Source organism: Streptomyces sp. NPDC052040, from assembly GCF_044548405.1.
GTDB lineage: Bacteria > Actinomycetota > Actinomycetes > Streptomycetales > Streptomycetaceae > Streptomyces.
Map to the genome: position 1 here is coordinate 340,736 of NZ_JBIUBV010000003.1, position 55,143 is coordinate 395,878.

Genomic DNA, 55,143 nt, shown 5'->3' on the forward strand with positions numbered 1-55,143 from the left:
ATCGACACCGAGGCCCTCGGGGCGGACGCCGCGGCGCTGACGACCCCGGACGCCGGAAAACTCCTCGGGCTCGCCCGCATGGAACTCGTCACCGACCGCAGGTCGGACACGGCCTGACCGGCCCCCGCGGGCCGCAGCGGCCACGCCCCCTGTCGACGCAGCACACCACCGGAGGAACGACGTGATCACAGCCCGGCCCCGGATCGTGAATCTCAGCGAGACCGAGCCCAACACCAAGCGCGGAGGCGATCTGCGCGCCATGCTCACCCCGGCCACGGTCGGCTCCACCAGCGGCTTCATGGGCGTGGCCCTCGTGCAGCCCGGCGACCGCATCGGGGAGCACTACCACCCGTACTCCGAGGAGTTCGTCTACGTCATCTGCGGGCAGCTGGAAGTGGACCTGGACGGTGAGCCCCAGCCGCTCCGGCCCGAGCAGGGGCTGCTGATTCCCGCCTATATGCGGCACCGCTTCCGCAACGTCGGGGACACCGAGGCCCGCCTGGTCTTCCATCTGGGACCGCTGGCCCCGCGCCCGCAGCTCGGCCATGTCGACACCGAGGGCACCGACGCGGCCGCCGTTTCGGCCCAGCCGGCCCAGGCCGGAGCCGGCCTGTCGGCCGAGCGAGACCAGGTCCGTTCATGACTCGGCGGGTGGCGGTCACCGGCATCGGCGTGGTGGCGCCGGGCGGCATCGGTGTGCCCGCGTTCTGGGACCTGCTTTCGAGCGGTCGTACCGCGACCCGGGGCATCACCTTCTTCGACCCGTCCGGACTGCGTTCGCGGATCGCCGCGGAGTGCGACTTCGACCCGTCGGCCCGAGGGCTGGACGGGGAGGACGTCGCGCGCTGCGACCGGTACATCCAGTTCGCCCTGGCGGCCGGTCAGGAGGCGGTCCGTGACGCGGGCCTCGACACAAGCCGGGAGAACCCCTGGCGGGTGGGGGTCTCCCTGGGTACCGCGGTCGGTGGCACCACCCGCCTGGAACAGGACTACGTGCTGGTCAGCAGCCACGGAGAGCGCTGGGACGTGGACCACCGGCAGGCGCAGCCGCATCTGCACCGCGCCTTCTCGCCCAGCACCCTCGCCTCGACGGTCGCGGAACGCTTCGGCGCCCGCGGGCCGGTGCAGACCGTCTCCACGGGCTGCACCTCCGGTCTGGACGCCGTCGGCTACGCCCTGCACACCGTGCAGGAAGGCCGGGCCGACGTCTGCATAGCGGGTGCCTCGGACTCCCCGATCTCCCCGATCACCATGGCGTGCTTCGACGCGATCAAGGCGACCTCCCCCAACAACGACGACCCGGCGCACGCCTCCCGTCCCTTCGACAACAACCGTGACGGCTTCGTCATGGGCGAGGGCGGCGCGGTGCTGGTCCTGGAGGAGCTGGAGCACGCCCGGGCCCGCGGGGCGCGGGTGTACTGCGAGATCAGCGGCTACGCCACCTTCGGCAACGCCTACCACATGACCGGTCTCACCAGCGAGGGTCTGGAGATGGCGCGGGCGATCGACGAGGCGCTGGACCACGCGCGGCTCGACGGTTCGGCGATCGACTACGTCAACGCGCACGGCTCCGGCACCCGCCAGAACGACCGGCACGAGACCGCCGCGGTGAAGCGGGCACTGGGCCACCACGCCTACGACATCCCGATGAGCTCCATCAAATCCATGGTGGGGCACTCCCTCGGGGCGATCGGGGCGATCGAGGTGGTGGCCTGTGTGCTCGCCATGGACCGCCAGGTCGTACCGCCCACCGCCAACTACGAGACCCCGGACCCCGAGTGCGATCTGGACTACGTGCCCCGCGTGGCCCGTGACCGCAGGCTGGACCATGTGCTCTCCGTGGGCAGCGGGTTCGGCGGGTTCCAGTCCGCGGTGATCCTGACCCGGCCGAGGGAGAGGACACGATGAGCGCACCGCATGCACGGCGTGCCGGCGTCACCGGAATCGGCGTCGTCGCGCCCAACGGAACCAGCACCGATACCTTCTGGAAGGCCACCCAGGCGGGCACCAGCGTCCTGGGCCGGGTCACCCGGGAGGGGTGCGAGCACCTGCCGCTGCGGGTGGCGGGCGAGGTCCGCGAATTCGAACCGGCGGCGACGATCGAGGAGCGCTTCCTCGTCCAGACCGACCGGTTCACGCACTTCGCGATGGCCGCGGCCGATCTCGCGCTGGAGGACGCCCGGATCGGCCAGAGCGATCTGGGCGGCACTCCGTTCGTCGCCGGGGTGGTCACCGCGGCCGGTTCGGGCGGCGGTGAGTTCGGCCAGCGGGAGCTTCAGCGGCTGTGGGGAAAGGGCAGCCGCTATGTGGGCCCGTACCAGTCGATCGCCTGGTTCTACGCCGCAAGCACCGGTCAGATCTCCATCCGCCGCGGCTTCAAGGGCCCCTGCTCGGTCGTCGCCGCCGACGAGGCCGGCGGCCTCGACGCCCTCGCGCACGCCGCGCGGGGGGTGGAACGCGGCACCGATCTGATCGTGGCCGGTTCGACCGAGGCGCCGCTCGCTCCCTACTCGGCCGTCTGCCAGCTGGGTTACCAGGAGCTGAGCACGGTCGAGGACCCGGCCCGTGCCTACCGCCCCTTCACCGCCGACGCCTGCGGGTTCGTGCCCGCGGAGGGCGGGGCGATGCTGGTCGTGGAGGAGGTGGGCTCGGCCCGGGAGCGGGGCGTGCCCGTGCGGGCCGTCATCGCGGGGCACGCGTCCACCTTCACCGGCCCCTCCCACTGGGAGGAGTCACGGGATGGGCTCGCCCACGCGATCCGGGGCGCCCTGGACGACGCGGGCTGCGCCCCGGAGGAGATCGACGTGGTCTTCGCCGACGCCCTCGGGGTGCCGGCGGCGGACCGGGCCGAGGCGCTGGCGATCGCCGACGCCCTGGGGTCGCGTGGCAGGCGGGTGCCCGTCACGGCGCCCAAGACGGGCATCGGGCGCGGCTACTGCGCGGCGCCCGTGCTGGACACCGCCGCGGCGGTGCTCGCGATGGAGCACGACCTGATCCCGCCCACGCCCCATGTGTTCGACCTCTCCCAGGACCTGGACCTGGTGACCGTCCGCGCCCGTCCCGCCGAGCTGCGCACCGCCCTGGTGCTCAGCCGGGGGCTCATGGGCTCCAACTCGGCGCTGGTGCTGCGGCACGGCGCCGCCGACGCCTCCTGACCCGCACGGCAGTCCACCGCGGCCACGGTCCACCGCGGTCCGCGGCGGGCCCGTGCACGCCACAGCAAGCCTCAGCAAAGGAGAGGACTCCATGAGCGACAGAATCACCGTGGAAGAGCTGGCCGAACTGATGAAGACGGCCGCCGGGGTCACCGTGGCCCCGCAGGACCTCGTACAGAGCTACGACTCCGGTTTCGAGGCCCTCGGCATCGACTCGCTGGGCCTGCTCGGCATCGTGGGGGAGCTGGAGAACCGGCACGACACCCCGATGCCGCCCGACGCGGAGCGCTGCAAGACCCCCCGCCAGTTCCTCGACCTGGTCAACACCACCCTCATGGCTGGAGCCTGACATGGCCGGACACACGGAGAACGCCATCACCATTGCCGCCCCGGTCGACCTCGTCTGGGACATGACGAACGACCTGGAGAACTGGCCGCGGCTGTTCAGCGAGTACGCCTCCTGCGAGGTCCTCTCGCGCGAGGGCAACAAGACGACCTTCCGGCTGACCATGCACCCCGACGAGAACGGCACCGTGTGGAGCTGGATCTCGGAGCGGGAGACGGACCGCCCCTCACTCAGCGTCAAGGCCCGCCGGGTCGAGCCGGGCCCCTTCGCCTTCATGAACATCCGGTGGCACTACGAGGAGGTCACCGAGGGCACCCGGATGGTGTGGACCCAGGACTTCGAGATGAAGCCGGAGGCGCCGGTCGACGACGCCTGGATGACCGACAACATCAACCGCAACTCCAAGGTCCAGATGGCCCTGATCCGGGACCGGATCGAGCAGGTCGCCGCGGAGCACCGCCCCGCCGCGGCCCTCACCGACTGATCCGGACGAGAGGACAGGACGATGCACCAAGCCCTGATCGTCGCCCGGATGGCCCCGGGGTCGGCCCCGGACATCGCCAAGGTGTTCGCGGAGTCCGACCGGGGCGAGCTGCCCCACCTGGTCGGGGTGACCCGGCGCAGCCTCTTCCAGTTCGGCGATGTGTACATGCACCTCGTCGAGTCCGACCGGGACCCCGGACCCGCCATCGCCAAGGTGGCCGGGCACCCGGAGTTCCGGGGCATCAGCGAGCGGCTCACGGCGTACGTCAGCGCCTACGACCCCGCCACCTGGCGTTCGCCGAAGGACGCGATGGCCCAGCGCTTCTATCTCTGGGAGCGGGATGCCACCGCCTGAACCGCCCATACGGCCACCGGTCGTCGGGCCCGCGTCACGGACGCGGACCCGGCGACCGGTGGTTTCGTCGTGGGGGGCCGCGGGGCGGGGACGTACCGCGGAGCCGTACTCCTGCGGTCCGCCGGGGCGGCGTCGCGCTGCGTCCGGGCGGCCGTCTCGCCGGGCACACCGCTCGGATCGCCGACCATACTGACGTGTGTGGACCCGGTGACACGGCTCAGACGCGGACTCGGGGCAGTGGCGGCGTACGTCCGCAGCGCCCCGGGTACCTATCTCTGGCTGGCGGTCCTGTTCGTGACCACCGTCGCCCTGCACCACATGTCCCCGAAGTTCGAGGAGAACTTCCTGCGGCAGCGGTCCACCAACATCCATGAGCTGTCCTCCCACCCCGTCCATGCCTTCATCTCCAGCGCGATGTGGGTCAACGGCGGGCACTGGCTGCCGTACGCCGTGCTCTACACCGTGTTCCACGCACCGGCGGAGCGCTGGCTCGGCACCCTCCGCTGGCTGGCGGTGTGCGCCGCCGCGCATGTGCTGGCCACCCTCGCCAGCGAGGGGGCCCTGCTGCTGGCGATACGCCGCGGGGTCGCCCCCCAGTCCGCCGCCAACACCCTGGACATCGGGGTGAGCTACGCCCTGGCCGGGGTCGTCGCGGTGCTCACCTACCGGATCGCGGTCCCCTGGCGGTACGCCTATCTGGCGGTCGTCCTGACCGTGTACACGGTCCCGCTCGTCCTCTCGCCCACCTTCACCGATTTCGGACATTTCATCTCGGTGCTGATCGGTCTCGGCTGCTTTCCGCTCACTCTGGGCCGCGGAAAAGCATGGAATCCGAAGGAGACACTGGCCGCTCTCAGGGGTTAACGTCCGGCGCATGAACAGCGCAGCGAGCGGTGCCGTCAACGGCGGCATCTCCTTCTGGTACGCCGACGACGGTCTTCCCGCCCCCCGGGAGCCCCTGGCCGGGGACGCCACCGCGGACGTGGTCGTCGTGGGCGGCGGCTACACCGGTCTGTGGACCGCCTACTACCTGAAGAAGGCGGCGCCCTTCCTGCGCATCACCGTGCTGGAGCAGAAGTTCTGCGGCTACGGCGCCTCCGGCCGCAACGGGGGCTGGCTCTACAACGGCATCGCGGGCCGCGACCGCTATGCCCGGCTGCACGGCCACGAGGCCGCCGTACGCCTCCAGAAGGCGATGAACGAGACGGTCGCCGAGGTCGTCCGCATTGCCGAGGAGGAGGGCATCGACGCGGGCATCCGCGTCGGCGGCGTCCTGGAGGTCGCCTACACACCCGCCCAGCTGGCCCGCCTGAAGGCCTTCCACGAGCTGGAGCTGTCCTACGGCGAGAAGGACCGGGAGCTGTACGGCGCCCGGGAGACCGCCGGGCGGATCAGGGTCGCGCACGCGGTGGGCTCCAGCTGGACGCCGCATGGCGCGAGCCTGCACCCGGTGAAGCTGGTCAAGGGGCTCGCGGCGGCCGTCGAGGCGCTCGGCGTGACGGTCCACGAGGGCACCCCGGTCACCGAGATCCGGCCCCAGCACGCGGTGACCCCCTACGGCACCGTCCGCGCGCCCTATGTGCTGCGCTGCACCGAGGGGTTCACGGCGTCGCTGAAGGGGCAGCGGCGCACCTGGCTCCCGATGAACTCCTCCATGGTCGTCACCGAGCCCCTCACCGGGGCGCAGTGGGACGGGATCGGCTGGCAGGGGTGCGAGGCGCTGGGCGACATGGCGCACGCCTATATGTACGCGCAGCGCACCGCCGACGGCCGGATCGCGCTCGGCGGCCGGGGCGTGCCCTACCGCTTCGGCTCCCGCACGGACAACGACGGCCGCACCCAGGCCGCCACCGTCGAGGCGCTGCACGAGATCCTGGTCCGCTTCTTCCCTTCGCTGGCCGGGGTGCGGGTGGCGCACGCCTGGTCGGGCGTGCTCGGGGTGCCGCGCGACTGGTGCGCCACGGTGACCCTGGACCGCTCGACGGGGCTCGGCTGGGCGGGCGGTTATGTCGGCTCGGGTGTCGCCACCGCGAACCTCGCCGCCCGTACCCTGCGCGACCTCGTCCAGCAGGACTCGGGTCAGGCGGGCGGGTCCGAGCTGACCGGACTGCCCTGGGTGAACCACCGGGTGCGCAAGTGGGAGCCGGAGCCGCTGCGCTGGCTCGGGGTGCACGGCATGTACACCACCTACCGCACCGCGGACCGCCGTGAACTCACCGCCCCCGGCGTCGGATCGTCCCGTCTGGCCCGGCTCGCGGACCGGGTGTCGGGCCGCCACTGACGGGGCCCGCCGCGGGCCCGCCCCTCGCGCGGGCCCGCCCGGCCGCCGCGGGGCGCCTGCGGCCTCCGCCTCCGGCCCCGCGCCCGGCCCCCCTGCCGTGCGCCCCGCGCCCCTCAGTCGTCCTCCGCCACCCGTACCCCCAGCGCCGCCGCCAGTACGGGTGCCAGGTCCAGGAGTTGGGCGGGGCTGACGACCGCGCCCGAGAGGCGGTCCGCCCCGCGGGCGATGCCCAGCTCGGCCGCGCGGCGGAAGTCCACGTCCACCAGGGTCGCCGCCGTGAAGTCCGCGCTCTTCAGGACGCAGTCCACGAACTCGACCCGCTCCAGCCGGGCGCCCCCGAAGTCCGGCTCGACCAGGACGCAGCCCTCGAAGACCACGTCCCTGAGCCGCGCCCTGCGCAGATTCAGATAGTCGATCTTCCCGCCGCGCACCCACACCCGCTCCAGCACCGCGCCGTGCAGCTGCACCCCGCCGAGCCGGGCATCCACCAGCTCCACATCGCGCAGGCTCGCCTCGGCGAGGTCCGTGCCCACGCCCCGTATCCCCGTGAGGACGGAGTCCACCACGCGGGCATGGTGCAGCTCCGTCTCGTCCAGCGCGCACCCCGTCAGCGCGCAGTCCAGGAACCGGGCACCGCCGCCCTCCTGCCCGGCGAGGTCCAGGTCCCGGAACTCCAGCCCGTCGTAGTCCCCGTCCGGCCGCAGCTCGCCGTCCGTGAATGCCGCCAGCTCCGGCAGCCGCACCCCGGGCCGCCGGGCGGGCTTCACCACCCGTTCTCTCCGCACCATGCCCCCATGCTGCACCCCGCCACTGACAACCGCCCGGGCCTGCGCGGACACCCGGCCCGATCCAGACGAGAGGCCCTAGCCGACGCGCGGGAAGCGGGACTGGAGGGTCCAGACCGCCGGGTTGTCCGCGAGGTCCTCGTGGAGGTCGGTGAGGTCGGCGAGGAGGTCGTGCAGGAAGTCGCGGGCCTCACGCCGCAGTTCGGTGTGGGAGAAGGTCAGCGGGGGCTCGGCGGCCGGAAGCCACTCGGCCTCGATGTCCACCCAGCCGAAGCGGCGCTCGAAGAGCAGCCGGTCGGTCGACTCGGTGAAGTCCAGCTCCGCCTGCTGGGGGCGGGCGGCACGGCTCCCCAGCGGGTCCCGGTCGAGCAGCTCGGCGATGTCGCAGAGCGCCCACGCGAAGTCGAGCACGGGCACCCATCCCCAGGCTGTGGACAGTTCCCGGTCCGCCCTGGTGTCGGCAAGGTAGACGTCCCCGCAGAACAGGTCGTGCCGCAGGGCATGGACGTCCGCGCGGCGGTAGTCGGTCTGCGGGGGGTCGGGGAAGCGGTTGGAGAGGGCGTAGCCGATGTCGAGCACGGGGGCGATGGTGTCATGCCGGGGCCCGCCCCGCCGTCGCGGGCCGCCCCGTAGGATCACGGGCGTGACCAGGTCGATACGCCCTCTTCCCGCCGTTTTGCTGGCCGTCGTCCTCACCGCGTGCAGTGGGGGTGTGCACGGCTCCCCGGGCGGGCAGGGCGTGCGCGACCCGTACTTCCCGCGCGCGGGCAACGGCGGATACGACGTCGCGCACTACGGCCTGACCCTCGCCTACGACCCCGGGCGCCACCGCCTGACCGGCACCGCGGTGATCACGGCCCGTGCCACCCAGGACCTCTCCGCCTTCGACCTGGACTTCAAGGGGATGACCGTCGACGGCGTCACCGTCGAGGGCAACGGCGCCCGCTGGAACCGCGCCGGACAGGAGCTGACCGTGCGCCCGCGGAGCGATCTCGAACGCGGCGAGACGTTCCGCACCACGGTCCGCTACTCGGGCACCCCCGAGACCCTCACCGATCCGGACGGCTCCAAGGAGGGCTGGCTCAGGACCGCCGACGGCGCGCTGGCGCTCGGCGAGCCGACGGGCTCGATGGCCTGGTTCCCCGGCAACCACCACCCGTCCGACAAGGCGACCTACGACATAGCGGTCACCGTCCCCCAGGGGCTCACGGCCGTGTCCAACGGCGAACCGGCGGGCGAGACCACCAGGAACGGCCGCACCACCTTCTCCTGGCACACCGGCCAGCCGATGGCGAGCTATGTCGCCATGGTGGCCATCGGCCACTTCGACCTCACCCGCACCGCCCTGAAGAACGGCCTGACCGCGTATGTCGCCGTCGACCGGACGCAGACGGAGGCCAGCCGGCAGGTCCTTGCGCAGCTCCCGGACATCATGGAGTGGGAGGAGTACAACTTCGGCCCCTACCCGTTCTCCTCCACCGGCGCGGTCGTCGGTCCCGAGGGCTCTGCGGGCTACGCCCTGGAGACCCAGAACCGCCCGGTCTTCCCCGGCGCCCCCGAAACCGGCACCCTGGTCCATGAACTCGCCCACCAGTGGTACGGCGACTCCGTCACCCCGGCCAGCTGGCGGGACATGTGGCTCAACGAGGGGTTCGCCACCTACGCGGAGTGGCTGTGGCGGGAGGACCACGGCGGGCAGACGGCCCAGCAGACCTTCGACCAGCTCTACCGGGGCGACTACTACGACGACCCGGAGCAGAGCAAGGCGATCTGGGCGTACCCGCCCGCGAAACCGTCGAGCGCCGCGCACATCTCGGACAGCCCCGTCTACGAGCGGGGCGCGATGGTCCTCCAGAAGATCCGGCAGACCGTCGGCGACGACACCTTCTACGACATCATCCAGGGCTGGGCGGCCGCGCGCCGCCACGGCAACGCGTCCACCGCGGACTTCACGGCGTATGTGCAGAAGAAGGCCCCGCACAAGGACTTCGGTCCCATCTGGCGGGACTGGCTGTACGGGGACGGGAGGCCGGAGCACCCCTGAGGGGGTGCCCGGGGCCTCCCGGAGCCCCCGGCCGCGGCGCGGCGCGGCCGGGGATCTCTTCCCGGGGTGTGCCCGGTGTCAGACGTTCACGCCGAAGTCCTGGGCGATGCCCACCAGACCCGAGGCGTAGCCCTGGCCGACCGCGCGGAACTTCCACTCCGCGCCGTTGCGGTAGAGCTCGCCGAAGATCATGGCCGTCTCCGTGGCCGCGTCCTCCGAGAGGTCGTAGCGCGCGATCTCCTGGCCGCCCGCCTGGTTGACGATGCGGATGTACGCGTTGCGCACCTGGCCGAAGTTCTGCGAGCGGGACTCGGCGTCGTAGATCGAGACGGGGAAGACGACCTTCTCGATGTCGGCCGGGAGGGCCGCCAGGTTGATGTTGATCGACTCGTCGTCGCCCGCGCCCTCACCCGTCCGGTTGTCACCGGTGTGGACGATCGAGCTGTCCGGGGTCTGCTTGTTGTTGAAGAAGACGAAGTGCTGGTCGGAGTAGACCCGGCCCTGCGTGTTGACCGCGATCGCGGATGCGTCGAGGTCGAAGTCCGTTCCGGTGGTGGTGCGGACGTCCCAGCCGAGGCCCACGGTGACGGCGGTCAGGCCCGGAGCCTCCTTCGTGAGCGAGACGTTGCCGCCCTTGGACAGGCTTACAGCCATTGTGGGGAGTCCCTTCCCTCGGTGCATGTGCGGATGAAGCTACCGCCACCCTTACGAACGTCGAGGGGGGTCCCCATGGTTCCGGGTCCCTTTACCTTTTTTACCCGCTGGCCGAAATCGGGGTGACGCGGGCCGGGCGACGCGGGACCATGGACCTCATGTCCGGTCCCCATGTCATCCGCGGCTCCGTCTCGCTGCCCGAGGCGGAGCTGATGTGGCGTTTCTCCCGCTCCTCCGGGCCCGGCGGGCAGCATGTCAACACGAGCGACACCCAGGTGGAGTTGCGCTTCGACCTGGCGCGGACCCAGGCGCTGCCGCAGGTGTGGAAGGAGCGGGCGCTCGAGCGGCTGGCGGGACGCCTCACCGACGGCGTGGTCACCGTCCGCGCCTCGGAGCACCGCTCGCAGTGGCGCAACCGGGAGGCCGCCGCGGTCCGGCTGGCCGCCCTGCTCGCGGAGGCGACGGCCCCGCCCCCGAAGCAGCGCCGCCCGACCCGCATCCCCCGCGGCATCAACGAACGCCGTCTGCGGGAGAAGAAGCAACGCGCCGACACCAAGCGCGGCCGCAGCGGCCGCGACTGGTCGTAGGACGGCCCGGCGACCCGGCGACCCGGCGACCCGGCGACCCGCCAGACCGGCCGCCGCTAGCCCAGGTGCCGGTACCGCCCCCGGAAGTACAGCAGGGGGGCGCCCTCCGTGGTGGGCAGGCCGGCGGTGAGGACGCGGCCGATGACCAGGGTGTGGTCACCCGCCTGTACGCGCTGCTCGGTGCGGCATTCGAGGGTGGCCAGGGCGCCGTCGATCAGCGGGGCGCCGGAGGTCCCGCCGCGGGTCCAGGCGATGTCCGCGAACAGCAGCCGGTCGCTGACGCGGCCCTTCATGGCGAAGCGGCCCGCGATGTGCCGGTGGCTCTCCGGGAGCACGGAGACGGCCCACAGGGGCTGTTCGGCGAGCAGGTCGTCCATGCGGGAGCCCTCGCGCAGGCTGACCAGGACCAGCGGCGGGTCCAGGGACACCGACATGAAGGCGTTGGCCGTCATCCCGATGTCCTCGCCGCTCGGCCCCTCCGGGTCCAGGGCGGGCTCGTGCGCGGTCACCAGCACCACGCCCGTGGCCAGCTTGGACATGGCGGCGCGGAACTCGTCGTTGCTCACCCCCTCAGCATGCCCAAAGGCAGGCGGGACGGCGGTGAGCGGCGGGGCGGGCGGAGTGTTCAGCACACAAGAACGCTAATGGGCCGTTCCGGGCCTCCGCATCGGCCCCGGGGCCGAGCCGGGACCTAGGTCCTGGGGCCGAGTCCCACCGGAGCCGGACCGGCCGGTTCCGGGAGTGGGGGAGGGCAACTCCGCGTCGGACACGCCGAGTTGGCGCGTATGATCACAGTGCCTCCATGCGGTGACGATTTGTGTTCGCGGAATGCGTCGAAAAAGCGCGGAATCCCCACCCAATTGTTCATGTTTTCCTGTGACTTGAGTCACAGGTGCCGTATTTTGTTGACCCTGTGTACCTAGTGGGCAGCGCGCTGTGATTCAGTGGCGGGGACGCTGCGCGACGCTACACCCGGAGTACGCCGCGTAGCGCACCGAGGAACACCGGGAGAACCGGGGGACGCCCGCACACGCCCCCCGGAGTCGCCGCGACACCTCGAGGGGAGGGCGAATGGAGACCGAGTCGGAGCCGTATGTCCGCCTGGCCACCCTGCGGCAGCTGCATCAGGTGATGGCGGACATGAACACCGCCCGGAGCCTGGCGGACACGCTTCAGACCGTCGCCAACGGCATCGTCAACGGCCTCGGCTACGAACTGGCGGCCGTCAACCTCGTCCGCCCCGACGGCGACCTCGTCGTCGCCGCCCTCGCCGGGAACTCCGCGGCCGAGGCCCTGATCACCGGCCGCGTCGGCTCCCGCACCTCCTGGGAACGCAGACTGGGCATGGGCGAATCCTGGGGCGACCTGCGGTTCATACCGCACACCGAGGGCTGGATCCTCGACGAGGACGACGTCCCGCAGTGGTACACCGACGGCCCCGAGCCCCGCTTCGAGGACGAGTGGCACCCCTCCGACCGCCTCTTCGCCCCGATGTACACCCCGGGCGTCCAGGGCGGCCCCGGGGAGCTGATCGGCGTCCTCTCCGTGGACCGCCCGCGCAACGGCCGCAGGCCCGGAGCCTGGGGGCGCGAGGCGCTCCAGATGTACGCCTTCCAGGCCGCCATAGCCATCAGCAACGCCCGGCTCAGGGCCAATATGCAGCGCGCCCTGGTCCGCCTGGAGCGGGAGCAGCAGGCCCTGCGCGCCAGCGAGGAGTCCTTCCGGCAGGCCTTCGAGTACGCGCCCTCCGGCATGGCCATCGCCGAGATGGGCGGCGACCAGCACGGGCGGATCCTGCGCACCAACGACGCCCTGTGCCGGCTGCTCGGCCGCCCCGCCTCCGCGATGCGCCGCTACGCGTTCTCCGACCTCGTCCACCCCGAGGACATCGGCACCCTGCTGCGCACCTCCGCCGAGGGCGGCCGGGCCGAGCTGCGGCTCGGGCGCCGCGACGGCACCTATGTATGGGTCTCGCTGCGCAACTCCGTGGTCGCCGACGCCGCCGACGGGCCCCGCTTCCTGCTCACCCACGTCGAGGACATCGAGGAGCGCAAGCGCCGCGAACTCCAGCTCGCGCACCGCGCCTCGCACGACTCGCTGACCGGTCTGCCCAACTCGGCCGAGCTGCGCTCGCGGCTGTCGGCCCGGCTGTGCCAGCGGCCGCAGTCCCTGCCGCCGGGCGCGGCCGAGTCCCTGGACGCCGTCTACGGCGCCCATGACGCCGGGCATCCGGCCGCCTACGACGGGGGCGGGCACGCCTTCGACTTCCACACCGGACCCGGGCCCTTCGAGGGCTTCGACCACCATGTGCACACCTCGGCCCCCGAGCGGGACGGCGACGACGGCACCAAGGGGCTCGCGGTGCTCTTCTGCGACCTCGACGGTTTCAAGTCGATCAACGACCGCTTCGGGCACAACGCGGGCGACGCCGTCCTGATCGAGGTCGCCCGGCGGCTCAGCCGGGGCGTGCGCGACGGGGACACGGTGGCCCGGCTGGGCGGTGACGAGTTCGTCGTCCTCGCGGACGGGCTCGGCAAGGCCGACGCCCAGGACCTCGCCGTACGGCTGCGGAACGAGATCATCCAGCCGATCCGGGTGGACGGCCGCGCCATGCGGGTCGGCGCCAGCTTCGGCATCGGCTGGGCCCACTGCGGCATGACTGCGGACGAAGTGTTGAAATCCGCTGACGAACGGATGTACGTCGAGAAACGATCGCGTCCCAAACAGCACCGACGCGCGGGATGAGCCCCAGCTCAGCGCGGGGGTGATGGGAAGAACAGCCGTTTGGGGCGCGTGGAGCGGGTAGGCTCGCCATTCAGCCATGTACGCATCTGGACCCGCACCTGTTGAGGAGACCTAGGGATGACGCCCGGCAACAACGGCGCGAGCACGCCCGAGGACGACGACCCGTTCGGCTACCTCTACGCCGACGGTCAGGCCAACGGCGCCCAGCCGCCCTCCGGCGGCTACGGCTACCCGGGATCCGTCAGCAGAGTGCGTACGGTCGGCGAGCGCCAGTACGGCCAGCCCGCGGCCCCCGCCGCCCAGGGTCAGGTCCCCCCGCAGAAGGGTTACGGCCAGGCCCCCTACGGCCAGCCCAACGCCCACTACGCGGCACCCGAGACCCAGCCGGGCGGCTCCTCCGCCACCCGGGTGACCCCGATGGGTCCGCCGCCCCGCGGCCGGGGCCCCAACACCAAGGGCCTGCTGATCGGCGCGGTCGCGGTGGTCGCCGCGGTCGTCATCGGCATCGGTGTGGCCATGCTCGGCGGCGACTCGCACGGCAAGAAGGACGCCTCGGGCGCCACGACCGGCCCGGCCGCCTCCCAGGGCGCCTCCGCCGGCTCCTCGACGGCCCCCTCCGCGGCCCCCGGCGAACTGCCGAAGATCGACGCCAAGGCCCTGCACCTGGAGGGCGGCACGACCACCGCCTCCGATGTGAAGGGCGCCAAGGCGGACGGCGGGGTCTACGTGGGCGGCTTCAACACCGTCGGCGCGGCCGTGACCTGGAGCGTGGACGTCCCCGCGGACGGCAAGTACACCCTGCACACCGGCTACGGCGTGCCCGGCGCCGACGCCACCGCCACCCTCGCCATCAACGGCACCCCGCAGAGCCAGCCCCTCAAGCTCAAGAACTGGGCGAACGCGCCCCAGGGCGACTGGGAGAAGGGCTGGACCAAGACGTACAACTACATCCAGCTCAACAAGGGCACCAACACGATCCGGATCTCCTGCGAGCAGGGGAACCAGTGCAACGCCAACCTCGACCAGCTGTGGCTGACCAAGGGCTGGGCCAACTAGGGCCTCTCGCTCGGCTCATGCCGGGCTCGCGGGCCCTACGCCGCCGTCGCCTCGCCCGTGACGGCGACCCGGCCGAGGAGCTCCTCATAGGCGCGGTGGTCGAACTCGCCCGCCACCGGGGCCAGTACGGTCGCCGCGGCCAGGGCCGCCGCCCGTGCCAGCCGGTCCGGCCAGGACAGCCGCTCCACCAGCCCGGACAGCAGGCCCGCCACCGCCGAGTCGCCCGCACCCGTGGGGTTCCCCGGGATCCGGCGCGGCGGCACGGCCCGCCAGCGGCCCTCCGCGGTCACCGCGAGCAGACCCTCCGCGCCCAGCGAGGCGACCACCGTGTGCGCCCCGCGTCTGCGGGCGTCCCGGGTGGCCTGGAGCGGCTCGTGGGAGCCGGTGAGCTCGGCCAGTTCGTCCGCGTTCGGCTTGACGATGTCCGGGCGGGCGGCCACCCCGCGGCGCAGCGGTTCCCCGCTGGTGTCCAGCAGCACGGGCACCCCCACCGCCCGCGCGGTGCGCACCAGTTGGGCATACGCCCCCACCGGCACCCCCGGCGGCAGACTGCCGCACAGTGCCACCGCCGTCGCGGAGCGCACCAGGTCCGCGTAGGTATCCAGGAAGGCCGACCACTCGGCCGGGGTTATCACCGGGCCCGGTTCGTTGAGCTGGGTGGTGTCCCCGGCGCTCTCGTCGACCACCGCGACGGTGCGCCGGGTCGCGCCCGCCACCGGGACGAGCGCGTCCACGATCCCGGGCGTGTGCGCGAGCCGCTCCCTCAGGGCGTGTCCCGTGGTGCCGCCCGCGAAGCCGGTGGCGGTCACCCGGTGGCCGAGCGCGGCCAGCACCCGGGCCGCGTTCAGGCCCTTGCCGCCGGGCCGTTCGGTCACCTCGGTCACCCGGTGCGAGGTGTGCGGCCGCAGCGCCCGTACGCGATAGGTGATGTCGAGAGCGGTGTTCAGCGTGACCGTGAGGATCACCGGGGGCCTCCCTCGAAATGTCATGACGGCGTGCCCGGTGGTTCCCTACCTCGGTTCCCCGGGCGCGGAAACCCGGGACGTGTCAGCCGTCGGCGGTGCGCGGAGGCTCGATCATGCCAAACGATGCGGCGGTCGGCCCAGTCCCGGGTCCGACCGCCGCATGTCAACAAGCGGATGAATCATCCCAGTTGGGGATCGACCACCCAGGCGCCGCGGCGCATCACGCCCCGGAGGGCGAAGTCGGCGTCCAGCAGCACCAGATCGGCGTCCTTGCCGGGCTCCAGGGAGCCGACCCGGTCGTAGACGCCCAGCAGTTTCGCCGGGTTGGCGGAGATGGCCGTGACGACGTCCTCGACCGGCAGCCGGTCGACGGTGACCGCCCGGCGGAAGGCGCGGTCCAGGGTGAGGGTGGAGCCCGCGATGGTGCCGTTCTCCGTCAGCCGGGCCACGCCCCCGGTCACCTCCACCTCCAGCGGGCCGAGCATGTACCGCCCGTCGCCGATCCCGGCCGCGTCCATCGCGTCCGTGATCAGGGCGACCCGCGCCGCGCCCGCGTGGTGGAACGCCAACTGGAGGGCGGCCGGGTGCAGATGGGTGCCGTCGTTGATCAGCTCGACGGTGATCCGCTCGTCCTCCAGGAGCGCGGTGACGGGCCCGGGGGCGCGGTGGCCGATCGGCGGCATGGCGTTGAACAGGTGCGTCGCCACGGTGGCGCCCGCGTCGATCGCCTCCCTGGTCTGCTCGTAGGTCGCGTCGGTGTGGCCGATCGCGGCGATCACCCCGTGCTCGGCGAGCAGCCGTACCGAGTCCAGGCCGCCGGGCAGTTCGGTGGCGAGGGTGAGCATCTTCGCCCGGCCGCGGGCCGCGTCGATCAGCTTGCGGACCTCCGCCGGGTCGGGGTCGCGCAGCAGCTTCTCGGAGTGCGCGCCCTTGCGGCACGGCGAGATGAACGGGCCCTCGAAGTGGATACCGGCGATGTCGCCCTGCTCCGCCAGCTCGGACAGCAGGCCGGCCTGCCGGGCGAGGGCGTCCATCTCCCCGGTGACGGCCGAGGCGACCAGGGTGGTGGTGCCGTGGCCGCGGTGGGTACGGACGGCGGTCAGGATCTCCTCGGCCGTACCGGCGAAGGAGGCCCCGCCGCCGCCGTGGTTGTGCAGGTCGACGAAGCCGGGGACCAGCCAGTGGCCCCGCGCGTCCAGGGTTTCGGTGTGCGGCGGGGTTTCGGTGTGCGGCGGGAGGGTCCCGTCCGTGGGGTGGATCCCGGTGATCCGGGTGCCCTCCACGACGACGCGGACATCGTCCGCGACCCCGGTGGGCAGGACCACCCGGGCACCGGCGAGTACCTTGCGGGAAGCCATCAGGCGGTTACCTCCGAGCGGTCGGTGGTGTCGAGGAGATCCCAGGCGAGGAGTCCCGCGCCCAGGCAGCCGGCGGTGTCCCCGAGGGCCGCGGGGACGACCGACGGCGGCTTCTGGAAGGTGATCCGCCGCCGGACCGCGTCCCGCAGCGGGGTGAACAGGGTGTCCCCGGCCTCGGCGAGGCCCCCGCCGACGATGATCGTGCGCGGGTCGAGCAGGGTGAGGGCGGTGACCAGCCCGTCGGCGAGCGCGTCCACCGCCTCCCGCCAGACCCGGGCGGCGTCCGGACGGCCCGAGGCGACGGCCCGGGCGCAGCCCGCCGCGTCGGCCGCCGGGTCCCCGGACGCCTCGGCCCAGGCCGCGCCGACGGCCGCCGCGGACGCGTACCGCTCCAGGCAGCCGGACTGCCCGCAGGGGCAGGGGAGCCCGCCGGGCCGTACGACGACATGGCCGATCTCGCCCGCGAAGCCGTGCGCGCCGGGCTCCACCCGGCCGTCGATCCCGATGGCGCCCGCGATGCCGGTGCCGAGGGGGACGAACAGAAAGCGGTCGGCGCCGCGGCCCGCCCCGATGCGGCCCTCGGCGAGGCCGCCGGCGCGCACATCGTGCCCCAGGGCGACGGGCGCGCCCGCGAGCCGGGCGGTGAGCAGATCGCGCAGGGGGACGTCGCGCCAGCCGAGGTTGGCGGAGTAGGCGGCGATGCCCTGTCCGGCGTCCACGATGCCGGGCACCGCGACGCCCGCAGCGGCCGCCGGTTCGCCGAAGTGATCTTTGCCATGGGCGTGCAGCTCGGCGGCGAAACCGAGGATCGACTCCACCACCGCGTCCGGTCCGCGCTCGCGGCCGGTGGCCCTGCGGGCCCGGTGCAGCAGCTCGCCCCCCTCGCCCACCAGGGCGGCTTTCATCCCGGTGCCGCCCACATCGAGCGCGATGACATGTCTCACGGGACCAGTGTGGGCCCTGGACCCGGAAGAGGTCTAGTCCACTCACGTGGTGTAGACCTTGTGCAGTAGTTGATATTCCGAATGCCGAGACAGCAAGGTTGGTCAAGAGCGGTGCAGCGGCGCGGGGCGCGTAGGACGGCATGGCACAGGTGTCTGATCGCGGGGGTGTCCGCGCTGGGCATGACGGCGACACTGGCGGGCTGCGGAGGCTCGTCCGGCTCGGGGGACGTGACACTGCGGCTGGTGGCCGCGGACTACGGCGACTCCGCGGCCAACAGCTCCAAGAAGTACTGGGACGGCGTGGTCCGGGGGTTCGAGGCGCAGCACCCCGGCACCAAGGTCGAGGTCAGCGTTTACTCCTGGAACGATGTGGACCGCAAGGTCAAGGAGATGGTGGCGGCGGGCCACGCGCCGGACATGGCGCAGATCGGCGCGTACGCGGACTACGCGGCCGCGGGCAAGCTCTACCAGGCCGACGAGGTCCTCTCGATCCCCGTCCAGGCGGACTTCGCCTCGGAGCTGAGTGACGCCGGAAAGGTGAACCGCACCCAGTACGGCATGCCCTTCGCGGCCTCCACCCGGCTGCTCTTCTACAACAAGACGCTGTTCTCCCAGGCGGGCATCCAGCCGCCCACCACCTGGGACGAGCTGGCGGCGGACGCGACGGCGCTCAAGGCCAAGGGCGTGAAGACCCCCTTCGCACTGCCGCTCGGGCCCGAGGAGGCGCAGGCCGAGACGGGGCAGTGGCTGCTCAGCGGCGGCGACGGCTATCTGGACGGCTTCGGCTCCTACGACCTCGACTCCGCGCAGAACGTGGGCACCTTCACCTGGCTGCGGGACGACCTGGTGGGCAAGGGCCTGACGGGCCCGGTGCCGCCGGGGCAGCTCAACCGCGCCGACGCCTTCGCCGCCTTCACCCGCGGCGAGGTGGGCATGCTCAACGGCCATCCCTCGCTGATGAAGATGGCCCGGGACAAGGGCGTGGACTTCGGCATGGTGCCGATGCCGGGAGTCAGCGGCCGGGCGAAGTCCACGCTGGGCGTGGCCGACTGGATGATGGCCTTCAAGCAGAACGGCCACAAGGACCAGGTCCGCGACTTCCTCGACTACGCCTACGACCAGAAGAACGTGCTGGACTTCTCGCGCGAGTACGACCTGCTGCCGGTCACCAGCTCGGCGCAGGAGGCCATGGCGGCCTCGCCGCAGGACGCGGATCTGAAGCCCTTCCTGGACCAGCTGCCCAGTTCGGAGCTGTATCCGGTGGGCAAGACGTCCTGGGCGGGGGTCAGCGCCAACCTCAAGAAGGTGATCGGCCAGGCCGTCGCCCCCGGCGGCAGCCCGTCGGCCGTCCTGGGCCAGCTCCAGCGGACCGCGGTGACCGCGGACAACGCGAGCGGCTGACCGGCCCGTCTGTCGGCGCCCGCGGTTACCGTTCCCCCATGGAAGAGCTGAATCCGCGGGAGAAGGCGGTCCTGGCCCTGGAGGGGCGCAGCTTCTCCGGGCCGGGCGCCAAGGAGCGGGCCGTCCGCGAGCAGCTGGGCCTCGCCCCGGTGCGCTACTACCAGCTGCTCAACGCCCTCCTCGACGACCCGAGGGCCCTCGCCCACGCCCCGGTCACCGTCAACCGCCTGCGCCGCGTCCGCGACGCCCGCCGCGAGGAACGGTGAGCGGCGCCGGGTGCTGAGCCGCGCGGCGGGCGCGGGGCCGCCGGGGGCGGGTGTGACCGGGACGGTGCCGCGGCGAGGAGTGCGTCCGGCCCCGCGTGGATAGGGTCGTTCCATGGGCAGCCATACGGACTCCTTGCCGACGCCCGCCACCCCGGCCGGGCGTGACGGTCTCGACGCCATCCTCGCCCGGCCCGAGCGGGCCGTCCTCGCCTTCGACTTCGACGGGACACTCGCCCCGATCGTCCCCGACCCCGACCAGGCCCGCGCCCACCCGGACGCGGTCCCCGCCCTGGCGGCACTCGCCCCCGAGGTCGCCTCCGTCGCGGTGGTCACCGGCCGCCCCGCCGGTGTCGCCGTACGCCACGGCGGCTTCGCGGGCGTCCCCGGACTCGACCGTCTCGTCGTCCTCGGCCACTACGGCGCCGAACGCTGGGACGCCCGCACCGGCACCGTCCACGCCCCCGCCCCGCACCCGGGCGTGGCCGCCGTCCGCGCCGAACTCCCCGGCCTGCTGGACGCGATCGGCGCCTGGCGCGGCACCTGGATCGAGGAGAAGGGCCGCGCGGTCGCCGTGCACACCCGCCGGGCCGACGACCCGGCGGCCGCCTTCGAGGCCCTGCGCGAGCCGCTCGGCGACCTGGCCGCCCGCCACGGGCTGATCGTCGAACCCGGCCGGATGGTCCTGGAGCTGCGCCCGCCCGGCATGGACAAGGGCGTGGCGCTGCTGGAGTACATCCGCGAGACCGGCGCCGGGGCGGTCATGTACACGGGCGACGACCTCGGCGACCTCCCTGCCTTCGCGGCCGTCGACAAGCTCCGCTCGGAGGGCGTCCCCGGCCTGCTGGTGTGCAGCGGCAGCGAGGAGGTCACCGAACTGGCCGACCGGGCGGACCTGGTGGTCGACGGCCCGGAAGGCGTCGTACGACTGCTGGCGGCACTGGCGGCCCGCCTGACGAAGCCCGCCTGACCCACCGCCGGACCGGACAACCACTACGGAAACCCGCCCCCGGCCCGACGGCGACCGGCCGGTCGTGCCCGGTCTCAGTCCCGCAGGGCGGTCAGCTGGTCCAGGAACCAGCGGGCCGGGGGGAGGGCCGTGGCCTGGGCGGCCAGCCGCTTGCTGCGCTCCGCGCGCTCGCCGGGCGCCATCGACAGGGCCTCGTGCAGCGCCCGCGCCGTGCCCACCACGTCGTACGGGTTCACCGTCACCGCGTCCTCGCCCAGCTCCTCGTACGCCCCCGCCTCCCGGGAGAGCACCAGCGCGCAGCCCTCGTCGGAGACCACCGGGACCTCCTTGGCGACCAGGTTCATCCCGTCCCGGATGGGGTTCACCAGGGCCACGTTCGCCAGCCGGTACGCAGCCAGCGAGCGCGCGAAGTCGTCCTTGACGTGCAGCTCCACCGGGGTCCAGCCGGGCGTCCCGTAGCGGGAGTTGATCCCCTCCGCCACCCGCTGGACCTCCGCCGTGTAGTCGCGGTAGACGGCCAGGTCCTGCCGGGAGGGGTAGGCGAAGGCCACATGGACGACCCGTTCGCGCCACTCGGGCCGCGAGCGGAGCAGCTCCTCGTACGCCAGCAGCCCGCGCACGATGTTCTTGGACAGCTCCGTGCGGTCCACCCGGACGACCGCCTTGCGGGGCGTCCCGTCGGGGGCCGTGCCGATCTGCTCCCGCAGGGCCCGCATCCGCTCGTCCACGTCCGGCCGGTGCGCCCGCTCGCGCAGGAACTCGGCGTCCGCGCCAAGACCGTGCACCCCGATCCGCGTCCCCGAGGGGATGCCCGGCCCCAGCACCGCGTGGCAGCAGGCCGTGAAGGCGTCGGCCCAGCGCCCGGTGAGGAAGGCCGCCCGGTCCGCGCCCAGGATCCCGCCGAGCACCTGCGCGGCGATGTCGTCGGGCAGCAGCCGGAAGTACTCCGGGGGCGCCCACGGGGTGTGCGAGAAGTGGCCGATCCGCAGATCGGGCCGCAGCTCGCGGAGCATCCGGGGGGCCAGGGTGAGGTGGTAGTCCTGGATCAGGACCGCCGCGCCCTCGGCCGCCTCCTCGGCCAGTGCCTCGGCGAACGCCCGGTTGTAGGCCTCGTAGGCCGCCCACTGCCGCCGGAACTCGGCATCGAACACCGGTTCCAGGGGTGTCTGGTAGAGCATGTGGTGGACGAACCACAGCACCGAGTTGGCGATGCCGTTGTACGCGTCGCCGTGCACCTGCGCGTCGATGTCGAGCATCCGCACGCGTTGGCCGCCGCTGTCGGCCGGGTCGAGCCTGCCGCCGGTGCGCCGCACCGCCTCCCGGTCGCCTTCGTTGAGCGCCGAGCAGACCCACACCGCGTCCGCGTCGGAGCCGATCGCCGAGAGGCCGGAGACCAGTCCGCCCCCGCCGCGCTTGGCGGTGAGGCGGCCCGCCCCGTCCAGCGCATACGAGACCGGACCGCGGTTGGACGCCACCAGAACGGAAGCCGCATTCGAAGCCATGCCACGAAACCTAGCCCGCACCCAAAACGCTCAAACGTTCCCTCCAGCCGTCCGCGGAACCGTATACAACGACCCCACGCCCCGGGCGGCCGCCGCGCCCCCCCGGCCGTTCAGGCCGCCCAGCGCTGTGCGTACTCCGCGATCTCCGCCATCGGTGGCCGCTCCTCCGTGTCCACCGAGTACGTCCGTGGCTCGAAGCCGCCCTCGACGCGCTCGAACTGGGTGAGGGCGGGGCGCACCAGATGGCCGCGGGCCAGCCGCAGTTGGGCGGTGCGGTAGATCGCCGCCGCCATCCGGCCCAGCGCCTGGCCGTCCTGGTGGCGGTGCAGCCGGACCCCGACGTCGACCTGGGCCAGGGCGTCCAGGCCGACCAGGTGCAGGGCGTCCACCAGCATGCCCAGCTCCACTCCGTAGCCGACCGGGAAGGGCAGCCGTTCCAGCAGGGAGCGGCGCGCGGCGTACTCCCCGCCCAGCGGCTGGACGAAACCGGCCAGTTGCGGCCAGTGGAGGTTGAGCAGCGGGCGCGCCATCAGCTCGGTGACCCGGCCGCCCTGCCCGGCCCCCGCGCCGGGGGCGGCGCCCTCGCCGCCGAGGGCCAGCGGCCGGTCGTACATCGCCTTCACCAGGTCCACGCCCGGGTCGGTGAGCAGCGGGCCCACGATCCCGGAGACGAAGTCCGAGGAGAACTCCCGCAGATCGGCGTCCACGAAGCAGACGATGTCCCCGCGGGTGACCAGCAGGGAGCGCCACAGCACCTCGCCCTTGCCGGGCACGGCCGGGATGCGCGGCAGGATGGCATCGCGGTGCACCACCGTCGCCCCGGCCGCCGCGGCCACCTCGGAGGTGCGGTCCGTGGAGCCCGAGTCCACGACCACGATCTCGTCGACCAGCGGGACCTGCCGCATCAGGTCGTGGCGGATGACGGCGACGATCTCGCCGACCGTCTCCTCCTCGTTCAGGGCGGGCAGGACGACGCTGACCGACGAACCCGAGGCGCGCTTGGCGGCCAGGATCCGGTGGAGCGGGCGGTCGGTCACGGACCAGGAGCGGGCGCTCAGCCAGCGCTCGACTTCTTCCAGCACGGTCCCCGGCTCCTCTCATGGGGTTCGTCTCTTCGGGTTCATTTCACGGGGCGTGCCCCGTGGGGTTCACGAGTGATCCATCTCGCGGTTCGGACGGCAGTCTCAACTGTCCTGGCCTTCGGTTACAGTCTTGAACAACGCCGGTGACCATCGCATGTCGTAGGTCGCCGCCGCTCGTACCAGTGAAACAACTGCATACCGCTCATCCAGAGGGGCAGAGGGAAACGGCCCGATGAAGCCCCGGCAACCCTCCAGTCGGTACTCGTAGACCAGTTCTGATCGTCTTCGCGAGGCTCCCGGCTAGGGAAGGTGCCAAATCCGTCTCACGGCGAGATGCGTCGTGAGGAAGATGAGGAGAAGGGGCCTCGCCTGTCATGGCTGTGCAGACTGTCACCAGCATCACCCGTTCCGTGGATCTCGGACCCGCCGCCGCCCTGTCCTGTCGCGAGTGCGGCCACCGGGTACCGCTCGGCCCGGTCTTCGCCTGCGAGGAGTGTTTCGGCCCGCTGGAGATCGCCTACGACTTCTCGGGCCACGACACCGAGGAACTGCGCCGGCGGATCGAAGCGGGCCCCGCGAACATCTGGCGCTATGCGCCGCTGCTGCCGGTCCCGGCGGACGTCGCCGACCGGCCGAATCTCAACCCGGGCTGGACCAAGCTCGTCAAGGCCGACAACCTGGCCCGCGAGCTGGGCGTGACCGGCGGCCTGTATGTGAAGGACGACTCCGGCAACCCGACGCACTCCTTCAAGGACCGCGTGGTCGCGCAGGCGCTGGAGGCGGCGCGCGTCTTCGGCTTCACCACCCTCTCCTGCTCCTCCACCGGCAACCTGGCGGGCGCGGTGGGCGCCGCGGCGGCCCGGGCCGGTTTCCGCTCCTGCGTCTTCATCCCGCACGACCTGGAGCAGGGCAAGGTCGTCATGGCCGCGGTCTACGGCGGTGAGCTGGTCGGCATCGAGGGCAACTACGACGATGTGAACCGCTTCTGCTCGGAGCTGATCGGCGACCCGGCGGGCGAGGGCTGGGGCTTCGTCAACGTCAATCTCCGTCCGTACTACGCGGAGGGGTCCAAGACCCTGGCGTACGAGATCTGCGAGCAGCTCGGCTGGCGGCTGCCGGACCAGATCGTGGTCCCGATCGCCTCCGGCTCCCAGCTCACCAAGATCGACAAGGGGCTGCGGGAGCTGATCGCGCTCGGACTGGTCGAGGACCGGCCGTACACGATCTTCGGCGCACAGGCCGAGGGCTGCTCGCCGGTGTCGGCCGCCTACAAGGGGGGCCACGACGTCGTCCGCCCGCAGAAGCCCGACACGATCGCCAAGTCGCTGGCGATCGGCAACCCGGCGGACGGCCCCTATGTGCTCGACATCGCGCGCCGCACCGGCGGGGCCGTGGAGGACGTGACGGACCCGCAGATCGTCGACGCCATCAAGCTGCTCGCCCGCACCGAGGGCATCTTCGCGGAGACGGCGGGCGGGGTCACCGTGGGCGTGACGCGCAAGCTGATCGAGAACGGGCTGCTCGACCCGGCGAAGACCACCGTCGTCCTCAACACCGGCGACGGCCTCAAGACCCTGGACGCGGTGGCGGGCACCGGCCTCACCGCGACGATCCGACCGACCCTGGACTCCTTCCGAGAGGCTGGCCTCGCATGAGCGTGACCGTTCGCATCCCCACCATCCTGCGCACCTACACCGGCGGCGCGGCCGAGGTCGCCGCCCAGGGCGGGACTCTCGCCGAGGTCATCGCCGACCTGGAGCAGAACCACACCGGTATCGCCGCCCGCGTTCTGGACGACCAGGGCAAGCTGCGCCGCTTCGTCAATGTGTACGTCAACGACGACGACGTCCGCTTCGAACAGGGTCTGGACACGGTGACGCCGGACGGCGCGGGCGTCTCCATCATCCCGGCGGTGGCGGGCGGCTGACGGCCGCGCGCCCCCCTTCGGTCGTTACCCTGAGTAAGGGTAATCACCGGGAGTTCATCGAATTGCCCTCTCCGGGAGAAAGCGGAGGGGGCAATTCTGCATGGTTGAGCGCGGTACAGTTGGGGAACCCGCTCCCGATTTCCCGGTCCGACAACCGGACTCCCTGCCGCCAGTTCGGCGAGAAGTAGCCAAAGTAGGCAGGCGTTTTGCGCCATCCGCTCCTTTTGTCGGGCCTGACTTGCCCTGAAGTCGGGTGAATTCTCCGTACATTCCCGACCGGTCGTGCCCGGATTTCTCGTCCGATTGACCTGTTGCAGAGGGCAGTTGGACAGATACATTCAGCCGCGGTCGACGCGTTCCGGCGCACGCCCCCAACCGTTGGGGGGTGAGGTCTGACCCGGATCCGCGAAGTGTGGATCTGTGCAAGGGCCAGTAATAGGGGAGTTAGGCATGGCTCAGGGCACCGTCAAGTGGTTCAACGCGGAGAAGGGGTACGGCTTCATCGCGGTCGACGGTGGTGCGGATGTATTCGTCCACTACAGCGCGATCCAGATGGACGGCTACCGCACCCTGGAAGAGGGCCAGCGGGTCGAGTTCGAGATCTCGCAGGGTCAGAAGGGGCCGCAGGCGGACATGGTCCGTCTGGCCGGCTGAGGTTGCGCGCCGACGACTGAACAGTTCGACGTGTCGAGGGGCTCGTATCCCATGGGGGTACGAGCCCCTCGGTCTGTCCGGCACATGACAGGCACGCGCGGAGGCCCCTGCGGAGGCCGCTGTCCGGACCGCTGTAGAAGCCGCCGCGGAGGTCCCCCCATCGAGCCCTGCTTCGCGGAGCACCTTGCGCCCTCCCGTCACCCGACCACCTCCCCCCATCGAGCTCCGCTTCGCGGAGCACCTTGCACTCTCGGGGGTCGAGTGCTAATCATTGGCGTTAGCACTCTGAAGGTGAGAGTGACAAAGAAGGACCGGGTCGGTGAGGCCGCGGGACCGGGTGGGGCAAGGAACCACCGGGCCGGGGCCGTCCGTCGCGGGCGCGGGCGCGGTCCGAAGTAATCACCCCCAGTCCTGGAGGGACCACTTCACATGGCCAAGATCATCGCGTTCGACGAGGAGGCGCGGCGCGGCCTCGAGCGCGGCATGAACCAGCTCGCGGACGCCGTCAAGGTGACGCTCGGCCCCAAGGGCCGCAACGTCGTCCTCGAGAAGAAGTGGGGCGCCCCCACGATCACCAACGATGGTGTGTCCATCGCCAAGGAGATCGAGCTCGAGGACCCGTACGAGAAGATCGGCGCCGAGCTGGTCAAGGAAGTCGCCAAGAAGACGGACGACGTCGCCGGCGACGGTACGACCACCGCGACCGTGCTCGCCCAGGCGCTGGTCCGCGAGGGCCTGCGCAACGTGGCCGCCGGTGCCAACCCGATGGCTCTGAAGCGCGGTATCGAGAAGGCCGTCGAGGCCGTCTCCGCCGCCCTGCTGGAGCAGGCGAAGGATGTCGAGACCAAGGAGCAGATCGCTTCCACGGCCTCCATCTCCGCCGCCGACACCCAGATCGGCGAGCTGATCGCCGAGGCCATGGACAAGGTCGGCAAGGAAGGCGTCATCACCGTCGAGGAGTCCCAGACCTTCGGTCTGGAGCTTGAGCTCACCGAGGGCATGCGCTTCGACAAGGGCTACATCTCGGCGTACTTCGCCACCGACATGGAGCGTATGGAGGCCGTCCTCGACGACCCGTACATCCTGATCGCCAACTCCAAGATCTCCTCGGTCAAGGACCTGCTCCCGCTGCTGGAGAAGGTCATGCAGTCGGGCAAGCCGCTGCTGATCATCGCCGAGGACGTCGAGGGCGAGGCCCTGTCGACCCTGGTCGTCAACAAGATCCGCGGCACCTTCAAGTCCGTCGCCGTCAAGGCCCCGGGCTTCGGCGACCGCCGCAAGGCCATGCTCGGCGACATCGCCATCCTCACGGGCGGCGAGGTCGTCTCCGAGGAGGTCGGCCTCAAGCTGGAGAACGCGACCCTGGACCTCCTGGGCCGCGCCCGCAAGGTCGTCATCACCAAGGACGAGACCACGATCGTGGACGGCGCCGGTTCCCCGGACCAGGTCCAGGGCCGTGTGAACCAGATCCGCGCCGAGATCGAGAACAGCGACTCGGACTACGACCGCGAGAAGCTCCAGGAGCGTCTGGCGAAGCTGGCCGGCGGCGTGGCCGTCATCAAGGCCGGTGCCGCCACCGAGGTCGAGCTCAAGGAGCGCAAGCACCGCATCGAGGACGCCGTCCGCAACGCGAAGGCGGCCGTCGAGGAGGGCATCGTCGCCGGTGGTGGCGTGGCCCTGCTCCAGGCCTCCCAGGTCTTCGAGAAGCTGGAGCTGGAGGGCGACGAGGCCACCGGTGCCGCCGCCGTCAAGCTGGCGCTCGAGGCCCCGCTGAAGCAGATCGCCGTCAACGCCGGCCTCGAGGGCGGTGTCGTGGTGGAGAAGGTGCGCAACCTGACCCCGGGCCACGGCCTGAACGCCGCGACCGGCGAGTACGTCGACCTGGTCAAGGAAGGCATCATCGACCCGGCGAAGGTGACCCGTTCCGCGCTGCAGAACGCCGCCTCCATCGCCGCGCTGTTCCTCACCACCGAGGCCGTCATCGCCGACAAGCCGGAGAAGTCCGCCGCGCCTGCCGGTGGCGGCATGCCGGGCGGTGACATGGACTTCTGATCGACCCGAGGGTTGATCTTCGTCCTTGCCGAGGGCGGTACCTCCTGTTCCGACAGGGGTGCCGCCCTCGGGCGTGTCCGGGGTCACGTGGTGGGGTGGCCCGGCACGGAATAGGGGGGACCCCGCGCCCGTTTGTTTTATGTGGTGCAACAATGCGCGCGCACATACCAATCGGTCAGCAAGCCTTGAGGAGCCCCACGTGACCGCCACCACGCCCCCCGCCACCCGCGCGGCCCGGATCCTGTCCCGCCCGATCGCCCTCAACGGCCTCACGGTCCCGAACCGGATCGCGATGGCCCCGATGACCCGTATGTTCTCCCCGGGCGGCATCCCCGGCGAGGACGTGGTGGCGTACTACGCCCGCCGGGCCGCCGCCGGTGTCGGACTGATCGTCACCGAGGGCACCTATGTGGGCCACGACTCGGCCGGGCAGAGTGACCGGGTGCCGCGCTTCCACGGCGAGGAGCAGCTCGCGGGCTGGGCGAAGGTCGCCGAGGCGGTGCACGCGGGCGGCGGCACGATCGTCCCGCAGCTGTGGCACATCGGCATGGTCCGCGAGCAGGGCCAGCCGCCGTTCGCCGAGGCCCCGGCCGTCGGCCCCTCCGGTCTGCGCATCGGTGCCGAGGAGCCCACCGGCAAGGCCATGGACCGGGCCGACCTGGACGGCGTCATCGGCGCCTTCGCCCGGGCCGCCGCCGACGCGGAGCGCATCGGCTTCGACGGTGTGGAGATCCACGGCGCCCACGGCTATCTCGTCGACCAGTTCCTGTGGTCGGGCACCAACCGCCGCACCGACGCCTACGGCGGCGACCCGGTGGCCCGGGCGGCCTTCGCCGCGGAGATCGTGGCCGCCGTGCGGGAGGCGGTCTCGCCGGAGTTCCCGGTCATCTTCCGCTACTCGCAGTGGAAGCAGGAGGCCTACGACGCCCGCCTCGCCGGAACCCCCGAGGAGCTGGAGGCGATCCTCGCCCCGCTCGCCTCGGCCGGGGTCGACGCCTTCCACGCATCCACCCGCCGCTACTGGCTGCCCGAGTTCGAGGGCTCCGACCTCAACCTCGCGGGCTGGACCAAGAAGCTCACCGGCAAGCCGGTCATCACGGTCGGCTCGGTCGGCCTGGACGGCGACTTCGTCAAGAGCTTCCAGGGCGAGGGCGCCCCGGTCCAGGATCTCGACAACCTGCTGGACCGCCTGGAGTCCGACGAGTTCGACATGGTCGCCATCGGCCGCGCCCTGCTCCAGGACCCCGAGTGGGCGGCCAAGGTCCTGGCGGGCCGCTTCGACGAGCTGAAGCCCTACGACGCGGCGGCCCTGAAGACCCTGTACTGATCCGGTAGCCCCGGTAGCCCCGGTAGCCCCGGTAGCCCCGGTAGCCCCGGTAGCCCCGGTAGCCCCGGCGGCCCCGGCGGCCCCGGCGACCCGGGCACCCGTCACCGCATGGCCCCGTCACCGCATGGCCCCGTCACCGCACGGCCCCGCGCCCCTGGAACCCACCGGGAGGGCGCGGGGCCGTCCCGGTTCCGCGGGGCCTCGGCGCGCGGCGGCCCGGTGCCCTGGTGGCCGGGTCCGGCGGGATCATCCCTCGCCCGTTGTTCGTTACGAGGAGGCGGCAGCGGGTGTGCCGTCCGTGGCGATCGAGCAGTGGAGGTCATCGATGACGTGGTCCGGGTCCCGTGCGCCGGGTGCCGATACGACCGGTCCTGTGGTGCGCACCGCCGCCGGTGCGGTGCGCGGGCGGCGGGAGGAGGGGCTCGCGGTCTTCCGCGGCATCCCGTTCGCCGAGCCCCCGGTCGGCGAGGGGCGGTTCGCCGCGCCGCGGCCGGTGCGGGCCTGGGACGGCACCCGGGAGGCCGACGCCTTCGGGCCGCCGCCCCCGCAGGAGGCCGGAATCCAGGGCGCCCCCCGCAGGGCCGACATCCCCCTCGGCGACGACTGGCTGACCGTCAACGTCTGGACACCGGACCCCGATCCGGCCGCCCGCCGCCCCGTGATGGTGTGGATCTACGGGGGCGCCTACCGCCTCGGCCACTCTGGCAGCCCCGGCTACGACGCCCGCCGCATCGCCCGGGACGGCGACCTCGTCGTGGTCACCTTCAACTACCGGGTGGGGATGGAGGGTTTCGCCCGGATCGACGGCGCGCCCGCCAACCGGGGCCTGCTGGACCAGGTGGCGGCCCTGGAGTGGGTGCGGGAGAACATCGCGGCGTTCGGCGGCGACCCCGGCGAGGTCACGGTCTTCGGCGAGTCGGCGGGCGCGGGCTCGGTCGCCTCGCTCCTCGCCATGCCCAGCGCGGCGGGCCTCTTCCGGCGGGCGGTCGCGCAGAGCGTCCCCGGCACCTTCTTCTCCGACGAACTGGCCCGGGACATCGGGACCGCGCTCGCCGCGGAGGCGGGGCTGCGCCCGACGGCCGCCGCGCTGTCGGCCGTGGACCCCCGCAGTCTGACGGCCGCGGGGGAGACGCTGGGCGCCAAGATGCTCCAGTACCAGGACCGGTGGGGCCAGGCCGCCCCCACGGCGACCCCCTTCGCGCCCGTGGTCGACGGGGAGGTCCTGCCCACCACCCCCTGGCAGGCGCTGGCCTCCGGCGCGGCCCGGGACGTGGAACTGCTCACCGGGCACAACCGGGAGGAGTTCCAGCTGTTCCTGGTCCTCGGCGGCATGCTGGGCAGGATCACCGACGAGCAGACGGGCCGGGCCCTGCGGCTGCTCGCGCCGGGCCCGGACGGGGAGCGCGCCTACCGGGACGCCTTCCCCGGCCTCGCCCCCGCCGCGCTCTACGAACGGGTCCAGTCCGACTGGGTGTTCCGGATGCCCACCCTCCACCTGGCCGAGGCGCAGACGGCGGGCGGCGGACGGGCACATGTCTACGAGCTGACCTGGCCCGCCCCCGGCAGCGACGGCGCCTTCGGCGCCTGCCACGGGCTGGACATCCCGCTGCTGTTCGGCACCTTCGGGGCCGACCTCGGCCTCCTGCTGTTCGAGGGTTCGGCACCCTCGGAGGAGGCCGAGGCACTGTCGTCCCGCTTCCGCGCCGCCTGGACGGCGTTCGCCCGGACGGGCGACCCGGGCTGGCCGGCGTACGACCCGGGGGAGCGGCTGGTGCAGATCCTGGACGCCGAGCCGGTGGTGGCGCCGTACCCGGAGGAGGCGTCCCGGCGGCTGTGGGAGGGGTACGGGTTCCCGGCGCTGCCGTTGCTGGGCTAGTCCCTAACCGCGCTTGACGCCGTCCACGAAGCAGGACCACGCCTCGGCCCGGAACACCAGCTTCGGGCCGAGGGGGTTCTTGGAGTCCCGGACGGGGACGAGGGCGGGGGAGCCGTCGGCTACTTCGAGGCAGTCGGCGCCATCGCCGCCGCTGTGCGTCGACTTGCGCCAGCGAGCGACCTCCAGGCAGTTACCGCCCTCGCCACCGCTGTAGCTGGACTTGTGCCAGGTGACCGTGGCCACGTCGTACTCACAGGTGCTCTTCTCCATGTCCGTAATCCTGCGCCACGGACTCGATCAGGGCCAGGGAATCCTGAGGCGAAAGCGCCGCAGCCTGGAGGAGGTTGAACGTCAGGGTGTGGCGGGTGACGGTCGCCGGATCGTCCAGCAGCTTTCCCATGCTCGGTCCCTCGACGAAGGAGAGCGGGGGTGCGTCCCCGAACTCCATGAGCTTCAGGGCGCCGGTCATCGAGGCGTGCGCCCCTGCGCCGAAGGGCAGCACCTGCACGATGATCCGGTGCTTGTGCGCCAGGTTCGAGACGTGCTGGAGGACCTCCGTCATCACTGTGCCGCCGCCGACGCAGCGTCGCAGTACCGCTTCGTCGAGTACGACCCACAACAGCGGCGTTGTTGGATCGTCGAGGAGATGGCCTCGTTCGAGCCGGTTCGCCACCAGCTCCTCGATCTCGGTGTCCAGAGCCGTCGGCTTGTATGCCCGGAACACCGCCTCCGCGTAGGCCCGGGTCTGCATCAGACCCGGGATGAGCATCTGCGCGTACTCCCTGATGCCCGTGGCGATCGCTTCCGCCTCGGCTGCCTCCGCGAAGTGGTCCGGGTACTTGGACTTCGCCAAGGCCCGGCAGTTGCGTTCGAAGAAGCCGTTCGTGTCCAGGAGCTTGTCTATCTGGATGGCGTAATCCAGGTGCAGGCGCCGCGTACCGCTCTCCAGCTGGCCGATGAACGAGCCGCTGACGAACAGCGGCTCGCCCAGTTCGGTCTGGCTCAGGCCCGCCCGCTCGCGGGCGTGACGCAGCTCCGCGCCCAGCAAGGCACGCGGTGATGACGACGGATCGAGGTCCTTCGGACCGGGCATGGGCAACTCCCTGTCACACACGTGGCGTTGTTGATGCTCCGCCTCTGGCCAGGTTAGAGGTGTAGCGGCCACGCTGAGTGGTGAAAAAGAAACTCAGCGTGGAGGGAATGGTGTGATGGAGATGACTACGGGTGACCGACCCGCACGGACGGCCGAAGAGGCCGTGGAACGGCTGCGCGCGGCCCTGCACGACGTGGGGATCGTCCTGCCGTCGCTGCGGGTCGACCCGGTGACCGGGGCGCAGGGCGATCCCTATGCCCTGGTCGATCTGGGCCGCTGCAATCTGGGCGTGGCGTCGCGGCTGGCTGCCGCGCTGCGCGGCGGCGAAAGCGGCGGTGCCGACGCGTGAGTGGTGACAGGGCGCCGGAGTCCGGGGCGTACGGCGTGGACGTACGGGACGGGCGGCTCGGCGAGATCATGGGCCGGGTGGGCGGGTATGTGCAGTTGCGTCCCGTGGGCGGTGGACGGGAGTGGGACTGCCCGCCCGAGTCCGTGGGGCCCGCGCCGCCGGGTGAGGTGCTGCGGGCGCGCGTGAAGCGGGTCAACAAGGACAGTCTGCTGCCGTGATGCGATTACGGTACGGACGGCCGGTCCGGAGCGGCCTTTCCACCGGAGCCGGAGCCGACGCCGAAGCCGAAGCCGAAGGCGTACGTCGCCGCGAAGCCGACCGCGTACCCGGTGAGCAGGCCGCCCGCGTAGACCGCCGCCGCCTGTCCGAGCCCCCGGTTCCCGGCGAGCAGCGGGAACAGCGCCCAGCCGGACGGGCCGATCGCGGTCGCGCCCACCCGGTCGCCGAGCATCGCGAAGAGCCCGACGAAGGCGCCCCCCGCCGCGCCGCCGACGCAGGCCGTGGCGAACGGGCGGCCCAGGGGCAGCGAGACGCCGTAGATCAGGGGTTCGCCCACGCCCAGCAGACCCGCCGGGAGGGCCGAACGGATCGTGGTGCGCAGGGAGTGGTCGTGGCGCAGCCGGACGTAGACCGCGGCGGCGGCGCCCACCTGGCCCGCGCCCGCCATCGCAAGGAGCGGCAGCAGGACCGTATAGCCCTGCTGTTCGATGAGGGTGGCGTGGACGGGGATCAGGGCCTGGTGGAGGCCGAGCATCACCAGCGGCAGGAACAGTCCGCCGAGGAGCAGTCCGGCCAGGACGCCGGTGGTCGCCAGCAGCCAGTTCGCCGCCGTGCCGATCGCGGAGGAGACCTCTCCGGCCGCGTACATGAGGGCGTACAGCGTCAGCAGGCCCGGCACGAGCACGGTGAGCGTCGGGGTCACCAGGACGTCCAGGGCCTGTGGGACCCGGCCGCGGCACCACTTCTCGACCCGGGTCGCGAGCAGCGCGGCGGCCAGGGCGCCCAGTACCCCGCCCCGGCCGGGGGCCAGCGGGGTGCCGGCCACTGTGACCTGGGCGACCCCCGGATACACCACGACCGCCGCCACCGCGCCGCCCAGCACGGGCGTGCCGCCGAACTCCTTGGCCGTGTTGTGGCCGACGAAGACCGCGATCAGGGCCAGGAAACCGGAGGAGACGGCGGTGAGCGCCGGGGTGAGGGACGGCAGCAGACGGAGATTGACGAGCAGTCCGTTCGCGCCCGCGATGACACCGCAGCCGACGAGCGCGGGGATCAGCGGGACGAAGATGTTCGCCACCCGGCGCAGCAGCAGCTTGCCGGGGGTGGCGGTGCGGTGCCGGGTGCCCTCCTCCGCCCCGGCCGCTCCGGTCTCCGCCGGGGCCGGGGCGGCTCCCGGGACGTCCGGTCCGGGGGCCGCCGTGGCCAGGAGCGCCTCGAAGTCGGCGGTGACCCGCGCGGCCGCACCCGGGCCCAGCACGATCTGATACGTGTCGTCGTCCACGACGCCCAGCACCGCGGGCAGGGCCCGCAGGGCGTCCTCGTCCACCAGGGAGCGGTCGGCCAGGCCGAGGCGCAGCCGGGTCATGCAGTGGGCGACGGAGGTGACGTTCGCGGGGCCGCCGACCAGCGGGAGGAGCGCGGCGGCGGTGGCGGGGCGGGAAGTACGGGTCACCTGCCGAGCGTGCGGCGCGAGAGGCCTCGGCGCCCGGCCGCCACGCGCGCGGAGGCACCGCTCTCCTCCACCCGGGGGCGTGCCCGAGGGGCGTTCGGGGGCGTGCACCCGGGTGCCGGGTCGGCCCCTGCTTTCTCCGGGGCCGCGCCCGCGGGTGCCGGGTGCCGGGAGCTGAGGTCCGGGTGCCGGGGTCAGCTCCCGGCCTTCTCCAGGGCCGTGCGCAGCTGGCCGTCGCTCTCGGCGAGCAGCCGGGCCGCCGAGGGGCCGTCCACCCGGCCCAGAATGGTCAGGATCGCGTTCTTGACCTCGCCGTCGGTGGCGGCGAGGGCGCGCTCGATCTCCTCGTCGCTCGCCCCCGTCGCCAGTGCCACGATGCGGCGGGAGCGGGCGCGCAGCTTGTCGTTGGAGGCCCGCACGTCGACCATCAGATTCCCGAAGGTCTTGCCCAGCCGGATCATGGTGATCGTCGAGAGCATGTTGAGCACCAGCTTCTGCGCGGTGCCCGCCTTCAGCCGGGTCGACCCGGTCAGCAGTTCGGGCCCGACCACGATCTCGATGCCGTGGTCGGCGGCCGCCGCGAGCGGGCTCTCCGCGTTGCAGGACAGGCCGACGGTCAGCGCACCGGCCGCCCGGGCGTGTTCCACCGCGCCGATCGCGTACGGGGTGCGGCCCGAGGCCGAGACGCCGACCACCGAGTCACGGTCCGTCAGCCCCAGCGCGCCGAGGTCCCGGGCCGCCAGCTCCCGGGAGTCCTCCGCGCCCTCCACCGAGGTCACCATCGCCTCGGGGCCGCCCGCGATCAGGCCGACGACCCGGCCGGGGTCCGTGTTGAAGGTGGGCGGGCACTCGGAGGCGTCGAGCACACCGAGCCGCCCGGCCGTGCCCGCGCCCGCGTAGACCAGACGGCCGCCCCGGGCCATCCGCTCGGCGATGTCGTCGATCGCGGCGGAGATCTGCGGGAGCCGTGCGGCGACGGCGGCCGGGACGGCCGCGTCCCCGCCGTTCATGATCCGGGCGATCTCCAGGGTGGGCAGCCGGTCGATCCCGGCCAGCTCGGGGCGGAACGCCTCGGTGGTCAGGGTCTCCAGCTCTGCTCGCAGATCACGCGGGGAGGACGAGGAGGTCATCGGGCGCGGCTCTTTCCGGTGCGGCACTGCTCGGGAGTAGGGACGGACACGGCTACCGTTTCGGTCCGCCGCGCGGATGGTGACGGTGCGCCAGGGCCTCGTACGACGCGGCCAGCGCCGGTGCGGCGGTCTCGTAGGTCTGCTGCGCCACTCCCACGAACAGGCAGTCCACGACGAGGAGCTGGCTGGTCCGGGAGGACATCGCGGCCGGTCGCAGCTCGCTCTCGCGGGCGGTGGACGTGGTCAGCACATGGTCGGCGTACTGGGTGACGGGTCCGTCCGGGCGGCCGGTGACGGCGACGGTGGTCGCACCGTGCTCGAAGGCCGTGCGCAGCGGCTCGATCACATCGCCGGTGGAACCGGAGTGCGTGATCGCGATCGCCACGTCCTTGGCGTGCAGCTGCACGGCGTTGGTGACCGCGAGATGCGGATCGCTGTGCGCATGGGCTATCAGCCCTATGCGCAGCAGCTTCTGGACGAGATCCTGGGCGACAAGACCGGACGCCCCGATGCCGTACACATCGATACGGCGGGCGGCGGCGAGCGCGGCGACGGCGGCGCCGAGCTGCGCGGTGTCCAGGGCCGCCGCGGTGTCGGCGAGGGTCTGCTGCTCGTCACGGGCGAGCTTGGCGACGACCTCCGCGATCGGGTCGTCGACCGCGATGTCCGCGGTGACGGACGGAGCGCGGCCCGACTGCTGCTGGGCGGCGAGTCCCGCGAGGGCGAGCCGCAGGTCCCGGTAGCCGGGGTAGCCCAGCACGCGGGCCGTGCGGACTACGGTGGCCTCGCTGGTGCCGGTCAGTTCGGCGAGCCCGGTGACCGTGAGCGCCGCGCACCCGGCCGGATCACCGGCCACGGCCTCGGCGACACGCTGCATGGACCGGGTCATGGAGGGCGCGAGGGTGCGCACCTTGGCGGCGAGCGCGGCGGGAGCGGGCGGTGCCTCCCGGCCCGTCGCACCGGTCCCCGTCGCACCGGTCCCCGTCGCACCGGTCCCCGGCGAGCCGGGGGAAGTTTCCTTCAGGCGCTGGGTCACGTCATGAAAGCTATTTTCTGGTCGGCCGCCCGGTCAAGAGTGCGCACAATGGGGGCATGGATCCCATCAGTCCTCTGGAGCAGGCCCTGCACGCGGCCCGGGCCCTGGTGCTCGCCGACCTGGTCTCGGGCGAGGTCGCCCAGGCGGATGTCGTCAACCTGGTCGAGGAGTCGGTCGTCCAGCGGCGCTGGTGGGTCGAGCAGTGGCCGGAGGGCGCGGCCTATGTGGCGGGGCTGGTCGCCCAGGATGTGCAGGACGCCCTGCTGGAGCGCTACGGACGCTGGCCGCTGTGCCCCGTCTGCGGCTCCGGCGACCCGCACGCCCTCGATGTCGAGCCGGAACTCGGCCCCGATCCGCACTGGGTGTGCGGCAAGGCGGGGGTGACGGTCGCGGCGCTGGGATCCCTGGGGGCGGCGACGCGCGACCTGCCGTCGTCGTGACGCCCCGCCGGTCAGCCCCGTAGCTCGTACGCCACCTGGTCGCCGCCGGTGTCGCCCTGGCCGCTGCCGTTGTTGTCGTCGGCCGCGCTCGTCGGGCGGAATCCGGCGCGCAGGACCACCCCGTGCGAGGCGGAGTTGTCCCGGTCCACCACCGCGAACAGGGAACGGACCTCGTCCCGGGCCAGGGCCCGGTCCGCCAGGGCGCGCAGGGCCTCGGTCGCATAGCCCCGGCCGCGGGCGGCCTCCGCCAGGTCGTAGCCGATCTCCGCGCGCCCCTCCTCGTCCGGGGTGCCGTGGAAGCCCATGCCGCCGACCGCGCGGCCGTCCTCCGTGCGGACGAGGACGTACAGCCCCCACTCCGGCCGGTACACCCCCTGTTCGTACGCGGCCACGACCATCCCCGCAGCCTCCCGGGTGCCGTCGAAGGGCCCGCCGTCGATCCACTCGAACCCCCCGTCACCGCCCAGGGACAGATCCCGGGCCGCCGCGGGCGAGACCCCCTCCAGGGTGAGGCGCCCGGCGGGGATCACGGGGGTGTTGTGCCAGCGCCACTCCGTCACCGGGGCGCGGTCGGGCAGCTCACCGCGCCCGGTGGCCCACAGCAGGGTGGGCCAGGGTGCCGGGCCGGGCCGGACCTGCGGGAAGATCCCGGTCAGCACGGCATCGCACAACTCCGCGGGCGGCTCGTACGCGAGCCCCAGTCCCTCCGCGATGTCATGGGTGTGCAGCAGGACTTCGGCGACGCCCATCGCGGCGAAGCCCTCGCGGTTGGCGCTGCGGAAGGGGTACGGGTGGAAGGCGCGCACCGCGCGGGGGGTTGTGCGGACGGCGGCCGCGAGCAGCGCGCCGGTCGCCTCGATCACGTCCAGGACGGCCGCCGCGCCGGTGCCCTCGTCGAGCGTGATGCCGAAGGGCACGTACGCCGACTGCGGCCGCCCCGCCAACTGCCCTGCGTAGGCGAGGAGATCGCTCGCGATGTGCTCCGCGGTCTCGCGGCAGTTCCAGTCCAGCCGCCCGGCCTTCACCCCCTCCCAGTCCCGGTCCACGGCTGCCCGCAGCAGCGCCGTGCAACTCGCGACGGCCTGCTCCACCTGTTCCCCGCCCATGCTTCGCATGGAGGCAGGCTAGGCCGGGGCCGCGGCGCGGTGCGACATCTTTTTCTCCGCCCTTTCGTGCCCGCTCCCGCAGGGGAGTGACCGATGGTGCGACAGTCGTCTTGCCCGTCGTGGGATTGTCTGCGGACAAGGGGGAGGCGGGGCGCGGCCGTTCGCCGTCGCGGATGGACTGCCTTCTTTAAAAGAATCGTTACGCCTGGTGCGTCGAGATGCGGAAGCCGTCCCTTTCGTGTTTTCTTTGCGGCTTCCCCGAACATTCCTGCGCTGCTTGCCAGTTGGGCGTCGGCGTTCCTTCCAGTCCCGGTCGGCTGCAATTGCAGCCCACAGCCGCTCGGGTGATTTCGGCTGCCCGGGACCCGATTTTCTCCGCTTCTCGCCTGCCCATCTGTGAACAATGGCGCCATCCACAACTCTCTACGACATCCCACATATGCGCCGGAAGTCAGCGCATCGCGGATCGCCCGCAGGGAGGTAGTCACATTCCGGGCACCTGGTGTCCTTCGAGGCGATCACGCGGGCTCAATGATTCGCCGCATCAGCAATGCCGGCCCACTCGAACTGTCCCTTGGAAGGATTTCTGGTGAACCGTAGAACCATTGGTCGCAGCCGGGCGAGAGCCTTCGTTCTGGTTTCGACGGGCACCCTCGCCGCGGTGCTCAATGTCGCCCCGAGCACGGTGGCCATCGCCGACGCCGTTGAGCGCTCGGGCCCCCACCACAGCCTGAGCCTTCCGGGGCCCAACGGCGTTTCCTCGGTCCGGGGAGACGGTCGTGAGCGCGGCGGGCACGGCGGACGCGACGACCACGGCCCCCGGGGCGACCGCGGCGAGCGCGGTCCGCGCGGACCCGAGGGACCCCAGGGCCCCCGCGGGCCGCGCGGCCCCCAGGGACCGCAGGGCGTGCCCGGGCACGGCGACCGGGGCCCGCAGGGTCCGCAGGGAACCCAGGGCAGCACCGGGACCCCGGGGCCGCAGGGCATCCCGGGCACCCAGGGTCCGCAGGGCACTCAGGGCACTCAGGGCGCCACGGGCACCGGGACCCAGGGCCCGCAGGGCACCCAGGGCGCGCAGGGCGCCACCGGCACCGGGACGCAGGGCGCGCAGGGTTCGCAGGGCGCTCAGGGTGCGCAGGGTGTGGGGACGCAGGGTGCGCAGGGTGCGCAGGGCGACCCCGGCGCGCAGGGTGCGCAGGGTGCTCAGGGCGCGCAAGGTGCTCAGGGCGTCGGGACGCAGGGTGCGCAGGGTGCGCAGGGTGCGCAGGGTGCTCAGGGCGCGCAAGGTGCTCAGGGCGTCGGGACGCAGGGTGCGCAGGGTGCTCAGGGCGCGCAAGGTGCTCAGGGTGACACGGGTATCGGGACACAGGGGCCGCAGGGTGCGCAGGGTGTCGGGACCCAGGGTGCTCAGGGTGCGCAGGGCGCCCAGGGTGTCCAGGGCTCCCAGGGCGCGGCTCCCAACCTCTACGTCATCCGGGGCCCCCAGGCCGTTCCGTCGGTCATCAACGTCGGCGTGACCTCGACGGCCACGTGCAACCAGGGCGATGTCGCGACCGGCGGTGGCTACGACACCTTCGGTCTCGTGACCACGCTCAATGTCATCCAGAACTCGCCGACTCCCAACTTCGTGGGCCCCCAGGGTCCGGCGCCCACGGGATGGCAGACCCAGGCGTCCGTCGCCTTGCTCGGCGGCGGCTTCCAGGCCTACGCGGTCTGCGAGGACATCTAGCCTCCGCACAGCCCCGGCCGGCCTCCGCAAGGGGGCCGGCCGCGGCATCCGGGCCAAGCTGAAACGCCTGGTCGGCCGTAGCGTCCTCACCGAGCCCGAACCCCAGCCTGCGCCATGCCGCACCCGAAGCGAGGCAGCTGAGCCGCAGGGGGATTGTGGCTGGTTCCGCCCTGCCACGGGTGTGCCATATCGACAGCAGAGAGTATCCGCGTGAATGCTGATCGTCGCTGTCATGCGGGACCTACGACAGGCAGGAGCACACGATGACCACTGAGGAAGCCACCGCGCAGGCGCATGCCGACGACGGGGAATGGGCTGACGGGTACGTGCCGTCGGCCGCCGCGATCGCGGCGGCCCAACAGGCGGTTAGGGAACTCGCCGCCCGCGGTGCCGAAGTGTCCGTCAAGACGAAGTGGTGGGGCTTCGAGATCCATCTGAATGCCGAGGCCGCGAGCAAGGCCAGTGAACTCGCCGAGTACATCGGCGATGTTGCCGGGAACGCGCTTCCTGATCCGTACGGCCAGATCATCGAGGTGTTCTGCAAGGTGAAGGCAGCCTGGATCAAGGAGGTGGGCCAGACCTACGGGTGCAAGCTCGTCTCGCCGTGGATCGCGCCGGGCATGCTCATCCCTGTCTCCTTGAAGCCGACCCAGGACACGAACCTGTGGTGGACGGTCTTCGAGCGGTCCACGGGCTGGAACGAGGACCAGAAGTTCCCGGCCCACCACAGCGCCTCCAACCCGGCACTCGCCGAGTACGACGGTCGCCTGTACTGCGTGCACCGCGGGCACGGCAACGGCGACCAGCAGCTGTGGTGGACCGTCTACGACCCCGACGGCTCCTCCTGGAGCGACGACGTCCCGTTCCCCGCCCACTCCAGCGCCGCCGGCCCGGCCCTCGCAGTGTTCAACGGCAAGCTGCACTGCGTACACCGCGGGTCGGGCAACGACACGAAGCTCTGGCACACCACCTTCGACGGCACCCGCTGGAGCTCCGACGCCCAGCTGCCCGCCCACTCCAGCTCCGTCGGCCCGGCCCTGGCCGTGTTCAACGGCAAGCTGCACTGCGTACACAAGGGCGCAAGCAGCGACAACCAGCTCTGGCACACCACCTTCGACGGCAGCCGCTGGTCCTCCGACAACCGGCTGCCCGCCCACTCCACCGCCTCCAACCCTGCCCTGGCGGTGTTCAACGGCAAGCTGCACTGCGTACACCGCGGGTCGGGCAATGACACGAAGCTCTGGCACGCCACCTTCGACGGCACCGGCTGGTCCGCCGACACCCAGCTGCCCGCCCACTCCAGCCTTGAGGGGCCGGCCCTGGCCGTGTTCGAGGACAGGCTGTACTGCATCCACCGGGGCGTCAGTAACGACCAGCAGCTGTGGTGGTCCTCCTACATTCTCTTCTGGGGCCCCGACACGAAGTTCGGTGCCCACTCCAGTGGTGCCGGCCCCGCGGTCATCGCGTACCGCGACAAGAACGCCGCCAGCAGCCAGCTGCTGTGTGTCCACCGCGGCTACGGCAACAAGTCCGCGTCACACGACGCGGCCGGGCCAACCCGATAAAGGTCGCAGAACGCCCACTCAGGACGAGAGCAGCTCCAGTTCGGAGCGCAGGTTGTAGCGGGCCGTCGTCTCCCAGTGGGACCGGCCGTAGGGGGTGCGGAACAGGCGGGGCAGGGCGAGGAGTTCACGCAGGACCGCGGAGCGGCCCGCGCGGAAGGCGTCCCCCGGCACAAAGCCGTACTCCTCGCGGACGGCCGCGGTGTAGGCGGCGTAGGCGGACGGGGGTGCGGCCAGGACCGCCAGATCGGCGTCGCACAGCACCTGTCCGTCGCGGTCGTCGTCCGCGGGGTCGTGGGTGACGGTGAGCCGGACCAGCCGGGCGACCTCGGCCGTACGGTCCCCGGGGACCCCCGCCTCGGGCAGCGCGCGCTCGGCGAGGCGGGCGGACCGCTCCTCGTTCTCGGAGCGGTCGGGCAGATGGACGGCGTCGTGGAACCAGGCGGCCAGCCGCACCGCGTCCGGATCGTCCGCGTACTCCTGGAGCGTGTCGACGTGGTCCAGCACCGCGGTGAGATGCGTCAGCGTGTGGTAGTGGCGTTGCGGCTCCTGCCAGCGGGCGAGCAGGGCCTCGGCGTACGGGGCGGGATCCGGGCCGCCGCCCCCTTCCCGGGCACCTTCGAGAGCCTGGGTCCAGCGTGCGCGCAGGGCGTCGAGATCGGCCATGGCGCCCATTGTCCCCGGGCGGGGCGCGCCCGCGGCGGTGCCGTCTCCCGGTCGGCGGCCCGTCGTCGTACGCTGGATTGGACTAGACCTGTAGTCGCTCCAGGGAGCACCTGGGCACACCGAGGGAAGGGGTCCTATGAGCACGCGTGCAGTCCTGGAGGTGATCGCCCTCGGGCCCGAGGACGCGGTCGCCGCCCAGGCCGGAGGCGCGGACCGCCTTGAGCTGGTCACCGACATGGCCGCCGACGGGCTCACCCCGCCGGTGGAGGTCTTCGCCCGGATCCGCGCCGCCGTGGCCGTCCCGCTGCGTGTGATGCTCCGCCAGCGGGACGGTTTCGCGGCCGGTGACGCCCGGGCGCTGGTCCGGGCCGCGCGTGAGCTGCGGGCGGCCGGTGCCGACGAGTTCGTGCTCGGGTTCCTCGACGAGCACGGCGGCCCCGACCTGCGGGCCGTGGAACTGCTGCTCGCGGAGCTGGACGGCTGCCGCTGGACCTTCCACCGCGCCGTCGACCACTGCGCCGACCGGGACGCCCTGCGCAAGCAGCTCGCCGACCTGCCGGGCCTGGACACCTACCTCACCGCGGGTTCGGCCGACGGCGTGGACGAGGGACTGCCCGTCCTCCTCGCCGAGGCCGCCCGGCGCGGCGAGCCCGGTTACACCCAGCGGCTCATGGTCGGCGGCGGCCTCCGCCTCGGCCACCTTCCGGCGCTGCGGGCCGCGGGCGTGGACGCCTTCCACATCGGCGGCGCGGCCCGCCCGGGAGGCTGGACCGCGCCGGTCTCGGCGGACGCGGTACGGGAGTGGCGCACGGCCGTCGACGCATAGCGCTGCGGGCGCGGGGCCGATGGTGCGTGGGCCCGCGGTGCGGAGGTGCCGTACGGGTCCCGCCGGGAGGCCCCCGGGTCTCAGCCCAGGTGGTCCGGCAGCGGGGCCGTGTGGGTGACGGTCAGGCCCGAGACCGCGCGGGTGAGGGCCACGTACAGGCGGCGCAGGCCCGTGCGCTCGTCCGGTTCGCCGTCGACCACCGCCCGCGGCTCGTCGAGGACCACGTAGTCGTACTCCAGGCCCTTCGCCAGGGAGGCCGGGACCAGGGTCAGCCGGGTCTCCCGGGTGGTCTCCTCGCCGGGGCCGAGGAAGCCGAGGCCCGCGGCGGTGAGTGCCTCCGCGAGCACCGGGATCCGGGCGTCGGCCGCGATCAGGCCGGTCGAGCCCTCGTGGCGCAGCGACTCGGCGCAGGCCGACACCACCTCGGCGGTGTCCGTGACCGGGCGCACCTCGAAGAACCCGGGGTTCTCCCGCACCGACGCCACCGGGGCCAGCCCCGGCGCGATGTGCGGCAGCAGCCGGGAGGCGTAGGCGATCACGTCGGTCGGCACCCGGAAACCGGCCGTCAGCTCCTCGACCACCGCCTCCGGCTTGCCCAGGTGCGCGAGCGCCTCCTGCCAGCTGCGGGTCGCCCAGGGCGTGGTGCCCTGCGCCAGGTCGCCGAGCACGGTCGCCGAACCGGTGGTGCAGCGGCGGCCGACCGCCCGGTACTGCATCGGGGAGAGGTCCTGGGCCTCGTCGAGCACCACATGGCCGAGCGAATGGGTGCGCTGGACCAGGTCGGTGGCCTCGTCGATCAGGACGGCGTCCGCGGGCGACCACCGGGCGGTGCGGACCGACCGCACCGGCTTCGCCCAGAGGATCTCCTTGCGCTCGTCCTCGTCGAGGAGCCCCGTTGCGTGTTCGGCGAGGAAGTCCGCGTCCGTGAGCAGCCGCAGCACCAGCCTGGCCGGTTCGACCGGGGGCCAGATCGCCTTCACTGCCGCCTTCACGGCCGCATTGCGGGCCACGGCGTCCTGCACCCGGTCGTCCGGCGCCTCCCCGGCCCGCTCCATCCGGACCAGCACGGCGTGTGCGATCCGCTGCGGCAGGGCCTCGCGGGCGGCGCCGTAGCGGATGTCCCGGTCGAGCAACTCCCGGACGATCTCCTCCAGTTCATGGGCGGGCACCCGCCAGCGCCGGGAGCCGCGCACCACCACGACGGCCTCGGTGGGCAGGGTCACGTGGGCGCGGACGGCCCGGCGCAGCACCTCCGCCATCCGGGCGTCGCCCTTGACGACGGCGGCCGCCGCGCTGTCCGTCCCGCGGACCTCGACATGGGCGACGAGGTCGTCGACGGTCGCCTGCCGCACCTCCAGCTCGCCGAGCGCGGGCAGCACCTGCTCGATGTAGTGCAGGAAGGAGGAGTTCGGTCCGATGACCAGGGTGCCGCTGCGGGCGAGCCGCTCGCGGTGGGCGTAGAGGAGATAGGCGACCCGGTGCAGACCGACGGCCGTCTTGCCGGTGCCGGGGCCGCCCTGCACACAGACGGTGCCGTTGAGCCCGGACCGCACGATCTCGTCCTGCTCGGGCTGGATGGTGGCCACGATGTCGCGCATCGGGCCGACGCGGGGGCGCTCGATCTCCTGCTGGAGCAGCCTGCTGGTGGTGGCCGCCTCGGCGGGGTCGGAGAGGTGCTCGTCCTCGTACGCGGTGAGCTCGCCGCCGGTGTAGCCGAAGCGGCGGCGCAGCCCGACGTCCATCGGGTCCTTCTTGGAGGCCCGGTAGAACGGCTGCGAGACGGGCGCACGCCAGTCGATCACCATCGGGTCGCCCTCGGCGTCGTGCACATGCCGTCGCCCGATGTAGAACTGCTCGCCCTCGGCGCCCTCCGCCCGGTCGGCGCCCGGGGCGTGGAGATAGTCGAGGCGGCCGAAGAAGAGCGGGGTGTGGCTGAGGTCGGCGAGGGCCTTGATCCGCTCGTCGATCTGGCGGGCGAGTACCGCGGCGTTGACCCAGTTCGCGGTGACATCGCTGATGTCCAGGTTCTCCGCGTCCTCCCGCATCGCACGCAACGCGGCCCGGGAGGAGGCGAGATGGGCGCGCTCGCGGGCGAGGGGGCCGGGGGCGGAGGGGGAGGGGGTGGAGCCGAGGGCGGGGGCCGAGGGTCCTGAAGGGGAGTCGGGGGCCGAAGGCGAAGGGGCGGGTGCGGGTGCGGGGTCAGGGGCGGGCGGGGTGGACACGGAAAGCTGCCTCCGGGGCGGTGGCTCGTCGGCGAGGACGGGTGACGGTGGTGCCGTCCGGTTTCCGTCCGGGCGGCGGCGCTCCGTGAAGGGAGGCGGGCAGGAGGGGAGATTTTAGGTGACGGCGTCCGGGGCGGCCACTGGATTTACCGGCGCCCCGGAATCGGCCCCACCCCGGGATGTGGGCCCGCGGAGGCCCGGAACCCTTAGGGGGACGGCTCCCTCCGGGGGACGACACGCGCCTGCCGGAAGAGGTACGCGCCCGCCGTTCAGGTTAGGACCTTGGTCCGACGCCATTCGGGGCCGGCCGTTCCACCATGGAGACATGAGTGCAGCAACCTTCACCCCCTCCCGGGGCGGCCCGCCGCCCGGCGCCACCGCCGTGGACGGGAACCACCAGCCCCATCGGCTCGGCGACACCCTGCGTGCCGTCAAGGTGTTCCTGGGTGCCGCGGTGGACGTCTTCATCCTGGGCGAGTACGGGGAAGAGGCGGGCGTCCGCGGCCGCCGCTGACCGGCGGCCCGCCGGGTGCCCGCCCGGCCGCCGCAGCCGGGCCGTGCCGCCCGGGCGTACGACCCGAGCCCCGCACCCTGACGGAGCGTGACCGGGCCCGGACTCCCGGTGCCGACCGACCCGCGGGATCCTCCGGCTCAGCTCCCGGACAGCAGGTCGTCCGCGTCGACGATCCGGTACGCGTAGCCCTGCTCCGCCAGGAAGCGCTGGCGGTGGGCGGCGAAGTCCTGGTCGATGGTGTCGCGGGCGACCACCGAGTAGAAGTGGGCCTGGTGGCCGTCGGCCTTCGGGCGCAGCACCCGTCCCAGCCGCTGCGCCTCCTCCTGCCGCGACCCGAACGTCCCCGACACCTGGATGGCGACCGTCGCCTCCGGCAGGTCGATGGAGAAGTTCGCGACCTTGGAGACGACCAGCACGCTGATCTCGCCCTCGCGGAAGGCGTCGAAGAGCTTCTCCCGCTGCGCGTTGGAGGTCTCGCCCTTGATCACGGGCGCCCCCAGGTGCTCGCCCAGTTCGTCCAGCTGGTCGATGTACTGGCCGATGACCAGGATCTGCTGCCCCGCGAAGCGCCGCACCAGCGCCTCGGTGACCTTCCGCTTGGTGTCGGTGGTCGCGCAGAAGCGGTACTTCTCCTCCGCCTCGGCGGTGGCGTACGCCAGCCGCTCGGCGTCGGTCAGGTTCACCCGCACCTCGACGCAGTCGGCGGGCGCGATGTAGCCCTGCGCCTCGATCTCCTTCCAGGGCGCGTCGAACCGCTTGGGCCCGATCAGGGAGAACACGTCCGACTCGCGGCCGTCCTCGCGCACCAGCGTCGCGGTCAGCCCGAGCCGGCGGCGCGCCTGGAGGTCCGCCGTGAACTTGAAGACGGGCGCGGGCAGCAGATGCACCTCGTCGTAGACGATGAGCCCCCAGTCGCGGGAGTCGAACAGCTCCAGGTGCGGGTAGACACCCTTCCGCCGGGTGGTGAGCACCTGGTAGGTGGCGATGGTGACCGGCCGGATCTCCTTGCGCGTACCGGAGTACTCGCCGATCTCGTCCTCGGTGAGCGAGGTCCGCTTCACCAGCTCGTGCTTCCACTGCCGGGCGGAGACGGTGTTGGTGACCAGGATCAGGGTGGTGGCCTTCGCCTGGGCCATGGAACCGGCGCCGACCAGGGTCTTGCCCGCGCCGCACGGCAGGACGACGACCCCGCTGCCGCCGTGCCAGAAGTTCTCCACGGCCTGCTTCTGGTAGGGCCGCAGCGCCCAGCCGTCCTCGGCCAGCTCGATCGGGTGCGCCTCGCCGTCGACGTATCCCGCGAGGTCCTCGGCGGGCCAGCCCAGCTTGAGCAGCACCTGCTTGATCTGGCCGCGCTCGGAGGGGTGCACGGCCACGGTGTCCTGGTCGATCCGGTTTCCGACCAGCGGGGCGACGCGCTTGGAGCGCAGCACCTCTTCGAGGACGGGCCGGTCGGTGGTGGTCAGCACCAGACCGTGGGCGGGGTGCTTGCTGAGGGTCAGCCGCCCGTAGCGGTCCATCGTCTCGGCGATGTCGACGAGCAGCGCGTGCGGCACCGGATAGCGGCTGTACTGCACCAGGGCGTCCACGACCTGCTCGGCGTCGTGCCCGGCGGCGCGGGCGTTCCACAGCCCGAGCGGGGTCACCCGGTAGGTGTGGATGTGCTCGGGCGCCCGCTCCAGCTCGGCGAAGGGCGCGATGGCGCGGCGGCAGCCGTCGGCCTGCTCGTGGTCGACTTCCAGGAGCAGGGTCTTGTCGGACTGAACGATGAGCGGACCATTCACGCGCGGCACCCTTTCCGGTCTGGCCGGCAGCCCGGCCAAACGTCCAGTGTGCCTCATTCGGGGGTGATCACGGCTGGTCGTCGTCCGGGGGGCGGCCACCGGTCGTCGGCCCGGGGGCGGCTACGGCCGGTCGTCCGTCCGAGGGGGGCGGCTACGGCTGGTCGTCCGCCAGCTCTGCCACCCCGGTGACCCGGTGCAGCGGATAGGTGCGCACCTCGTCGGCGGTGTGGTCGTACGCCGTCACAAAGCCGCCCTCGACCCGCAGCGGGGCGATGACGCGCTGGGAGGCGGTGCCCTCGGCGTTGACGTAGCCGATCCACAGGGTGCCGCCGGTGAGGACCGCGGCCTGCATGGTGGCCAGGGTGTCGGCGGAGGTGGTGCGAGGCAGGTCCCCGTCGGCGGCGGGCTCCGGGCCCGGCTTGCGGGGCGCCGTCGAGGCCAGGTCGCCCGCGCGGACCGCGCACAGGGCCGCTTTGAGCAGGGTCGCGTCGGGCGTCGGCGGGCCGTCCGGGACCGGCTCCGGCGGGGTGCGGTGCGGGGTGCGGTGGGCGTGCGCCCGGGTGATCAGGACATCGCCCTCCGCGGACTCCGCGGCCGGGGCGAAGCCCAGGCCCCGCAGGCCCTCCAGGAGCGCCACCGGGTCCACCCCCGCGGCCACCACCGTCGGGGCCAGTCGGCGCAGCCGGAGCGGGGCGGAGCGCCGGTCGGCGAGGATCTCGTCCAGCACGCTCTCGTCGTCGCAGCGCACATACGCCGAGGCCGCCCCGACCCGCAGATGCCCGTGCCGACGGGCCACATCGTCGATCAGATACGACAGCGGCTGGGGGACCGGGGTGCGGGAGTGCGCGGTGAGAAAGGCGTGCAGATCGCTCGCGCTGCTCCCGGCGTCCAGCGCGCGGCGCACGGAGCCGGGCGTGAACCGGTAGACGGTCGCGCCGCCCTTCGACTCCACGTCCGCCAGCACCCCGAGCAGCTCGGCCAGTGGCCGCTGGAGCGGGCCCGGGGCCACCGCCGTCAGATCCGCCTGGAGCAGCACATGGTCCAGCGGCTCGGGCAGCAGCGGGGCCAGCAGCCCGGCGGCGCGCACGGCGGCCGCCGCCCGCTCGGCCTCGGTGCGGGGCTCGGGGGGCGCGGGGAGGTGGTGCCGGTGGTGCACCGGGAGCTTGTCGCCGGGGCCGGACGGCTCGGCGGCCGGGGGATGCTCCGCGGCCTCGCCGAGCAGGGCCCGGCCGTGGGCGGACAGGGCGCCCCGGCCCGTGACGCCCAGCAGCTCCGCCTCCGACAGCGTCCACTCGGCGAGCCGTCCGCGCGGATCCTCCGCGGTGGCCCGGTCGCCGCGCAGCGGGCGCTCCCAGCGCAGCCGCGCCAGCACCGAGTCGGGGGCGGGCACCGCGCCCTCGGGCAGCCCCGCGAGCAGGGTCAGCACCCGGTGGCGCACCTCGGGCGCGGCCGAGCGGTCCAGGCCGGGGCCGAGCACGGACAGCGACCGGTCCTTGGCGTCCCGGCCCCCGATCAGCCCGGGGGTGCGGGTGGCCGCCAGCCAGGCGGTGGCCAGCCGGGTCCACCGCTCGGCGGGGGGCAGCTCCAGCCAGGTGTCGTAGGCCGGGGTGGCCGCGTACCGCTCGTCGGCCTCGCCGTCCGAGGCCAGCAGCCCGGCCGCGTAGGCGAGTTCGATCCAGAAGGCGGCCACCGGCTCGGGCACGTCCAGCGCCACCGCCGTCCGCTTCAGGTCGCGCAGGCTCAGGCCGCCCGCGCGCAGTACCGCGGGACCGCCCTCGTCCCAGTCCTTCAGCAGCTCCTCGACGGTCGCCAGCGCGGTGTACGCCTGTCCGGCCGCCGTGGCGTCCACGGTCTGCGGGGGGTGGGCGGCGGCGGTCACCAGGGCGGGCGGCAGCGGCTCGGTGTGCCGGTGCGCGCGTCCCCGGCGCAGATGCAGGGCCGCCTCGCGGGGCAGCACCACCGTGCCGGGGGCCGTGGGCAGCAGCAGACCGCGGTCGAGGAGCCAGCGCAGCCGGGCCGCGGGATCGGCGGTGACCTGGCCGTACGGCGGCCCCCACACCAGGCGGTCCAGCACCTCCAGGGACTCGGCGGGGGCGGTGGCGAGCAGCGCCGCCATCCGGGCCCGGTCGGAGAACAGGGCGGTCAGGGCCGCCACCGCGGACACGGCGTCGTGGGTGCTCGGCAGCCCGGCGGTGGCCACGATCTTCTGGATCCGGCCCGGGGACATGCCGGAGGTGGCCTCGGCGACGGTGGGGCCGAGACCCGTGGGCGAGGGGTGCCCCGGGGAGGGGGCGAGCAGCTCCCGGGCCGTGCGCACCAGCCGGAGGCGGTCGTCGGGCCCCCAGACGAGGGCCTGTTCGCGCAGCGTGGCGAGGGCGCGCGGGAGGATCTCGGCGGCGACGGGATCGGCCGCCGCGCCGCCGTCGGACGCGATCAGCCCGAGCAGTTCCTCGTACGGCGCCGGGTCCGCGGCCACGGCCAGCGCCTCGGCGGTCTGGAGCGCGAACCGGTCCAGCCGCTCCAGCGCCCGCACCACACTCGCGCGGGTGGCGGCGCGGGTGGCCAGCTGGGTGAGGTCGGTGGGGACGGGCGTGATGAGGTCGGGGCGAGCGCGCAGCAGCGCGGCCAGAGCGGCGTCGTCCCGCGCACGCAGGGACTCCGCCAGCGAGCGTGGCGCGGCAGCACCGGTACCCGCGACTTCCTTGCGTGAGCGCTCCTCGGGGGTCATCCGGCCAACGGTAGCGGGTACGGGGGGCGCGCACCCTGTCCGCCGCCCGGTCGGCGGGGGCCGTTGCCCGGCCGACAGGTGCGTGAGGGGGCCGCGGGCGGGACGCCGGGGCGGGGCGGGGGCCCGTATCGGCGCAGTCCGGAAAGGGTGCGGCGGGATATACCGTACGTACGGACAACGGCCCACCCCGGAGGGGCTCTGTGGGGATCGAGAGCGACCAGCTTGTCTTCGACTATCTGAGCCGGGTCGGAGACGTGGCCCAGCAGCGGCAGTTGCCGTCGGCGACGCGGATGCGGCTCGTGTCCGGGCTGCGCGAGGAGATCGACCGGCGGCGGGCGAAGTCCCCGGTGGACAGCCCGGCCGCCGTCCGGCGCATCCTCGACCGGCTGGGCACCCCCGACGAGGTGGTGGCCGCCGCCTCCGCGGACCCCGCCGCCGACGGGCCGCCCAGCCGTCCCGCAGCCGTCCCCGCCCAGCGGACCAACGGCTTCGAGGACCGCGCGCCCCGCAGGGGCCTGCGCCGGGCCGTGCCCCGCCCCCGCACCGCCGAGCCCGGACCCGGCCCCGCCGCCGGGGCCGCCTCCCCGCCCCACCTCGCCGGTGCGCACGAGCTGGGCGACAGCGCCGTACGGCCCGACTGGTGGCGGGTGGAGGACGGACCCGGCGGCGGCTTCGCGCTCGGCGACGCCGTGCCGGGGTTCACCGGCGGGGTGGAGATCCCCGAACTGCTGAAGCCCCCGCCCCCGCCGGACGCCCTGACGAAGCCGGGGCCCCCCGCCGGGGCACCCGGGGCCGAGGGAAAGCCCGGCGCGGAGCCCGCGGCCGAGGCGGTGCCCGCCACCGCGGAGCGCACCGCCCGGCGCCGTCGGCTGCCGCTGCCCCGCCTCGGCGCCCGGAGCAACCCCCTGCTGCTCCTCGCGGCCGGGCTGCTGCTGGTCGGCGCCGCGCTCGGCAACTGGCTCGCCCTCGGCCTCGGCTGGCTGATCGCCTGGGCGTCCCGGCGGCTGACCCCCGCCGAGTCCAAGTGGGCGGTGATGGTGCTGCCCGGTCTGGCCGCGGCCGCGGGGCTCGTCTGGCTGTGGGGCCGTACCAGCGGCCGCTGGGGCGACCCGATCGCCCAGGGTCATATGAACGACGCCGTCGCCCAGACCTGGCCCTGGGTGGTGCGCGGCGCGGCCGTCGCCTCGGCCCTGTACCTGGTGTGGCGGTCGCAGCGGCAGAAGTGAGCGAAGCCGTCGCGGCCCGCCCCCGGCCGCCCCGGGCCCGCCTGGGACAATGGCCCCCATGACGTCTCGCGCCCCCACCGTCGGCTTCGACCTGGACATGACGCTGATCGACTCCCGGCCCGGGATCCGCGCCTGCTACCAGGAGCTGTCCGCGCGTACGGGGACGTACATCGACGCCGATCTCGCCGTCACCCGACTCGGCCCCCCGCTGGTGGACGAACTGGTCAACTGGTTCCCGGCGGAGCGCGTCGAGGCCATGGCCGTGCTCTACCGCGCGATGTACCCCGCCATCGCGATCGGCGCCACCCCCGCCCTGCCCGGCGCCCGCGAGGCGATCGAGGCGGTACGGGCCTCCGGCGGCCGCGCGATCGTCGTGACCGCCAAGTACGAGCCCAACGCCAAGCTGCATCTGGAGCACCTGGGGATCGAGCCCGACGCGGTCATCGGCGACCTGTGGGCCGAGCAGAAGGCGGAGGCGCTGGTGGAGCACGGGGCGGCCGTCTACGTCGGTGATCACACCGGGGATGTCCGGGGCGCCCGTACGGCCCGGGCGTACTCCGTCGCCGTCGCCACCGGACCCTGCCCCGCAGAGGAACTGCGGGCGGCGGGCGCGGACGTCGTCCTCGCCGACCTGACCGAGTTCCCGGGCTGGCTGACGGCCCACACGGCCGGCTGACGGCGTACGGGAACACCCGGGCTCCGGCGGTCAGACCGCCCGATCAGGGCCGGGCGTTCAGGACCGCCTGATCATCGCTGCCCGTTCATGTCCGTGCCTCGCGGGCTTTTCTGCGGCCCTCCGCGATCGACTGGAGGACGCCCGCCCCGGCCATCAGGAAGCCCACGGCCATGAGCATGCAGAGGCCGAACATGAAGGGCGGGAAGGGTTTCGTCCCGAGCAGCAGCGGGGCCACGGTGACCAGAGTGGCCACTGCCCCGAGGAAGAAGACGATCGCACCGGCACGGATCAGCCGGTCGCCGGCCGCGGCGGAATTCGCTTGGGTTTCGTCACGCACCGGACCAGGGTAGTTCCCGTCGCGAGGAACGACTCGGCGACGTCTTGTCACCGGCCCCCGGACCATTAGCCTTGGTACCGGCGGGTCCGGGGGACCCGCTGCGCGCTCTTTGGAGCGGTTTCCCGAAATACTTTGCAGACGCAGTTTCCGACGAGTACGAGGACGAGGACAGACGTGCCCACCGGCAAGGTGAAGTGGTTCAACAGTGAGAAGGGCTTCGGCTTTCTCTCCCGCGACGACGGCGGCGACGTCTTCGTGCACTCCTCAGTTCTGCCCGCCGGAGTCGATGTCCTGAAGCCGGGGCAGCGCGTGGAGTTCGGGGTGGTCGCCGGACAGCGCGGCGACCAGGCGCTGTCGGTCACCCTTTTGGACCCGACGCCCTCGGTCGCGGCCGCCCAGCGCAAGAAGCCGGACGAGCTGGCCTCCATCGTCCAGGACCTGACGACGCTCCTGGAGAACATCACCCCGATGCTGGAGAAGGGCCGCTACCCCGACAAGGCCTCCGGCAAGAAGATCGCGGGCCTGCTGCGCGCGGTCGCCGACCAGCTGGACGTCTGACGGCCCGGCGACCCGGCCAGGCCAGGCCTGTTGGGTCCGTCGGATCCGTTGGGTTCGTCAGGGGAACGCGAGGGCGTTCGGGCCGAGGGGCGGCAGCAGCCCCTCGGCCGCCGCGCGGGTGAGCAGTCCCCGGACCGCGGCATAGCCGTCCTCGCCCAGGTCGGCGGTGAACTCGTTGACGTACAGGCCGATATGGGCGTCCGCCACCGCGGGGTCCAGTTCCTGCGCGTGCTCCATGACATACGGACGGGACGCCTCGGGGTCCTCCCAGGCCGCCCGGACGGAGGCGCGGGCCGAGTCGGCGAGCAGCTTCAGGGTGGCCCCGCCCAGCGAACGCCGGGCGATGATCGCCCCCAGCGGGATCGGCAGCCCGGTGGTGGCCTCCCAGTGCTCGCCCATGTCGGCGAGCTTGTGCAGCCCGTAGTCCCGGTAGGTGAACCGGGCCTCGTGGATCACCAGACCCGCGTCGACCTTCCCGTCCCGCACGGCCGGCATGATCTCGTGGAACGGCATCACCACGATCTCGCCGACCCCGCCCGGCACCGTCTCCGCGGCCCACAGCCGGAAGAGCAGATAGGCCGTCGAGGTCTCGCTCGGCACCGCGACCGTCGAGCCGGCCAGCGCGGTGCCCGGCTCCCGGGTGAGCACCAGCGGCCCGCAGCCCCGGCCCAGCGCGCCCCCGCACGGCAGCAGGGCGTACTCGTCGAGGACGTACGGCAGCACGGCGTACGACACCTTCAGCACATCGAACTCGCCGCGCTCGGCCAGGCCGTTGGTGATGTCGATGTCGGCGAAGGTGACCTCGAGGGCCGGTGCGCCCGGGATCCGGCCGTGCGCCCAGGCGTCGAAGACGAAGGTGTCGTTCGGGCAGGGCGAGTAGGCGGTCTTCAGGGGCCGGTGCTCAGCGGGTGCGCTCATGCTGTGTCCAACTCTCGAGTGCGGTGGCGGACTTCCCGAAGCCCTCGGTGAGGGCCGCGAGGGCGTCGCCGATGCGCCAGGCGGCGCGGTCGCGCGGGCCGACCGGGTTGGAGACGGCCCGGATCTCCACGACGGGGATGCCGTGCGCGGCGGCGGCCTCGGCCACCCCGAACCCCTCCATCCCCTCGGCGAGCGCCCCCGGATGCCGGGCGCGCAGCTCGGCGGCGCGGCGGGCGCTCCCGGTGACCGTCGACACGGTGAGGACGGTGCCGGTCAGCGCGCCGGACACGGCGGCGAGCTCCCGTACGAGTGAGACGGGTGGCTGGTGGCTGACGGTCCCGAAGCCCAGTTCGGTGACCGGGAGGAAGCCGCCGGGGGACTGCGGGGACTCGGCGCCCAGGTCGGCGGCCAGGATGCCGTCGGCGACGACGAGCGCCCCGACGGGGGCGTCCGGTGCGAAGCCGCCCCCGATACCGGCGCAGACCACCAGTCGGTAGGGCGCGCCCGCGAGGGCGGCGGCGGTCAGCGCGGAGGCGGTGGTGGCGGCGGCGCGGGCGGGGCCCACGCCCACGGCGAGGAGGTCGAAGGCGCCGGTCCGGTGCAGGACGGCCGCGGGGCCGGGCACCTCGGCGGCCGGTCCGGGAAACGCCCCGGCCACCGCGTCCCGTTCGGCGGGGACCGCGGTGGCGACCAGGATGCGTCCCCCCGCTCCCGGTACGGCCCGGGCGGGGGAGACCTCGACGGACGACGTGGTCAGGACTTCTTCGTGAGCTTGAAGGACCACAGGCCCGTCACCTTGTTCTCGCCCTCCTTGATGGAGACGAGCGAGGAGTTGCCGCTCGCGCCGTACTGGGAGTTGAAGAACACGCTGCCCGGGATGGTGCGGTAGGTCTTCTTGCTGGAGTCGGTCAGCGGCTGGCCGTTCAGCAGGATCGTCCAGCCCTGGTCCGCGATGGCCGGGTCCACGCCGAAGCGGACGGTCGCGTCGGGGTCGACGCCGACCGACTTGACGTCCTTCGACTTGAGGCACTTGGCCAGGTCCGCGGCCGCGACTTCCTTGCCGTCGTTGTAGCAGTCGGTCTGGGAGCTCACCGAGTCGGTGCCGACCGTGACGGTCGCGAGCGGCGTCGGCTTGTTACAGGCGGACAGCAGGAGAAGTCCGGCGGAAACGGCGCCGAGGGCGGCTACGGCGCGACGGGAACGCAGTGCGGTCATGGCCGAAGGCTATCGGGCACGTCCAGTCGCCTCCCCAGGTGGGGTCGCGACGTGCCGCGCACTCGTGCGATCAGGTGCCCGTGCGGGGCCCCCGACGGGCCGAGGCGAGCAGTCCCCGCACGGTCGTCAGCCACCCCGCCGCGACCAGCGCGGCGCCCACCCCGAGGCCCAGCATCCCGTTCAGCGGCAGCACGATGCCGATCGCGCCGCCCAGCACCCAGGCCATCTGGAGCAGGGTCTCCGAGCGCGCGAACGCCGAGTTGCGCACCGGTTCCGGCACGTCCCGCTGGATCAGCGCGTCCAGCGACAGCTTGGCCAGCGCCTGGGCGCACCCGGCCACCGCCGCCAGGCAGGCCACCAGGAACGCGCCGAAGAAGACCGCGGCGGTGGCCGCCGCGCCCAGCACGACCGCCACCACCGTCACGATGATCACTTCCGGTGCGCGTGACTTCAGCCAGGCCCCCACGGCCGTGCCCAGCGCGTTGCCCACGCCCGCCGAGACACCCACGATGCCGAGCGACACCGCGGCGCTCTCCCCGGTGAGCGGATG

56 protein-coding genes and 1 riboswitch (2 of these 57 only partly in view) are annotated in these 55,143 nt (G+C 72.8%); of the genes, 32 read left to right on the forward strand and 24 right to left on the reverse strand.

Annotation, left to right across the window (positions count from 1 at the left end):
• The 9 genes from ACIHAA_RS09885 to ACIHAA_RS09925 form a co-directional block, all read left to right on the forward strand.
• On the forward strand, positions 1–117 hold the 3' portion of the coding sequence (locus ACIHAA_RS09885) for a SchA/CurD-like domain-containing protein (RefSeq protein ID WP_399815044.1). 1,041 nt of this gene lie to the left of the window's left edge; the window shows 117 of its 1,158 coding nt (coding positions 1,042–1,158); its start codon lies beyond the left edge, outside the window; the stop codon is at positions 115–117.
• Positions 118–181: 64 nt separating this feature from the next.
• Positions 182–643, forward strand: coding sequence for a cupin domain-containing protein (locus tag ACIHAA_RS09890; protein WP_399815047.1), 462 nt, complete (start codon positions 182–184; stop codon positions 641–643).
• On the forward strand, positions 640–1,908 hold the full coding sequence (locus ACIHAA_RS09895; protein ID WP_399815050.1) for a beta-ketoacyl-[acyl-carrier-protein] synthase family protein: 1,269 nt from the start codon (positions 640–642) through the stop codon (positions 1,906–1,908). Before ACIHAA_RS09890 ends, ACIHAA_RS09895 begins: the two co-directional genes overlap by 4 nt.
• Positions 1,905–3,155 carry a ketosynthase chain-length factor gene (locus ACIHAA_RS09900; RefSeq protein ID WP_399815053.1) on the forward strand — a complete coding sequence of 417 codons (1,251 nt, stop codon included), beginning with the start codon at positions 1,905–1,907 and terminating at the stop codon, positions 3,153–3,155. Before ACIHAA_RS09895 ends, ACIHAA_RS09900 begins: the two co-directional genes overlap by 4 nt.
• A gap of 91 nt (positions 3,156–3,246) precedes the next feature.
• Positions 3,247–3,504: an acyl carrier protein gene (locus ACIHAA_RS09905; protein WP_399815056.1), complete on the forward strand. Its 258-nt coding sequence runs from the start codon at positions 3,247–3,249 to the stop codon at positions 3,502–3,504.
• Between the two features lies 1 nt (position 3,505).
• Positions 3,506–3,985, forward strand: coding sequence for an SRPBCC family protein (locus ACIHAA_RS09910; protein WP_399815059.1), 480 nt, complete (start codon positions 3,506–3,508; stop codon positions 3,983–3,985).
• 21 nt (positions 3,986–4,006) lie between these two features.
• Positions 4,007–4,339 (forward strand): TcmI family type II polyketide cyclase, encoded by a 333-nt coding sequence (locus tag ACIHAA_RS09915; RefSeq protein ID WP_399815062.1) that lies wholly within the window; start codon positions 4,007–4,009, stop codon positions 4,337–4,339.
• Positions 4,340–4,537: 198 nt separating this feature from the next.
• Positions 4,538–5,203 (forward strand): rhomboid-like protein, encoded by a 666-nt coding sequence (locus ACIHAA_RS09920; protein ID WP_399815065.1) that lies wholly within the window; start codon positions 4,538–4,540, stop codon positions 5,201–5,203.
• 10 nt (positions 5,204–5,213) lie between these two features.
• Positions 5,214–6,620 carry an NAD(P)/FAD-dependent oxidoreductase gene (locus ACIHAA_RS09925; protein WP_399815067.1) on the forward strand — a complete coding sequence of 469 codons (1,407 nt, stop codon included), beginning with the start codon at positions 5,214–5,216 and terminating at the stop codon, positions 6,618–6,620.
• A gap of 113 nt (positions 6,621–6,733) precedes the next feature.
• Here ACIHAA_RS09925 and ACIHAA_RS09930 read toward each other — a convergent pair whose 3' ends face one another.
• A complete protein-coding gene (locus tag ACIHAA_RS09930; protein ID WP_399815070.1) occupies positions 6,734–7,408 on the reverse strand; it encodes a pentapeptide repeat-containing protein in 675 nt (224 codons plus the stop codon).
• Between the two features lie 75 nt (positions 7,409–7,483).
• Complete coding sequence (locus ACIHAA_RS09935) at positions 7,484–7,984, reverse strand: hypothetical protein (protein ID WP_399815073.1); 501 nt, start codon at positions 7,982–7,984, stop codon at positions 7,484–7,486.
• 7 nt (positions 7,985–7,991) lie between these two features.
• Between ACIHAA_RS09935 and ACIHAA_RS09940 the strand changes: the two genes are divergently transcribed.
• Positions 7,992–9,449 carry a M1 family metallopeptidase gene (locus ACIHAA_RS09940; protein ID WP_399815447.1) on the forward strand — a complete coding sequence of 486 codons (1,458 nt, stop codon included), beginning with the start codon at positions 7,992–7,994 and terminating at the stop codon, positions 9,447–9,449.
• 78 nt (positions 9,450–9,527) lie between these two features.
• Here ACIHAA_RS09940 and ACIHAA_RS09945 read toward each other — a convergent pair whose 3' ends face one another.
• Positions 9,528–10,103 (reverse strand): TerD family protein, encoded by a 576-nt coding sequence (locus ACIHAA_RS09945; protein WP_399815076.1) that lies wholly within the window; start codon positions 10,101–10,103, stop codon positions 9,528–9,530.
• A 149-nt stretch (positions 10,104–10,252) separates the two neighbouring features.
• Between ACIHAA_RS09945 and arfB the strand changes: the two genes are divergently transcribed.
• Positions 10,253–10,690 (forward strand): alternative ribosome rescue aminoacyl-tRNA hydrolase ArfB, encoded by a 438-nt coding sequence (gene arfB, locus ACIHAA_RS09950; RefSeq protein ID WP_399815078.1) that lies wholly within the window; start codon positions 10,253–10,255, stop codon positions 10,688–10,690.
• 56 nt (positions 10,691–10,746) lie between these two features.
• Here arfB and ACIHAA_RS09955 read toward each other — a convergent pair whose 3' ends face one another.
• The gene (locus ACIHAA_RS09955; protein ID WP_399815083.1) at positions 10,747–11,322 is read right to left on the reverse strand and encodes a flavin reductase family protein; all 576 of its coding nucleotides are present in this window, start codon (positions 11,320–11,322) and stop codon (positions 10,747–10,749) included.
• Between the two features lie 439 nt (positions 11,323–11,761).
• Between ACIHAA_RS09955 and cdgB the strand changes: the two genes are divergently transcribed.
• Together cdgB and ACIHAA_RS09965 are read left to right on the forward strand one after the other, a co-directional pair.
• A complete protein-coding gene (gene cdgB / locus ACIHAA_RS09960; protein WP_399815086.1) occupies positions 11,762–13,435 on the forward strand; it encodes a diguanylate cyclase CdgB in 1,674 nt (557 codons plus the stop codon).
• A 117-nt stretch (positions 13,436–13,552) separates the two neighbouring features.
• The gene (locus ACIHAA_RS09965) at positions 13,553–14,491 is read left to right on the forward strand and encodes a CBM35 domain-containing protein (protein ID WP_399815089.1); all 939 of its coding nucleotides are present in this window, start codon (positions 13,553–13,555) and stop codon (positions 14,489–14,491) included.
• Between the two features lie 35 nt (positions 14,492–14,526).
• Here ACIHAA_RS09965 and ACIHAA_RS09970 read toward each other — a convergent pair whose 3' ends face one another.
• The 3 genes from ACIHAA_RS09970 to ACIHAA_RS09980 all read right to left on the reverse strand — a co-directional run bounded on the left by ACIHAA_RS09970 (position 14,527) and on the right by ACIHAA_RS09980 (position 17,758).
• On the reverse strand, positions 14,527–15,456 hold the full coding sequence (locus ACIHAA_RS09970; protein ID WP_399815092.1) for a 1-phosphofructokinase family hexose kinase: 930 nt from the start codon (positions 15,454–15,456) through the stop codon (positions 14,527–14,529).
• Between the two features lie 179 nt (positions 15,457–15,635).
• Complete coding sequence (nagA, locus tag ACIHAA_RS09975; RefSeq protein ID WP_399815095.1) at positions 15,636–16,814, reverse strand: N-acetylglucosamine-6-phosphate deacetylase; 1,179 nt, start codon at positions 16,812–16,814, stop codon at positions 15,636–15,638.
• Positions 16,814–17,758, reverse strand: coding sequence for an ROK family protein (locus ACIHAA_RS09980; RefSeq protein ID WP_399815098.1), 945 nt, complete (start codon positions 17,756–17,758; stop codon positions 16,814–16,816). Before ACIHAA_RS09980 ends, nagA begins: the two co-directional genes overlap by 1 nt.
• Before the next feature lie 180 nt (positions 17,759–17,938).
• Here ACIHAA_RS09980 and ACIHAA_RS09985 point away from each other — a divergent pair, with 180 nt between their 5' ends.
• The 3 genes from ACIHAA_RS09985 (at position 17,939) to otsB (ending at position 20,392) form a co-directional block, all read left to right on the forward strand.
• Positions 17,939–19,159, forward strand: coding sequence for an extracellular solute-binding protein (locus tag ACIHAA_RS09985; protein WP_399815101.1), 1,221 nt, complete (start codon positions 17,939–17,941; stop codon positions 19,157–19,159).
• Between the two features lie 38 nt (positions 19,160–19,197).
• Entirely contained in the window at positions 19,198–19,425 is a 228-nt protein-coding gene (locus tag ACIHAA_RS09990) for a DUF3263 domain-containing protein (RefSeq protein WP_399815103.1), read from the forward strand.
• A 112-nt stretch (positions 19,426–19,537) separates the two neighbouring features.
• Entirely contained in the window at positions 19,538–20,392 is an 855-nt protein-coding gene (otsB, locus tag ACIHAA_RS09995) for a trehalose-phosphatase (protein WP_399815106.1), read from the forward strand.
• 74 nt (positions 20,393–20,466) lie between these two features.
• Here otsB and ACIHAA_RS10000 read toward each other — a convergent pair whose 3' ends face one another.
• Together ACIHAA_RS10000 and ACIHAA_RS10005 are read right to left on the reverse strand one after the other, a co-directional pair.
• Positions 20,467–21,894: a trehalose-6-phosphate synthase gene (locus ACIHAA_RS10000; protein WP_399815110.1), complete on the reverse strand. Its 1,428-nt coding sequence runs from the start codon at positions 21,892–21,894 to the stop codon at positions 20,467–20,469.
• 110 nt (positions 21,895–22,004) lie between these two features.
• Positions 22,005–22,976 (reverse strand): glucosyl-3-phosphoglycerate synthase, encoded by a 972-nt coding sequence (locus ACIHAA_RS10005; RefSeq protein ID WP_399815113.1) that lies wholly within the window; start codon positions 22,974–22,976, stop codon positions 22,005–22,007.
• A 199-nt stretch (positions 22,977–23,175) separates the two neighbouring features.
• Positions 23,176–23,332, forward strand: a riboswitch (SAM riboswitch).
• Between the two features lie 18 nt (positions 23,333–23,350).
• Between ACIHAA_RS10005 and thrC the strand changes: the two genes are divergently transcribed.
• The 6 genes from thrC (at position 23,351) to ACIHAA_RS10035 (ending at position 30,812) form a co-directional block, all read left to right on the forward strand.
• Entirely contained in the window at positions 23,351–24,631 is a 1,281-nt protein-coding gene (gene thrC, locus ACIHAA_RS10010) for a threonine synthase (protein ID WP_399815116.1), read from the forward strand.
• Positions 24,628–24,903, forward strand: coding sequence for a MoaD/ThiS family protein (locus ACIHAA_RS10015; protein ID WP_399815118.1), 276 nt, complete (start codon positions 24,628–24,630; stop codon positions 24,901–24,903). The genes thrC and ACIHAA_RS10015 overlap by 4 nt, the downstream gene beginning before the upstream one ends.
• Before the next feature lie 450 nt (positions 24,904–25,353).
• Complete coding sequence (locus ACIHAA_RS10020; protein ID WP_009339379.1) at positions 25,354–25,557, forward strand: cold-shock protein; 204 nt, start codon at positions 25,354–25,356, stop codon at positions 25,555–25,557.
• 429 nt (positions 25,558–25,986) lie between these two features.
• On the forward strand, positions 25,987–27,609 hold the full coding sequence (gene groL, locus ACIHAA_RS10025) for a chaperonin GroEL (RefSeq protein WP_399815122.1): 1,623 nt from the start codon (positions 25,987–25,989) through the stop codon (positions 27,607–27,609).
• 199 nt (positions 27,610–27,808) lie between these two features.
• Positions 27,809–28,936 (forward strand): NADH:flavin oxidoreductase, encoded by a 1,128-nt coding sequence (locus ACIHAA_RS10030; RefSeq protein WP_399815124.1) that lies wholly within the window; start codon positions 27,809–27,811, stop codon positions 28,934–28,936.
• A 325-nt stretch (positions 28,937–29,261) separates the two neighbouring features.
• Entirely contained in the window at positions 29,262–30,812 is a 1,551-nt protein-coding gene (locus tag ACIHAA_RS10035; protein ID WP_399815127.1) for a carboxylesterase/lipase family protein, read from the forward strand.
• A gap of 3 nt (positions 30,813–30,815) precedes the next feature.
• On the opposite strand, the gene ACIHAA_RS10040 is transcribed toward ACIHAA_RS10035, so the two are convergent.
• Together ACIHAA_RS10040 and ACIHAA_RS10045 are read right to left on the reverse strand one after the other, a co-directional pair.
• Positions 30,816–31,082: a DUF397 domain-containing protein gene (locus ACIHAA_RS10040; protein WP_399815129.1), complete on the reverse strand. Its 267-nt coding sequence runs from the start codon at positions 31,080–31,082 to the stop codon at positions 30,816–30,818.
• Positions 31,063–31,905, reverse strand: a complete 843-nt coding sequence (locus tag ACIHAA_RS10045; RefSeq protein ID WP_399815132.1) for a Scr1 family TA system antitoxin-like transcriptional regulator — start codon at positions 31,903–31,905, stop codon at positions 31,063–31,065. The genes ACIHAA_RS10040 and ACIHAA_RS10045 overlap by 20 nt, the downstream gene beginning before the upstream one ends.
• Positions 31,906–32,026: 121 nt before the next feature.
• Here ACIHAA_RS10045 and ACIHAA_RS10050 point away from each other — a divergent pair, with 121 nt between their 5' ends.
• Both ACIHAA_RS10050 and ACIHAA_RS10055 read left to right on the forward strand, forming a co-directional pair.
• Complete coding sequence (locus tag ACIHAA_RS10050) at positions 32,027–32,254, forward strand: hypothetical protein (protein ID WP_399815135.1); 228 nt, start codon at positions 32,027–32,029, stop codon at positions 32,252–32,254.
• Positions 32,251–32,472 (forward strand): hypothetical protein, encoded by a 222-nt coding sequence (locus ACIHAA_RS10055; RefSeq protein WP_399815471.1) that lies wholly within the window; start codon positions 32,251–32,253, stop codon positions 32,470–32,472. The genes ACIHAA_RS10050 and ACIHAA_RS10055 overlap by 4 nt, the downstream gene beginning before the upstream one ends.
• 5 nt (positions 32,473–32,477) lie before the next feature.
• Here ACIHAA_RS10055 and ACIHAA_RS10060 read toward each other — a convergent pair whose 3' ends face one another.
• The 3 genes from ACIHAA_RS10060 to ACIHAA_RS10070 all read right to left on the reverse strand — a co-directional run bounded on the left by ACIHAA_RS10060 (position 32,478) and on the right by ACIHAA_RS10070 (position 36,089).
• On the reverse strand, positions 32,478–33,926 hold the full coding sequence (locus tag ACIHAA_RS10060) for a PTS transporter subunit EIIC (protein WP_399815138.1): 1,449 nt from the start codon (positions 33,924–33,926) through the stop codon (positions 32,478–32,480).
• 191 nt (positions 33,927–34,117) lie between these two features.
• Entirely contained in the window at positions 34,118–35,053 is a 936-nt protein-coding gene (gene murQ / locus ACIHAA_RS10065) for an N-acetylmuramic acid 6-phosphate etherase (RefSeq protein WP_399815140.1), read from the reverse strand.
• 52 nt (positions 35,054–35,105) lie between these two features.
• Positions 35,106–36,089 (reverse strand): MurR/RpiR family transcriptional regulator, encoded by a 984-nt coding sequence (locus ACIHAA_RS10070; RefSeq protein ID WP_399815142.1) that lies wholly within the window; start codon positions 36,087–36,089, stop codon positions 35,106–35,108.
• Between the two features lie 56 nt (positions 36,090–36,145).
• On the opposite strand from ACIHAA_RS10070, the gene ACIHAA_RS10075 reads away from it, so the two are divergent.
• Positions 36,146–36,529 carry a hypothetical protein gene (locus ACIHAA_RS10075; RefSeq protein WP_399815145.1) on the forward strand — a complete coding sequence of 128 codons (384 nt, stop codon included), beginning with the start codon at positions 36,146–36,148 and terminating at the stop codon, positions 36,527–36,529.
• Positions 36,530–36,540: 11 nt separating this feature from the next.
• On the opposite strand, the gene ACIHAA_RS10080 is transcribed toward ACIHAA_RS10075, so the two are convergent.
• Complete coding sequence (locus ACIHAA_RS10080) at positions 36,541–37,644, reverse strand: GNAT family N-acetyltransferase (protein ID WP_399815148.1); 1,104 nt, start codon at positions 37,642–37,644, stop codon at positions 36,541–36,543.
• A gap of 580 nt (positions 37,645–38,224) precedes the next feature.
• Between ACIHAA_RS10080 and ACIHAA_RS10085 the strand changes: the two genes are divergently transcribed.
• The gene (locus ACIHAA_RS10085) at positions 38,225–39,364 is read left to right on the forward strand and encodes a collagen-like protein (RefSeq protein ID WP_399815151.1); all 1,140 of its coding nucleotides are present in this window, start codon (positions 38,225–38,227) and stop codon (positions 39,362–39,364) included.
• A 263-nt stretch (positions 39,365–39,627) separates the two neighbouring features.
• A complete protein-coding gene (locus tag ACIHAA_RS10090; RefSeq protein ID WP_399815153.1) occupies positions 39,628–40,929 on the forward strand; it encodes a hypothetical protein in 1,302 nt (433 codons plus the stop codon).
• An 18-nt stretch (positions 40,930–40,947) separates the two neighbouring features.
• Here ACIHAA_RS10090 and ACIHAA_RS10095 read toward each other — a convergent pair whose 3' ends face one another.
• Positions 40,948–41,592 carry a hypothetical protein gene (locus ACIHAA_RS10095; protein WP_399815156.1) on the reverse strand — a complete coding sequence of 215 codons (645 nt, stop codon included), beginning with the start codon at positions 41,590–41,592 and terminating at the stop codon, positions 40,948–40,950.
• Between the two features lie 136 nt (positions 41,593–41,728).
• Between ACIHAA_RS10095 and ACIHAA_RS10100 the strand changes: the two genes are divergently transcribed.
• Complete coding sequence (locus tag ACIHAA_RS10100) at positions 41,729–42,418, forward strand: copper homeostasis protein CutC (RefSeq protein ID WP_399815159.1); 690 nt, start codon at positions 41,729–41,731, stop codon at positions 42,416–42,418.
• An 80-nt stretch (positions 42,419–42,498) separates the two neighbouring features.
• Here the strand turns inward: ACIHAA_RS10100 and ACIHAA_RS10105 are convergent, their stop codons facing one another.
• Positions 42,499–44,463: a HelD family protein gene (locus ACIHAA_RS10105; protein WP_399815449.1), complete on the reverse strand. Its 1,965-nt coding sequence runs from the start codon at positions 44,461–44,463 to the stop codon at positions 42,499–42,501.
• A gap of 502 nt (positions 44,464–44,965) precedes the next feature.
• Here ACIHAA_RS10105 and ACIHAA_RS10110 point away from each other — a divergent pair.
• Positions 44,966–45,154 (forward strand): hypothetical protein, encoded by a 189-nt coding sequence (locus ACIHAA_RS10110; protein WP_399815162.1) that lies wholly within the window; start codon positions 44,966–44,968, stop codon positions 45,152–45,154.
• Between the two features lie 137 nt (positions 45,155–45,291).
• Here ACIHAA_RS10110 and ACIHAA_RS10115 read toward each other — a convergent pair whose 3' ends face one another.
• Both ACIHAA_RS10115 and ACIHAA_RS10120 read right to left on the reverse strand, forming a co-directional pair.
• Positions 45,292–46,935 carry a DNA repair helicase XPB gene (locus tag ACIHAA_RS10115; RefSeq protein ID WP_399815163.1) on the reverse strand — a complete coding sequence of 548 codons (1,644 nt, stop codon included), beginning with the start codon at positions 46,933–46,935 and terminating at the stop codon, positions 45,292–45,294.
• A 151-nt stretch (positions 46,936–47,086) separates the two neighbouring features.
• Positions 47,087–49,663: a helicase-associated domain-containing protein gene (locus tag ACIHAA_RS10120; protein ID WP_399815165.1), complete on the reverse strand. Its 2,577-nt coding sequence runs from the start codon at positions 49,661–49,663 to the stop codon at positions 47,087–47,089.
• A gap of 200 nt (positions 49,664–49,863) precedes the next feature.
• Here ACIHAA_RS10120 and ACIHAA_RS10125 point away from each other — a divergent pair, with 200 nt between their 5' ends.
• Both ACIHAA_RS10125 and ACIHAA_RS10130 read left to right on the forward strand, forming a co-directional pair.
• A complete protein-coding gene (locus ACIHAA_RS10125; protein WP_399815167.1) occupies positions 49,864–50,889 on the forward strand; it encodes a hypothetical protein in 1,026 nt (341 codons plus the stop codon).
• Positions 50,890–50,938: 49 nt separating this feature from the next.
• Positions 50,939–51,565, forward strand: a complete 627-nt coding sequence (locus tag ACIHAA_RS10130; RefSeq protein WP_399815169.1) for an HAD family hydrolase — start codon at positions 50,939–50,941, stop codon at positions 51,563–51,565.
• An 85-nt stretch (positions 51,566–51,650) separates the two neighbouring features.
• Here ACIHAA_RS10130 and ACIHAA_RS10135 read toward each other — a convergent pair whose 3' ends face one another.
• Positions 51,651–51,902: a hypothetical protein gene (locus ACIHAA_RS10135; protein WP_399815172.1), complete on the reverse strand. Its 252-nt coding sequence runs from the start codon at positions 51,900–51,902 to the stop codon at positions 51,651–51,653.
• A gap of 174 nt (positions 51,903–52,076) precedes the next feature.
• Here ACIHAA_RS10135 and ACIHAA_RS10140 point away from each other — a divergent pair, with 174 nt between their 5' ends.
• Positions 52,077–52,460 (forward strand): cold-shock protein, encoded by a 384-nt coding sequence (locus ACIHAA_RS10140; protein ID WP_399815175.1) that lies wholly within the window; start codon positions 52,077–52,079, stop codon positions 52,458–52,460.
• 57 nt (positions 52,461–52,517) lie between these two features.
• Here the strand turns inward: ACIHAA_RS10140 and ACIHAA_RS10145 are convergent, their stop codons facing one another.
• The 4 genes from ACIHAA_RS10145 to ACIHAA_RS10160 form a co-directional block, all read right to left on the reverse strand.
• Positions 52,518–53,378: a 1,4-dihydroxy-6-naphthoate synthase gene (locus ACIHAA_RS10145; RefSeq protein ID WP_399815178.1), complete on the reverse strand. Its 861-nt coding sequence runs from the start codon at positions 53,376–53,378 to the stop codon at positions 52,518–52,520.
• A complete protein-coding gene (locus tag ACIHAA_RS10150; protein WP_399815450.1) occupies positions 53,362–54,036 on the reverse strand; it encodes a futalosine hydrolase in 675 nt (224 codons plus the stop codon). The genes ACIHAA_RS10145 and ACIHAA_RS10150 overlap by 17 nt, the downstream gene beginning before the upstream one ends.
• A gap of 95 nt (positions 54,037–54,131) precedes the next feature.
• Complete coding sequence (locus ACIHAA_RS10155) at positions 54,132–54,593, reverse strand: DUF2771 domain-containing protein (protein ID WP_399815180.1); 462 nt, start codon at positions 54,591–54,593, stop codon at positions 54,132–54,134.
• A gap of 70 nt (positions 54,594–54,663) precedes the next feature.
• A protein-coding gene (locus ACIHAA_RS10160; RefSeq protein WP_399815182.1) for an MFS transporter crosses the window boundary here: on the reverse strand, positions 54,664–55,143 show its end. 939 nt of this gene lie beyond the right edge of the window; only the last 480 of its 1,419 coding nucleotides appear in the window; the start codon falls outside the window, past its right edge; its stop codon occupies positions 54,664–54,666.

Coding starts and splice junctions, on each gene's coding strand:
- nagA (WP_399815095.1), bottom strand. CDS start 16,814: ATGGCTTCCCGCAAGGTACTCGCCGGTGCCCGGGTGGTCCTGCCCACC.
- ACIHAA_RS10000 (WP_399815110.1), bottom strand. CDS start 21,894: ATGGCTTCGAATGCGGCTTCCGTTCTGGTGGCGTCCAACCGCGGTCCG.
- murQ (WP_399815140.1), bottom strand. CDS start 35,053: ATGACCTCCTCGTCCTCCCCGCGTGATCTGCGAGCAGAGCTGGAGACC.
- ACIHAA_RS09965 (WP_399815089.1), top strand. CDS start 13,553: ATGACGCCCGGCAACAACGGCGCGAGCACGCCCGAGGACGACGACCCG.
- ACIHAA_RS10145 (WP_399815178.1), bottom strand. CDS start 53,378: ATGAGCGCACCCGCTGAGCACCGGCCCCTGAAGACCGCCTACTCGCCC.
- ACIHAA_RS09930 (WP_399815070.1), bottom strand. CDS start 7,408: ATGGTGCGGAGAGAACGGGTGGTGAAGCCCGCCCGGCGGCCCGGGGTG.
- ACIHAA_RS10050 (WP_399815135.1), top strand. CDS start 32,027: ATGACTACGGGTGACCGACCCGCACGGACGGCCGAAGAGGCCGTGGAA.
- ACIHAA_RS10130 (WP_399815169.1), top strand. CDS start 50,939: ATGGCCCCCATGACGTCTCGCGCCCCCACCGTCGGCTTCGACCTGGAC.
- ACIHAA_RS10155 (WP_399815180.1), bottom strand. CDS start 54,593: ATGACCGCACTGCGTTCCCGTCGCGCCGTAGCCGCCCTCGGCGCCGTT.
- ACIHAA_RS10110 (WP_399815162.1), top strand. CDS start 44,966: ATGAGTGCAGCAACCTTCACCCCCTCCCGGGGCGGCCCGCCGCCCGGC.
- ACIHAA_RS09895 (WP_399815050.1), top strand. CDS start 640: ATGACTCGGCGGGTGGCGGTCACCGGCATCGGCGTGGTGGCGCCGGGC.
- ACIHAA_RS10095 (WP_399815156.1), bottom strand. CDS start 41,592: ATGGCCGATCTCGACGCCCTGCGCGCACGCTGGACCCAGGCTCTCGAA.
- ACIHAA_RS10040 (WP_399815129.1), bottom strand. CDS start 31,082: ATGGAGAAGAGCACCTGTGAGTACGACGTGGCCACGGTCACCTGGCAC.
- ACIHAA_RS09900 (WP_399815053.1), top strand. CDS start 1,905: ATGAGCGCACCGCATGCACGGCGTGCCGGCGTCACCGGAATCGGCGTC.
- ACIHAA_RS09940 (WP_399815447.1), top strand. CDS start 7,992: ATGGTGTCATGCCGGGGCCCGCCCCGCCGTCGCGGGCCGCCCCGTAGG.
- ACIHAA_RS10015 (WP_399815118.1), top strand. CDS start 24,628: ATGAGCGTGACCGTTCGCATCCCCACCATCCTGCGCACCTACACCGGC.
- cdgB (WP_399815086.1), top strand. CDS start 11,762: ATGGAGACCGAGTCGGAGCCGTATGTCCGCCTGGCCACCCTGCGGCAG.
- ACIHAA_RS10020 (WP_009339379.1), top strand. CDS start 25,354: ATGGCTCAGGGCACCGTCAAGTGGTTCAACGCGGAGAAGGGGTACGGC.
- ACIHAA_RS10045 (WP_399815132.1), bottom strand. CDS start 31,905: ATGCCCGGTCCGAAGGACCTCGATCCGTCGTCATCACCGCGTGCCTTG.
- ACIHAA_RS09910 (WP_399815059.1), top strand. CDS start 3,506: ATGGCCGGACACACGGAGAACGCCATCACCATTGCCGCCCCGGTCGAC.
- ACIHAA_RS09915 (WP_399815062.1), top strand. CDS start 4,007: ATGCACCAAGCCCTGATCGTCGCCCGGATGGCCCCGGGGTCGGCCCCG.
- ACIHAA_RS10100 (WP_399815159.1), top strand. CDS start 41,729: ATGAGCACGCGTGCAGTCCTGGAGGTGATCGCCCTCGGGCCCGAGGAC.
- ACIHAA_RS09990 (WP_399815103.1), top strand. CDS start 19,198: ATGGAAGAGCTGAATCCGCGGGAGAAGGCGGTCCTGGCCCTGGAGGGG.
- ACIHAA_RS10075 (WP_399815145.1), top strand. CDS start 36,146: ATGGATCCCATCAGTCCTCTGGAGCAGGCCCTGCACGCGGCCCGGGCC.
- ACIHAA_RS10120 (WP_399815165.1), bottom strand. CDS start 49,663: ATGACCCCCGAGGAGCGCTCACGCAAGGAAGTCGCGGGTACCGGTGCT.
- groL (WP_399815122.1), top strand. CDS start 25,987: ATGGCCAAGATCATCGCGTTCGACGAGGAGGCGCGGCGCGGCCTCGAG.
- ACIHAA_RS10080 (WP_399815148.1), bottom strand. CDS start 37,644: ATGCGAAGCATGGGCGGGGAACAGGTGGAGCAGGCCGTCGCGAGTTGC.
- thrC (WP_399815116.1), top strand. CDS start 23,351: ATGGCTGTGCAGACTGTCACCAGCATCACCCGTTCCGTGGATCTCGGA.
- ACIHAA_RS09905 (WP_399815056.1), top strand. CDS start 3,247: ATGAGCGACAGAATCACCGTGGAAGAGCTGGCCGAACTGATGAAGACG.
- ACIHAA_RS10105 (WP_399815449.1), bottom strand. CDS start 44,463: ATGCGGGAGGACGCGGAGAACCTGGACATCAGCGATGTCACCGCGAAC.
- ACIHAA_RS10090 (WP_399815153.1), top strand. CDS start 39,628: ATGACCACTGAGGAAGCCACCGCGCAGGCGCATGCCGACGACGGGGAA.
- otsB (WP_399815106.1), top strand. CDS start 19,538: ATGGGCAGCCATACGGACTCCTTGCCGACGCCCGCCACCCCGGCCGGG.
- ACIHAA_RS09925 (WP_399815067.1), top strand. CDS start 5,214: ATGAACAGCGCAGCGAGCGGTGCCGTCAACGGCGGCATCTCCTTCTGG.
- ACIHAA_RS09985 (WP_399815101.1), top strand. CDS start 17,939: ATGACGGCGACACTGGCGGGCTGCGGAGGCTCGTCCGGCTCGGGGGAC.
- ACIHAA_RS09945 (WP_399815076.1), bottom strand. CDS start 10,103: ATGGCTGTAAGCCTGTCCAAGGGCGGCAACGTCTCGCTCACGAAGGAG.
- arfB (WP_399815078.1), top strand. CDS start 10,253: ATGGACCTCATGTCCGGTCCCCATGTCATCCGCGGCTCCGTCTCGCTG.
- ACIHAA_RS10035 (WP_399815127.1), top strand. CDS start 29,262: ATGACGTGGTCCGGGTCCCGTGCGCCGGGTGCCGATACGACCGGTCCT.